This is a genomic window from Sarcina sp. DSM 11001 (genome assembly GCF_900101015.1).
Taxonomy (GTDB): Bacteria; Bacillota; Clostridia; order Lachnospirales; family Lachnospiraceae; genus CAG-791.
Window position 1 is genome coordinate 57,672 of sequence record NZ_FNFZ01000015.1, and the last position, 50,802, is coordinate 108,473.

At 50.6% G+C, this 50,802-nt stretch carries 40 protein-coding genes and 1 pseudogene (1 of these 41 cut by a window edge); 28 read left to right on the forward strand and 13 right to left on the reverse strand.

Annotation, left to right across the window (positions count from 1 at the left end; all coding sequences use genetic code 11):
• From BLT02_RS09450 to BLT02_RS09525, 16 genes are all read left to right on the forward strand, one after another.
• On the forward strand, positions 1 to 372 hold the end of the coding sequence (locus BLT02_RS09450; RefSeq protein ID WP_092994305.1) for a DUF2812 domain-containing protein. The gene continues 1,128 nt to the left of window position 1, outside the view; the window shows 372 of its 1,500 coding nt (coding positions 1,129–1,500); the start codon falls outside the window, past its left edge; it ends in the stop codon at positions 370 to 372.
• A 32-nt stretch (positions 373 to 404) separates the two neighbouring features.
• A complete protein-coding gene (locus BLT02_RS09455; protein WP_092994308.1) occupies positions 405 to 716 on the forward strand; it encodes a PadR family transcriptional regulator in 312 nt (103 codons plus the stop codon).
• 164 nt (positions 717 to 880) lie between these two features.
• Positions 881 to 1,069, forward strand: coding sequence for a hypothetical protein (locus BLT02_RS09460; protein WP_092994312.1), 189 nt, complete (start codon positions 881 to 883; stop codon positions 1,067 to 1,069).
• Positions 1,070 to 1,342: 273 nt separating this feature from the next.
• Positions 1,343 to 1,585 (forward strand): hypothetical protein, encoded by a 243-nt coding sequence (locus BLT02_RS09465; protein WP_092994315.1) that lies wholly within the window; start codon positions 1,343 to 1,345, stop codon positions 1,583 to 1,585.
• 32 nt (positions 1,586 to 1,617) lie between these two features.
• Positions 1,618 to 1,950, forward strand: coding sequence for a nucleotidyltransferase family protein (locus BLT02_RS09470; RefSeq protein WP_092994318.1), 333 nt, complete (start codon positions 1,618 to 1,620; stop codon positions 1,948 to 1,950).
• Entirely contained in the window at positions 1,937 to 2,344 is a 408-nt protein-coding gene (locus BLT02_RS09475; protein ID WP_092994321.1) for an HI0074 family nucleotidyltransferase substrate-binding subunit, read from the forward strand. The genes BLT02_RS09470 and BLT02_RS09475 overlap by 14 nt, the downstream gene beginning before the upstream one ends.
• A 624-nt stretch (positions 2,345 to 2,968) precedes the next feature.
• Entirely contained in the window at positions 2,969 to 4,744 is a 1,776-nt protein-coding gene (locus tag BLT02_RS09485; protein WP_092994327.1) for an ammonium transporter, read from the forward strand.
• A gap of 227 nt (positions 4,745 to 4,971) precedes the next feature.
• Complete coding sequence (gene nagA / locus BLT02_RS09490; RefSeq protein WP_092994330.1) at positions 4,972 to 6,135, forward strand: N-acetylglucosamine-6-phosphate deacetylase; 1,164 nt, start codon at positions 4,972 to 4,974, stop codon at positions 6,133 to 6,135.
• Positions 6,132 to 6,308 carry a hypothetical protein gene (locus BLT02_RS17170; RefSeq protein ID WP_175453763.1) on the forward strand — a complete coding sequence of 59 codons (177 nt, stop codon included), beginning with the start codon at positions 6,132 to 6,134 and terminating at the stop codon, positions 6,306 to 6,308. The genes nagA and BLT02_RS17170 overlap by 4 nt, the downstream gene beginning before the upstream one ends.
• A 292-nt stretch (positions 6,309 to 6,600) precedes the next feature.
• Positions 6,601 to 8,709, forward strand: a complete 2,109-nt coding sequence (locus tag BLT02_RS09495; RefSeq protein ID WP_347474928.1) for a glutamine synthetase III family protein — start codon at positions 6,601 to 6,603, stop codon at positions 8,707 to 8,709.
• Between the two features lie 107 nt (positions 8,710 to 8,816).
• A complete protein-coding gene (gene gltB, locus BLT02_RS09500; RefSeq protein WP_092994336.1) occupies positions 8,817 to 13,472 on the forward strand; it encodes a glutamate synthase large subunit in 4,656 nt (1,551 codons plus the stop codon).
• Positions 13,473 to 13,589: 117 nt separating this feature from the next.
• Positions 13,590 to 15,374 (forward strand): glutamate synthase subunit beta, encoded by a 1,785-nt coding sequence (locus BLT02_RS17845; protein WP_242869758.1) that lies wholly within the window; start codon positions 13,590 to 13,592, stop codon positions 15,372 to 15,374.
• A 113-nt stretch (positions 15,375 to 15,487) separates the two neighbouring features.
• On the forward strand, positions 15,488 to 16,831 hold the full coding sequence (locus tag BLT02_RS09510) for a glutamine synthetase family protein (RefSeq protein WP_092994340.1): 1,344 nt from the start codon (positions 15,488 to 15,490) through the stop codon (positions 16,829 to 16,831).
• Between the two features lie 9 nt (positions 16,832 to 16,840).
• Positions 16,841 to 17,464 carry an ANTAR domain-containing response regulator gene (locus BLT02_RS09515; protein ID WP_092994343.1) on the forward strand — a complete coding sequence of 208 codons (624 nt, stop codon included), beginning with the start codon at positions 16,841 to 16,843 and terminating at the stop codon, positions 17,462 to 17,464.
• Between the two features lie 248 nt (positions 17,465 to 17,712).
• Positions 17,713 to 18,477, forward strand: coding sequence for a type I 3-dehydroquinate dehydratase (gene aroD, locus BLT02_RS09520; RefSeq protein WP_092994346.1), 765 nt, complete (start codon positions 17,713 to 17,715; stop codon positions 18,475 to 18,477).
• A 544-nt stretch (positions 18,478 to 19,021) separates the two neighbouring features.
• On the forward strand, positions 19,022 to 19,312 hold the full coding sequence (locus tag BLT02_RS09525; protein ID WP_092994349.1) for a cyclic-phosphate processing receiver domain-containing protein: 291 nt from the start codon (positions 19,022 to 19,024) through the stop codon (positions 19,310 to 19,312).
• A gap of 296 nt (positions 19,313 to 19,608) precedes the next feature.
• Here the strand turns inward: BLT02_RS09525 and BLT02_RS09530 are convergent, their stop codons facing one another.
• Complete coding sequence (locus BLT02_RS09530) at positions 19,609 to 20,559, reverse strand: hypothetical protein (protein WP_139187517.1); 951 nt, start codon at positions 20,557 to 20,559, stop codon at positions 19,609 to 19,611.
• A gap of 317 nt (positions 20,560 to 20,876) precedes the next feature.
• Between BLT02_RS09530 and BLT02_RS09535 the strand changes: the two genes are divergently transcribed.
• Together BLT02_RS09535 and BLT02_RS09540 are read left to right on the forward strand one after the other, a co-directional pair.
• Positions 20,877 to 21,140, forward strand: coding sequence for a helix-turn-helix domain-containing protein (locus BLT02_RS09535; RefSeq protein WP_175453764.1), 264 nt, complete (start codon positions 20,877 to 20,879; stop codon positions 21,138 to 21,140).
• 192 nt (positions 21,141 to 21,332) lie between these two features.
• Entirely contained in the window at positions 21,333 to 21,890 is a 558-nt protein-coding gene (locus tag BLT02_RS09540) for a DUF6591 domain-containing protein (protein WP_092994358.1), read from the forward strand.
• Positions 21,891 to 22,174: 284 nt separating this feature from the next.
• Here BLT02_RS09540 and BLT02_RS09545 read toward each other — a convergent pair whose 3' ends face one another.
• The 12 genes from BLT02_RS09545 to BLT02_RS09600 form a co-directional block, all read right to left on the reverse strand.
• Positions 22,175 to 24,229: a PAS domain-containing protein gene (locus BLT02_RS09545; protein ID WP_175453765.1), complete on the reverse strand. Its 2,055-nt coding sequence runs from the start codon at positions 24,227 to 24,229 to the stop codon at positions 22,175 to 22,177.
• 141 nt (positions 24,230 to 24,370) lie between these two features.
• Positions 24,371 to 26,005, reverse strand: a complete 1,635-nt coding sequence (locus BLT02_RS09550; protein WP_092994364.1) for an AMP-binding protein — start codon at positions 26,003 to 26,005, stop codon at positions 24,371 to 24,373.
• Positions 26,006 to 26,007: 2 nt separating this feature from the next.
• Positions 26,008 to 26,907, reverse strand: a complete 900-nt coding sequence (locus tag BLT02_RS09555; protein WP_092994367.1) for an acetyl-CoA carboxylase carboxyltransferase subunit alpha — start codon at positions 26,905 to 26,907, stop codon at positions 26,008 to 26,010.
• 107 nt (positions 26,908 to 27,014) lie between these two features.
• Positions 27,015 to 27,869 carry an acetyl-CoA carboxylase, carboxyltransferase subunit beta gene (accD, locus tag BLT02_RS09560; RefSeq protein WP_092994370.1) on the reverse strand — a complete coding sequence of 285 codons (855 nt, stop codon included), beginning with the start codon at positions 27,867 to 27,869 and terminating at the stop codon, positions 27,015 to 27,017.
• A 152-nt stretch (positions 27,870 to 28,021) separates the two neighbouring features.
• On the reverse strand, positions 28,022 to 29,329 hold the full coding sequence (locus BLT02_RS09565; protein ID WP_092994373.1) for an acetyl-CoA carboxylase biotin carboxylase subunit: 1,308 nt from the start codon (positions 29,327 to 29,329) through the stop codon (positions 28,022 to 28,024).
• A 3-nt stretch (positions 29,330 to 29,332) separates the two neighbouring features.
• The gene (locus BLT02_RS09570) at positions 29,333 to 29,749 is read right to left on the reverse strand and encodes a 3-hydroxyacyl-ACP dehydratase FabZ family protein (protein ID WP_092994376.1); all 417 of its coding nucleotides are present in this window, start codon (positions 29,747 to 29,749) and stop codon (positions 29,333 to 29,335) included.
• A gap of 101 nt (positions 29,750 to 29,850) precedes the next feature.
• Complete coding sequence (accB, locus tag BLT02_RS09575) at positions 29,851 to 30,282, reverse strand: acetyl-CoA carboxylase biotin carboxyl carrier protein (protein ID WP_092994378.1); 432 nt, start codon at positions 30,280 to 30,282, stop codon at positions 29,851 to 29,853.
• A gap of 4 nt (positions 30,283 to 30,286) precedes the next feature.
• Positions 30,287 to 31,525: a beta-ketoacyl-ACP synthase II gene (fabF, locus tag BLT02_RS09580; RefSeq protein WP_092994381.1), complete on the reverse strand. Its 1,239-nt coding sequence runs from the start codon at positions 31,523 to 31,525 to the stop codon at positions 30,287 to 30,289.
• Between the two features lie 170 nt (positions 31,526 to 31,695).
• Positions 31,696 to 32,445, reverse strand: coding sequence for a 3-oxoacyl-ACP reductase family protein (locus BLT02_RS09585; RefSeq protein WP_242869759.1), 750 nt, complete (start codon positions 32,443 to 32,445; stop codon positions 31,696 to 31,698).
• A gap of 49 nt (positions 32,446 to 32,494) precedes the next feature.
• The gene (fabD, locus tag BLT02_RS09590) at positions 32,495 to 33,406 is read right to left on the reverse strand and encodes an ACP S-malonyltransferase (protein WP_092994384.1); all 912 of its coding nucleotides are present in this window, start codon (positions 33,404 to 33,406) and stop codon (positions 32,495 to 32,497) included.
• Positions 33,394 to 34,335, reverse strand: coding sequence for an enoyl-[acyl-carrier-protein] reductase FabK (gene fabK / locus BLT02_RS09595; protein WP_207649399.1), 942 nt, complete (start codon positions 34,333 to 34,335; stop codon positions 33,394 to 33,396). The genes fabD and fabK overlap by 13 nt, the downstream gene beginning before the upstream one ends.
• An 8-nt stretch (positions 34,336 to 34,343) precedes the next feature.
• On the reverse strand, positions 34,344 to 34,565 hold the full coding sequence (locus tag BLT02_RS09600) for an acyl carrier protein (RefSeq protein WP_092994390.1): 222 nt from the start codon (positions 34,563 to 34,565) through the stop codon (positions 34,344 to 34,346).
• Between the two features lie 383 nt (positions 34,566 to 34,948).
• On the opposite strand from BLT02_RS09600, the gene BLT02_RS09605 reads away from it, so the two are divergent.
• The 10 genes and pseudogenes from BLT02_RS09605 to BLT02_RS09655 all read left to right on the forward strand — a co-directional run bounded on the left by BLT02_RS09605 (position 34,949) and on the right by BLT02_RS09655 (position 50,151).
• On the forward strand, positions 34,949 to 36,208 hold the full coding sequence (locus tag BLT02_RS09605; protein WP_092994393.1) for a hypothetical protein: 1,260 nt from the start codon (positions 34,949 to 34,951) through the stop codon (positions 36,206 to 36,208).
• Positions 36,209 to 36,350: 142 nt separating this feature from the next.
• The gene (locus BLT02_RS09610; RefSeq protein ID WP_139187519.1) at positions 36,351 to 37,097 is read left to right on the forward strand and encodes a DUF6320 domain-containing protein; all 747 of its coding nucleotides are present in this window, start codon (positions 36,351 to 36,353) and stop codon (positions 37,095 to 37,097) included.
• A gap of 102 nt (positions 37,098 to 37,199) precedes the next feature.
• Positions 37,200 to 38,567 (forward strand): pectin acetylesterase-family hydrolase, encoded by a 1,368-nt coding sequence (locus BLT02_RS09615; RefSeq protein WP_092994399.1) that lies wholly within the window; start codon positions 37,200 to 37,202, stop codon positions 38,565 to 38,567.
• 423 nt (positions 38,568 to 38,990) lie between these two features.
• Positions 38,991 to 39,227 (forward strand): hypothetical protein, encoded by a 237-nt coding sequence (locus BLT02_RS09620; protein ID WP_092994402.1) that lies wholly within the window; start codon positions 38,991 to 38,993, stop codon positions 39,225 to 39,227.
• A gap of 708 nt (positions 39,228 to 39,935) precedes the next feature.
• Positions 39,936 to 40,172 carry a hypothetical protein gene (locus BLT02_RS09625; protein WP_092994405.1) on the forward strand — a complete coding sequence of 79 codons (237 nt, stop codon included), beginning with the start codon at positions 39,936 to 39,938 and terminating at the stop codon, positions 40,170 to 40,172.
• A 318-nt stretch (positions 40,173 to 40,490) separates the two neighbouring features.
• On the forward strand, positions 40,491 to 41,543 hold the full coding sequence (locus BLT02_RS09630; RefSeq protein WP_092994408.1) for a Uma2 family endonuclease: 1,053 nt from the start codon (positions 40,491 to 40,493) through the stop codon (positions 41,541 to 41,543).
• Between the two features lie 911 nt (positions 41,544 to 42,454).
• Complete coding sequence (locus BLT02_RS09640) at positions 42,455 to 42,691, forward strand: hypothetical protein (protein ID WP_092994412.1); 237 nt, start codon at positions 42,455 to 42,457, stop codon at positions 42,689 to 42,691.
• Between the two features lie 374 nt (positions 42,692 to 43,065).
• Positions 43,066 to 48,834 carry a leucine-rich repeat protein gene (locus tag BLT02_RS17855; RefSeq protein WP_092994415.1) on the forward strand — a complete coding sequence of 1,923 codons (5,769 nt, stop codon included), beginning with the start codon at positions 43,066 to 43,068 and terminating at the stop codon, positions 48,832 to 48,834.
• Positions 48,835 to 49,010: 176 nt separating this feature from the next.
• Positions 49,011 to 49,448 (forward strand): hypothetical protein, encoded by a 438-nt coding sequence (locus BLT02_RS17175; RefSeq protein WP_175453766.1) that lies wholly within the window; start codon positions 49,011 to 49,013, stop codon positions 49,446 to 49,448.
• 76 nt (positions 49,449 to 49,524) lie between these two features.
• A pseudogene (locus BLT02_RS09655) lies at positions 49,525 to 50,151 on the forward strand (ORF6N domain-containing protein).
• Positions 50,152 to 50,802: the final 651 nt, after the last annotated feature.

The following is a 50,802-nucleotide window of genomic DNA, read 5'->3' on the forward strand; positions in this document are numbered from 1 at the left end:
GAACTTACAGAATGGGAGAATCATCCGCCTGTTGATGAAGACGGAGTATTTCTGGAATACGAGCTCTGCAAAACCCCCTACAGAGTCGTTGCTGATTTCGTCTGGAATAGACTTGTTTCCAGTGCGAAAAGGACTTCAGAAGCGGATGCTGAAGGAATCCGGGACGTGACAGTTGAATGGAATGCAGATCAGGCCATCTATCTTGAGGCAGGCAATGCAGAAGGGGGATTGTATTTTGTTCGCTATATTCTTCCCGCACAGGAACATGAATCTGAAAAAACAGCAATCCTTGTGATTGGATTTAAACAAGGAATAACAGAGACGTTGAACCAAACACAAATCGCAACATTCCGGGAGAAGCTGGGATTGTGATCAGTCCTTTATGTTAAGAGAGGAGAAATTCTGTGGCTAGAGAACAGTTTCAGACTCTGTCGGAGCCAATGTATTATATTCTCCTTGCACTTGTACAGGAATGCTGTGGTGTGGACATCATGGCGTGCGTGAAGGAAATTTCACAGGGGCGGGTTATTGTCGGCCCCGGAACTCTCTATGCCATGCTTCCTAAGTTTGAGGGGAGTGGGATAATCAGGAAGACACGTCAGGAGGGTCGGCAGAAATGGTATGTTATTACAGAAAAAGGTCGGTGGATGTTGGAAGAGGAATATACGAGGCTATCCAGAATGATGGAGGATGGAAGGAATATTCTTCGAGGATAAGCATAAATAGCAGTGACGATGCATTTGGGATTTCCGTTCAGGCTGTTCTTTCGAACCTGGTTAATTGCGCGGAGAACCACAGGTCCTATGTAGTACAGTGAAAGTGTGCATGTCTACATTTCGTCTACAAAAAACTCGAAAAAGATCCGGACCAGACGGAATAGATGGAAAAACCATACCGGATAGAGGATGAAAAAGACCTTGCGGACACAAGATATAGATGGCAGTATAGAGCTGGAATGACCGTGAAGCACATAAGCCAGGCGAAGATAAAGAAAGCAGTCCGGCGGGAGCGTACTCTCGCAAAGACTGCTTTCATCTTTTTATTGTCTGTTTATTATGTTTGGGGGTGAGGCAGGCTGTACGGTGTGATGGTATGATTGTTTTTGACCATTTCCCGGAAATCATTTCTGTCTTGATACTTTTTTCTTAATTGCGTACTATTAAAGAAATAGAATACAGCACTTGCAGATATCTATCTTAGAATGGCGTAATGTACCCATAACCGTGGATACGGAATTTTGAACAGGTGAAGCACTTTGCACTCTCTAATGATTTCCTGCCACAATGCAGGATTATATGAACGCAATTCTGCTTTACGCGGGTCAGGAAGGAGGCGAGAACATATGTCTGATAAAAGGCTGAACAATACCATCTTCCTCATGTTTCTTGCTACAGAAAAATATAAACGTGCGCATGTGCTGTCAAACAAGGATTTTCTTAAGCTGGACAAAGAGTTTGCAATTCTCAATTATATTTCGGAATGTCCGGATATGAAACGGATCCTTTTGAACAATCTGGAGCCCGGGAATCTTGGAATTCAGTATTACCTTGGCAGGCAGGAGATTGCTGATAATCCAGCTTATTGAAAAGTAATCGACATATGATCGGGAGTCAGACTATGAGCTTAAGCACAAAATACCCGGCTCGGGCAGACTATCTTTTTAACTCAGGCATCAAACCTGTCGTGCTGGAACAGATTCGTGACCACGCAATAAAGTATGGGATTCAAAAAGTGATTCTTTTCGGATCCCGGGCAAGAGGAATCTTTCACAGGGACAGTGACATTGATCTGGCTGTCTCCGGTGGAAACGCAGATCTTTTCCGGCTTGCGGTGGAAGAGGAGACAGACACACTCCTGACTTATGATGTAGTGGATCTTGATCATACCGCCAGCGCAGAACTCTTGGATATGATCCGGAAAGAGGGTGTGGTTCTCTATGAAGAAGTTTGACAATTATAAAAGAAATCTTGCCGTGCTCAGCCAGGCCGGGGAACAGGATCTGAGCAATGAGTTTATCATTGGAGGCATTATTGATAAATTTTCTCTGCAGTTTGAGCTTGGATGGAAAGTGCTGAAAGAACTGCTGCGTTATGAGGGCGCAGCTGTGGCAGCTACAGGTTCTCCTCGGGAAATCCTGAAAGCTGCTTACAGGTTTTACCCTTGTATGGATGAAAATATCTGGCTGGGTATGCTGGCACAGAGAAATAATATGGCGCATATGTATGACGGCACGGCAGCGGCTGAGCTTGCAGACAGGGTAATCAACGAGTTTATTCCTGCTTTCCAGGAACTTGAGAAGAGCATCGAAGAGAAGTACCGGGATGTTCTTAAAGAACTGGTCTAATGAAAACCTGATAACAATTTAATCGCACTGGTTCGGATAACCCAAAGAAGCCGGAAAAACTCCTGACAACAGGCGGCCGATTAAAAAGGGCAGTCAGCAGAGGTCTTCTTGAGAGGACTTTTGCTGTTTTCATCATTCTTGTTAAATGGCACAAAAAAACTATTCCGAATAATGTATAATTGTATACAATAACGTTTGACTTTCCATGTAAACCGTGTATAATAACAGACATAAAAGCAAAGGCGCTGAGGGATCAATTTCCTGCAGCGCCTTTGCTTTTTATAACACGGCAAGTGTACTATAATTTCCGCCTTGAGAGCGGACACGGACACAGGCCGGTCGGGGGAAAGAGGGCGGCATGGCCGCCACAACCCGGTTAAGACAAGAATCGATCCGCGGCAGAATGCCGGCTTGCCCGGATCGGGATTCTTCGGACAAAGGAGTCCGGACTCGAAATGAGTCCGGACTGTTTTGTTTTCAGGGGGGATTTTCCCGGATTTCTGTACCTGCCCTCGAAAGGGAGTATGGGGAGTATGCAGAAACGACAGTTAATTTCTTTGGTGTAAACGAGTTCGTAAAGAAATCGTATCAGCGACAAAAATGCGAGCGGAAAGTGAGAGAAAAATGAACTTCAATGTATCTACGGTCACATGGGTGCTGATCGCTACAGCACTGATCTATTTCATGCAGGCCGGTTTTGCCCTCTGCGAAGCCGGGCTGACGAGAGCAAAAAACACAGGCAATATCCTGATGAAGAACATGATGGATTTTTGTATCGGGACGCCCTGTTTCTGGCTGGTGGGTTTCGGTCTGATGTTCGGCAGCACAGCCCCTTTCATCGGCAGACTGGATCCCATGATCCGCGGACTCTACGGGGCGGAAAATACAGTTGTACCGCAGGCCATGCCTCTCTGGTGTTTCGTCATCTTCCAGACGGTGTTCTGCGCGACAGCCGCGACGATCGTGTCCGGCTCTATGGCGGAGCGCACTAATTTTAAGGCATACTGCCTGTATTCCGCGGCGATCTCTCTTCTAATCTACCCCATCGGGGGACACTGGGCATGGGGCGGCGGCTGGCTGTCCGGTCTGGGATTCCACGATTTCGCAGGCAGCGCAGTCGTACACAACGTTGGCGGCGTGATCGCATGTCTGGGGGCCTGGATGCTGGGACCCCGTATCGGCAAATATGACCGCGATGGCAAGGCCCGTGCCATTCCCGGCCATAACATGATGGCAGTCGCCCTGGGTGTCTTCATCCTGTGGTTCTGCTGGTTCGGGTTCAACGGCGGTTCGACAGCCTCTATGGCGGACGGCGCGGATGCCTTCCACGCCTCCCTGGCCTTTATGAACACCAACCTCGCGGCGGCGGTCGCCACCGTCGTGGCCATGCTCTTCACCTGGCTGCGCTATGGAAAGCCGGATGTCTCCATGACACTCAATGCCGCGCTGGCCGGTCTGGTCGCCATCACGGCAGGCTGTGACTGCGTGACCCCCTTCGGAGCTTTTGTCATCGGCTTTGCTGCAGGATTCCTGGTTGTTTTCTCTGTTGAGTTTTTTGACAATATCGCAAAGATCGATGATCCGGTCGGCGCGGTCTCCGTCCATATGGTGAACGGAATCTGGGGCACACTGGCTGTCGGCCTCTTCTCCACTGGGGAAGATGATGTGATGAAAGGCCTGTTTTACGGCGGCGGCGCCAGGCTTTTGGGTGTCCAGGCGGTTGGAATCGCGGCCATCGACGTATATGTCCTTGTCGTCATGTTTATCGTATTTAAGCTGATCGATCACTTTGTCGGTCTGCGCGTACCTGCTGCAGTTGAGATCGACGGCCTGGACCAGCATGAGCACGGCCTCACCAGCGCTTATTCCGGCTTTGCGATCAGCGACGTCACCAACATGCTGATGGATGTCAATGAAAATACGGATTTGGGCGAGGAAGACTATGAAAAGGCGACCCCGGAACAGATCCGGGCAGCTGTCAAAGTCCAGGGAGATGCTGCAAATAGTGCAGCGCCCGGTGTGGCGGCCGACATGCTCCCGGATACAGGCATGTACCGTCTCTCCATCATCTGCAGGCTTAACAAATTTGACGAACTTAAGCGGGGACTCAATGAGATCGGCGTGACCGGCATGACTATGACCCAGGTCATGGGCTGCGGCATTCAGAAAGGCTCCACGGAACGATACAGGGGTGCCGTGGTCGATTCCACGCTGCTCCCCAAGGTAAAGGTGGAAGTTGTCGTTGCGAAGATCTCTGTAGACAAAGTCATCGAAGCGGCACGCCGCGTCCTGTACACCGGCCATATCGGGGACGGCAAGATCTTTGTCTACAACGTGCTGCACGTCGTCAAGGTCCGCACCGGAGAAGAAGATTTCGCCGCTCTGCAGGATGTAGAGTGAACAGAAAACCCGTATAAAGCCCGGCCCGGAACAAAGCTGTCATCCTGCATTTACATATTTATGGAACATTTGCCGAAAGTCCCTGAAACGATTGTAAAAATCCCTGTTCAGCGTTAAGATTTTTGTACACGCCCTATCGAGGGCGTGTACAGTTTTTTTTCAAACCCTGTAGATAATTGCGAGGAATCTACCTGATTATAACGCATTAAGTGTGGGAGGAAGAGCACATGATCCTGCAGAGCAGAAGGGTGTGGGTATTGAATGACTGGCTGGAGGCCCAGGTCGAAGTCTCCGCGGAATCCGGGAGGATCGAGGGAATCTGCCCCTATGGGACCTGTGTGCCTGACATGGATTTCGGTGATCTGCGTCTGGTTCCCGGCTTTATTGATGTGCACACTCACGGTGCGTATGGTTTTGATACGAACGACGCGGAGGAGCAGGGCCTGAAGGATTGGCTGGAAAAGGTCGTCGGAGAAGGGGTGACCGGGATCCTCCCCACGACTATCACACAGTCCGAAGAGGTATTGACCGGAGCCCTCCGGAATGTCGCAGAGGTCGCCCGCCAGCAGCGCAGGGATCCGGAGAGTGTGCCGGGAGCACAGATCCTGGGCATCCATTTCGAAGGTCCCTATCTGGACCAGACCTATAAGGGCGCTCAGCCGGAGCAGTTCTGCGTGACCCCGGATGTGGACCAGTTCAAACGCTATCTGGCGGCCTCGGACAGCCTGATCCGGATCGTGACCCTGGCCTGCGAGCACGACGAGGACTATCACCTTACCCGGTTCCTGAGGGAGCACGGGATCGTGCCCTCGCTCGGCCATTCCTCCGCGACCTACGCCCAGGCAGCCATGGCCTTTGCCAATGGCGCCCGCAGCGTGACGCACGTGTACAATGGCATGGCACCCTATCATCACCGGGAACCCGGGCTCCCCGGCGCCGCCTTCTGCTTCCGCAATGTGTTCGGGGAGATCATCTGTGACGGACTCCACTCCACCTGGGGAGCGCTCCGCACCTATTTTACCAATAAGGGGCCGGACTACGGGGTCATGGTCACCGATTCCCTCCGGGTCAAGGGGCTGCCCGCCGGAACCCGCGTCCTGTTCGGCGGAAATCCGATTGAACTCTATGAGGACGGAAGTGCCCATCTCGTGGGCTCCGGAAACCTGGCTGGCTCCACCCTGAGGATGAATGAAGGTCTCCGCAATCTGGTGGAAAAAGCCTGCCTGCCCTGGCAGACCGCCATCAACGCCTGTACGCTCAACCCCGCGCGCCTGATCGGGCTCGAGTCCTCCAAAGGATCTCTTCAGACAGGGAAGGATGCCGATCTTACTGTTTTGCGGGACGACTACTCTGTCGAGGCGGTCTTCGTCGGCGGGAAACGGCGGTTTTGAAAAAAGATACTGAAGAAAAGCAAAGGCACCCCGAAATGTCTACCGGTGAAACAAATAATCAACTTGCTGTTTGCCTGGTTCATGACATGGCAGGTGAAAACAGGGTTGTTGAAAATCGTATAATCGTATACAAATATACTATTGACATGCTTCTCAGGACGTGTATAATATGACTTAAATTTGATCGACCGGAAACGGGAGATCAAAAAATAAGATATTGATCTATAGATTTCGAAGCAAAGGCGCTCGAAGAAACGGCTCAGGCTGTTTTCTCCGGCGCCTTTTCCTTATGTGTACACAACAGACGGCTTCGCCCGGATCAACCCTTTCAATCTTGTACCTGCGATCAAGTACTTTCGATTTACACGCAGCCGGAACTATCGATCAGATACTTTCGGTTAAGCCACTATCGATTTATGTACTGTCGATTAAGTACTCTCGATGATGTATTTGGAGGTTATTATGATGGAATCGAATGTGAAAATCCCCGAGATCTTTGGCGAGATGGTGTTCAATGACAAGGTGATGCGCGAGCGTCTGCCCAAGGATGTCTACAAGGCAGTCCGCAAGACCAGCAGGAACGGCACCCATCTGGAACTGGACGTGGCCAATACGGTCGCGGCGGCTATGAAGGAGTGGGCGCTGGAAAAGGGCGCGACGCATTTTACACACTGGTTCCAGCCCATGACCGGCCTGACGGCGGAAAAACATGACGGCTTCATCTCCCCGACCTCCGACGGCGGCGTGATCATGGAGTTCTCCGGCAAGGAGCTGGTCAAGGGTGAGCCCGATGCCTCCAGTTTTCCGTCCGGCGGTCTGCGCGCAACTTTTGAAGCTCGCGGCTATACAGCCTGGGATCCCAGCTCACCCGCTTTTGTCAAGGACGGATCCCTCTACATTCCTACAGCCTTCTGCTCCTACGGCGGCGAGGCTCTGGACAAAAAGACCCCCCTCCTGCGCTCCATGGAGGCGCTCTCTGATGCGGCCGTCAAGGTTTTGCACCTTCTGGGAGATACCGATGTCAACCATGTAGATACGACTGTAGGTTCCGAGCAGGAATACTTCCTGATCGACAAGGAACTCTACAAAAAGAGAAAGGATCTTCTCCTCACCGGCCGTACCCTCATGGGCGCCTCGGCGCCCAAAGGGCAGGAGATGGAGGACCATTACTTCGGCGTCCTCAAGCCCAAGGTATCCGAGTATATGCATGCCCTTGACCGCGAGCTCTGGGAACTGGGCGTACCGACCAAGACCAAGCACAACGAGGTCGCCCCCTCCCAGCATGAACTGGCGCCGGTCTTCGAGACCGCCAACATCGCCGTCGACCACAACCAGCTGACCATGGAGGTCATGAAGAAAGTCGCCGACCGCTTCGGCTATGCCTGCCTCCTGCATGAAAAACCTTTTGAGGGGATCAACGGATCCGGCAAACACAACAACTGGTCCATCAGTACCGATACAGGAGAAAACCTTCTGGATCCCGGGAAGACCCCGGCGGAAAACCAGCAGTTCCTCATTTTCCTCCTGGCCGTGATCGCGGCCGTGGATGAATACCAGGAAATCCTCCGGATCTCCGTCGCCACCGCGGGCAACGACCACCGCCTGGGCGGTAACGAAGCGCCGCCCGCCATCATCTCCATTTTTGTGGGCGACGAGCTGGACAAGGTTCTCCAGTCCATCGAGGACGACTCAGTATTTTCCGGAGCCGGCAGACAGCAGATGGGCATGGGCGCCCATGTCCTGCCCCACATTATCAGGGACACGACAGACCGCAACAGGACCTCACCCTTTGCCTTTACCGGTAACAAGTTCGAGTTCCGCATGCCGGGCAGTGCCCTCTCAGTGGCAAACCCCAACATCGTACTCAACACTGCTGTAGCTGAAGTCCTGACACAGATTTATGACAGGCTCAAAGATGTTCCTGCCGCAGATCTGGATACTGCCATCCACGCCTTGCTCAAGGATCTGCTGGCGCAGCACAAGCGGGTTCTCTTTAACGGAAACGGTTATACTGACGAGTGGGTCGAGGAGGCACACCGCCGCGGTCTCGCGGATCTTAAGTCTCTCCCGGACGCCATGCCCCACTTCATTACGGATAAGAGCATCGAGCTCTTTACAAAGCACAGCATTTTCACAAAAGAAGAGATCCTCTCCCGCTATGAGATCCTTCTGGAGAATTATGCAAAGACCATCCACATCGAGTCCCTGACCCTTCAGGAGATGGTCCGCAAGGACTTCACCGCCGGACTGGTCCGCTACATGAAAGATATCACCAACGAGGCTTTAAAGAAAAAGGAACTGCTGCCGGACAGTCTCTGCAGTTACGAGAACCGCATTCTGCAGAAGTTGGATGAGACCAGCGAACAGATCATCACGGCGCTTGATATTCTGGAAGCAGATACTCTGAAAGCCGAGAAGATCGGGGATATCCTCGAGCAGGCTGCCTACTATCAGGAGACTATCCTTTCCGAGATGGAGACACTCCGCAGCTGGACCGACCAGGCCGAGGCCATTATTCCGGACGAATATCTGCCCTATCCGACCTATGAGCAGATGCTGTTCTCACTGAGATAAATCGCAGACGCGGTATACGCGTTAAAAAAAAGAGAGGCAGTCCCGAAGCAGCCGCAAGGCTGAGTCAGTCAGACCCCTGGGGCTGTGCCGGCATAGGAGAAAAGAAAATGTACCCTTTGATGGAACATGATGCCTGCGGCATCGGCAGTATCGTGAATATCGACGGGCGCCAGGACCGCCGGGTGGTGGATGACGCCCTGCACATCGTGGAGAAGCTGGAGCACCGCGCCGGCAAGGACGCCACCGGAGAAGTGGGCGACGGCGTGGGGATCCTCACGCAGATCCCGCACGGTTTTTTCACAAAGGCGGCTCAGGAAGCAGGGATCACGCTGCGTGTTTCCGGGGAAACCGGACAGTTTCCCCAGGAGAGTATAGCCAGAGAGAGCGCAGGCTGCCAGGCAGGCGACTATGGAATCGGCATGTTTTTCCTGCCTCAGGATAAGCTGAAGAGGACCTTTGCCATCCGCATGTTCGAGGTGATCGCCCAGAAAGAGGGTCTGGAGATCCTGGGCTGGCGGGATGTGCCGGTGCGGGAACAGATTCTGGGAAAGGCGGCAGTCGACTGCATGCCCTGTATCCGCCAGTGCTTCCTGGCCCGGCCTGTGGATGTGGAGCGGGGGATCGCTTTCGACAGAAAGCTCTATGTGGTCCGCAGGGAGTTCGAGCAGTCCTCCGAGGACACCTACATCTGCTCCCTTTCGTCACGGACGATAGTATACAAGGGTATGTTCCTGGTCGGCCAGCTGCGGCGCTTCTACGACGACCTGCAGTCTCCTGATTACGTGTCCGCGATCGCCATTGTGCACTCGCGTTTTTCCACAAACACGACCCCGTCCTGGCACAGGGCCCACCCTTACCGCATGATCGCCCACAACGGTGAGATCAATACCATCCGCGGCAACATCGACAGGATGCTGGCCCGGGAGGAGACCATGACCAGCCCTGTTATGCAGGAGGATATCGACAAGATCTTCCCCGTCGTAGACCGGAGCGGTTCTGACTCCGCCATGCTGGACAATACCCTGGAATTCCTCTACATGAACGGCGTGCCCCTGGCCCTGGCCATGATGGTCATCATCCCCGAGCCCTGGAAGCACAACACCTTCATGAGCGAGGATAAGCGGGATTTTTATCACTATTACGCCACCATGATGGAGCCCTGGGACGGACCGGCCGCGATCCTTTTTACAGACGGCGAAGTTCTGGGCGCGACCCTGGACCGGAACGGACTTCGGCCCTCCCGCTATTACATCACGGATGACAACCGCCTCATCCTGGCCTCCGAGGTCGGCGTCCTGGATATTCCGGCAGCCCGTATTGTAAAAAAAGCCCGCCTGGAGCCCGGCCGGATCCTGCTGGTCGACACTAAGCAGCAGAGGATCATCTCCGACGAGGAGTGCAAGACCCACTATGCCCACAGGAGGCCCTACGGGGAATGGCTGGACAGAAATCTGCTGCATCTGGACCAGCTTCCGATCCCCAATCACAAGATCCCTGTTCACACCCAGGAGGTCCGCGACCGGCTCTACAAGGTGTTCGGCTACACCTACGAGGATGTGAAGGACCAGATCCTTCCCATGGCGGAAAATGCCGTGGAGCCGACTCTTTCCATGGGGCATGACGCGCCTCTGGCCGTCCTCTCCGAGGCCCACCAGCTGCTCTTCAATTATTTTAAACAGCTGTTTGCCCAGGTGACCAATCCGCCCATCGACTCCCTGCGGGAAAAGATCGTGACCGACACGACCGTCTATATCGGCTCGGACGGTGATCTTTTACAGGAAAAAAGCGGCAACTGCACCGTACTGGAGGTCAATCATCCCATCCTGACCGGGGTGGATCTTTTGAAGATCCGGCATCTGGATCAGCCCGGCTTCAAGGCAATGGAGATTTCCCTGCTCTATTATAAAAATACATCTCTGGCCAAAGCGCTGGACCAGCTCAATATCACTATTGACCGGGCAGCGGCAGAGGGCTGCAACATCATCATCCTGACGGACCGGGGCGTGGACGAAAACCACATGCCCATCCCCTCCCTCCTGGCGGTCTCCAGTGTGGAGGAGCACCTGGTGCGGACCAAAAAGCGGACGGCTGTCTCCCTGATCCTGGAGAGCGGCGAGCCCAGGGATGTCCACCAGATCGCCACCCTCCTGGGCTTCGGCGCCCGGGCAATCTGTCCCTACCTGGCCCATGAGTGCATCGGAGAACTGATCGATCTGGGAATTCTGGACAAGGATTATTACACAGCAGTCGAGGACTACAATGCAGCCCTCCTGGGAGGCGTTGTCAAGATCGCGGCCAAGATGGGCATCTCCACCATTCAGTCCTACCAGTCCGCCCGCATTTTCGAGGCCATTGGCCTGGGCAGAGAAGTGATGGATAAGTATTTCACCGGCACAGTCAGCCGTGTCGGCGGGATCGGCATCAGGGAGATCGAGGAGGGCGTGACCTTCCGCCACGACCATGCCTTTGACCCCCTGGGCCTGGAGACTGACACGACCCTGGATTCCGTGGGACTTCATTCCCTGCGCAGGGGCAAGGACAGCGAGGACCACCTCTACAGTCCCGAGACCATCATAGCCCTGCAGCAGGCAGTGCGCACAGATTCCTTTGAGCGGTTTGAGGAATACACAAAATTGGTCGACGACGCCAGGCACCCCCACACCCTGCGCGGCCTTCTGGAGTTTGTGCCTGTGGGACCGCCCGTCCCTATCGAGGAAGTGGAGCCGGTCGAAGAGATCGTCCGCCATTTCAAGACGGGGGCCATGAGCTTCGGATCCCTGTCCAGGGAAGCCCATGAGACCCTTGCCAGGGCCATGAACTCCATCGGCGCCAGGTCCAATACGGGCGAGGGCGGAGAAGACCCCGCCCGCTTCTGCACCGGGGCCAACAGCAAGATCAAGCAGGTGGCCTCCGGCCGTTTCGGCGTCACCAGCGCCTACCTGTGCAGCGCCGAGGAGATCCAGATCAAAATGGCTCAGGGGGCCAAGCCCGGCGAGGGCGGGCATCTGCCTGGCAAGAAGGTCTACCCCTGGGTCGCGGGCACCCGCTTCTCCACCCCCGGTGTGGCCCTGATCTCCCCGCCGCCCCATCACGACATTTACTCCATCGAAGACCTGGCCCAGCTGATCTACGATCTCAAAAACGCCAACCGGGATGCCCGGATCAATGTCAAGCTTGTCTCGGAGGCGGGCGTCGGCACCATCGCTTCGGGTGTCGCCAAGGCAGGAGCCCAGGTCATCCTGATCTCCGGCTATGACGGGGGTACCGGCGCGGCGCCCGGAAGCTCCATCCACAATGCGGGCCTGCCCTGGGAGCTTGGTCTGTCGGAGGCTCACAGATGCCTGGTGGAAAACGGCTTGCGCAGCCGGGTGGTCCTCGAGACGGACGGAAAACTGATGAGCGGCCGCGACGTGGCCATCGCCGCCCTGCTGGGAGCAGAGGAATTCGGTTTCGCGACAGCGCCCCTGGTCTGCATGGGCTGTATGATGATGCGCGTCTGCTCCAAAGACACCTGCCCCGTGGGCATTGCCACCCAGAACGAGAAGCTCCGGGGGCGCTTTAAGGGAAAACCCGAGCACGTGGTCCGCTTCATGGTTTTCATCGCCCGCCAGCTGCGGCAGATCATGGCGGAGCTGGGCTTTACCCGCCTCTCCCAGATGGCCGGCAGGACCGACTGCCTGCGTGTCCGCGAAAACCTCATCACAGACAGGGCGCTGAGCGTCGACATGAGTGCCATCCTGGGCAGAGAACCCCTGCCCCTTGAGCCGCAGATGCCCCTCAAGCCGGAGAGCGGAAAAGGCCATACTGTTTCTATTTATGGCTCTGAAAAGAACCTCTATGATTTCCGGCTTGAGGCCACACCGGATGTCTCTCTCCTGATTCCTGCCTTCGCTGAAGGACTCGCCAAAGGAGATCCCGGCCACCGCGTCGACGGAGAAAAGCCGGGGAGTCTTGAGATCGGACGCTATGAGACTTCCCTGAAAGTCTCCTCCACAGACCGGACATTCGGGACGATCATGGGATCGGAGATCACCAGAAAATTCGGCAACACCCTGGTCGATGACACATTTGTCGTCCACGCCCAGGGCGGCGGCGGCCAGTCCTTCGGCGCTTTCCTGCCCAGAGGCCTCACGATCCGTCTGACGGGAGATGCCAATGACGGCATCGGAAAAGGCCTCTCCGGCGGCAAGATTGTTGTTGTTCCGGATAAAAAGAGTGCCTTCAAGTCCAATGAAAATATCATCGTCGGAAACGTAGCCCTCTACGGTGCGACCGGCGGAAAGGCATATTTTAACGGTATCGCAGGCGAACGCTTCTGCGTCCGCAATTCCGGCGCGGTGGCAGTGGCTGAGGGCTGCGGAGACCACGGACTTGAATACATGACCGGCGGCCGGGCCGTCATCCTGGGCGGAACCGGCAAAAACTTCGCCGCCGGCATGAGCGGGGGCATCGCCTATGTCCTGGACATGGACCACAGCCTCTACCGCAGGATGAACAAGGAAATGGTATCTCTCGAGGAACTGACCGAAAAATACGATATCACAGAGCTCAGGGAGATTCTGGAGGACTATGCCTATGAGACCGGATCCGTCCTTGCGGATACCATCCTCGGAAAATACGACGAATACATCCCCTATTTTAAAAAGATCGTGCCGAAAGACTATCAGCGCATGCTGACAGCCATCAGCCGTTTCGAAGAGCAGGGCATTCCCTACGACAAAGCCGTCCTGGAGGCCTTCCGGGAAGTCAGCGCCGGGGAATAAACAAATGGCCGGGGAATAAACAAATGTAGACTCTGCAGGTGGGCGCCTGAGACTTATGCCCGTGTAGAAACAACCAGGTCATTCCGTTTGTGTGGGATAGGATTGGAGAGAATTGTTATGGGAAAAGCGACAGGTTTTCTGGAATATGCAAGAAAGGAAAATACCGACAGGGATCCCCGGGACCGGATCAATGACTACGAAGAACTCCATCTGCCTCTGGATCCGCAGGCGCGCAGGGAGCAGGGCGCGCGGTGCATGAACTGCGGTGTGCCCATGTGCCAGAGCGCCATCCGTCTCAAAGGAATGGTGACCGGCTGTCCCCTGCACAACCTGATCCCGGAGTGGAACGACCAGATCTACGCAGGACACGAGAGACACGCCCTTTCCCGCCTGCTCAAGACCAGCAATTTTCCGGAGTTTACCGGGCGCGTCTGCCCCGCCCTCTGTGAAAAGGCCTGCATCAACGGGATGGACGGACAGCCTGTGACCGTGCACGACAACGAACTCTATATTATTGAAACTGCCTATGCCAACGGCTGGATGAAACCTCGCGTCCCCGCCCTTCGAAGCGGCAAAAAGGTCGCTGTCATAGGCAGCGGCCCCTCCGGCCTGGCGGCGGCGGACCAGCTCAACCACCGTGGTCATCTGGTGACTGTATTTGAGCGCGAGGACCGGATCGGAGGCCTGCTCATGTACGGGATCCCCAATATGAAACTCGACAAGAGTGTCATCGAGCGCCGGAAAAAACTCATGGAGGCCGAGGGCGTCATTTTTCGCACCGGCGTCAACGTGGATGAAACCAATGCGAAGCAGATCATGGAGGACTACGATGCCGTCATCCTGGCCTGCGGTGCCAAACAGCCCAGAGACCTGCAGGCCGCCATCACAGGATCCCCATCCGGCGGTAAAAAGAAGAGCGCAGCCGGCACACCCTCTTCGTCCGATCCGGCAGACAAAGCACTAAATGGACCTGCAGCCGAATCAACAAACGATTCCGCAGCCAAAGCACTAAATGGACCAGCAAGTGAATCGGCAAACGATTCCGCAGTCAGAACGGAACATGATCCTGCAAAAGAAGAGACAGCAAAATCATTAGTACTATTAGAATCCTCAAAAAACGAAACTTCAAATAACGAAACTTCAAAAAAAGAATTATCAAAAAAAGAATTATCAAAAAAAGACCATACCCATAATGAACAGCTTCCGCAGTCTGTTTCGGAAGTGGAAGGCGTCTTTTTTGCAGTGGATTATCTGACTGAGTGCACCAGAGCCCTGCTTTCAGGCACTCCCGACACCAGGGCAGAGGGAAAGCATGTCGTCATCGTGGGCGGCGGAGACACCGGCAACGACTGCATCGGTACAGTGCTGCGTCAGAAATGTAAAAGTGTCACCGCCATCGAGATGATGCCTGCGCCCCCGGTCCTGCGCGCTGATTCAAACCCCTGGCCTGAATGGCCTAAAACCCTCAAGACCGATTATGGCCACGAGGAAGCCATAACCCGCTACGGCGTCGATCCCCGGATCTTCAGGACAACAGTGAAGGAACTGATCATGGAAAAAGGCGTTCTGAAGAAAATCTGCACCGTCCAGGTAGAGTTCAAAGATGGAAAGCTTTGCGAGATCCATGGGACCCAGAAAACCCTCCCCTGCAATCTGTTGCTGATCGCAGCGGGCTTTACAGGCTGCCAGCCCTATACAGCCAGGGCTTTCGGCGTACAGCTGTCACCCCGCGGCACGGTTCAGACCCAGGAAGGTCCCGACCACTACAAAACAAATATCCCGGGCGTTTTTACCGCCGGCGATATGCACCGCGGCCAGTCCCTTGTCGTCTGGAACGTTGTCGAAGGCCGAGGCTGTGCCCGCGAAGTGGATGAGTACCTGATGGGCTACACTATGCTGTAAAAGGGCACCGGATACATGTAAAAAATGATTGAACCCCGGGACGATTCGTTTTATATTGGAAAAGCTGCCGATACAGTTTTTTTACAGGAGAGGAGGAGGTCAGAGCCACAGATATGCAAGGATATGAAGAATTGATGCAGTCCATAGAGGAAGAGAATGTGGAGTTTATCCGCCTGACTTTTTTTGATGTGTTCGGACATCAGAAAAATATAGCCCTGATGAGCGGGGAACTGGAAAGAGCTGTGCGCTGGGGCGTTTCTATTGACGGCTCAGCAATCGATGGATTTGACACGGATGTGCGCAGCGACCTGTTTCTGAAGCCCGATCTGTCCACCATATCGATCGTGCCCTGGCGGCCTTCAGTGGGCCGTGTGTGCAGGATCTTCTGTGATGTGACCTGGCCCGACGGGACTCCTTTTGAAGGGGATACCAGGTACATCCTGCGCCAGGCTGTGCGGGCGGCGGCAAAACGCGGAATAGAAGTCAAGTTCGGTTCCGAGATGGAATTTTATGTTTTCCGCAGGGACGAAAAGGGACAGCCTACTACGACCCCCATCGACAGGGCGGGATACATGGATGTTGAACCTCTGGACGGCGGAGAAAACCTGCGCCGCGATATCTGCTTCGCCCTGAAGGAAATGGGCATCACACCCGAGTCCTCCCATCATGAGCGGGGACCCGGGCAGATGGAGATCGATTTCCGCTACAGCGACCCCATCACTGCTGCTGACAACACTTCGACGGTCCGCTGGGCAGTCCGGAATATCTGCGCGGCAGACGGTTACTTTGCGGATTTTTCTCCCAAGCCCCTGCCCAATGAACCCGGAAACGGAATGCACCTCAATATTTCCGTACACAGTGAAAATAATTCCGCACACGGTGAAAATAAAACCGCACACGGTGAAAATAAAACCGCACACGATGAGAATAATATCGCACACGGAGAAAAAGACACAGTAGACAGCGAAAAAGAAGAGGACTATACCAATGCATTCATGGCAGGGATCATGAAATACATCCGCGGGATCGCCCTCTTTTTGAACCCCTCCCAGCAGTCCTACACCAGGCTGGGCAGGATGGAGGCACCGCGGTATGTCAGCTGGGCAGTCCAGAACCGCAGCCAGCTCATCCGCATTCCTGCAGACCCCTCCGGGCGCAGAAGGATCGAACTCAGATCCCCCGATCCGGCGGCAAATCCCTATCTGGCCTTTGCCCTCCTGATCCGGGCCGGCCTCTACGGCATAGAGCATAACCTGCCTCTGCCGACCCCTATGGACGTCAATCTTTACAAAGCTGATCCCGTATTGATGCGCGGACTTGAACAGCTTCCGGGAAGCCTCCAGGAAGCCGTACAGGTCGCCCGCGCGTGCCCGCTGGTGCAGGAATTCGTACCCCCGGCCTGCCTCGAGGCTTATGCCCGCATAGCGGACCGCGAATACCTGCCTGAATGGAGGTAATGACTGCAGATGAAACAGACAGTTCCACCCTGCAGCATATTGGCTGCAGCAGGAACACAGGAGATGATGAAAGCCATCCTGACGGTTTTGAGGGACCTTCAGACCTCCCTTGCCCACACCGGACTCCAGCTTCGTGTCACCCAGGCCGGGACCATCACGGAGATCAAGCAGCAGATGGCACCTCCAGGCGCCAGAGCCTGCCCGGAACTGCTTCTATTCAGCATGTCTGCCAGGGACACTGCCTGCATTGACGACCTGCTGTTACTGGCCGGCAAAAACCCTCAGCTTCAGACCGTGCTCCTCGTCCGCAGAGAAGTGCAGGCCCAGCTTGCCTACCGCTGTAGAAAATACCAGATTTACGTACTGTCACTGCCTCTCCGCACCCAGATCCTCACGGAAATGCTGCGCATGTGCCTGACCATGCGCAGCCGCCTGATGGAAAAAGAAGAAGAACTGCAGCGCATGCGAAAAAAAACAAACGAGATGAGCATCGTCACCAAAGCCAAATGCCTGCTCATCCAGATGCGGCAGATGACAGAAGAGGAAGCTCATTATTATCTGGAGAAGAGGGCCATGGATGAGGGACTCTCAAAACGCGAAGTAGCCATGGGTATCATCAACATGTATTCCTGACTTAAATATAAGATGAAAGCCTCTCAGACAGAGCCCTCCGGACTCCTTCTGAGAGGCTTTTTTATGAACAGGACAAATCTCACGGTTTTTGTTTTCTCTTTGGCAGTACATGCTTGCTGCGTATTGTAATTGAGCTTATCATTTCAAGATAGTAATTAAGCTTATCAAGACAGTAATTAAGATTGTTATTTAAAGATTGTTGTGTAAAAATTGTAAATAAAAGATTGCAATGATTCAGGGGAGAGGCTATGGCAAAGGTTATCGAAATACGCGGTGTAAAGATCGGGGAAGGCGTTCCGAAGATCATTGTCCCGATCGTTGGAGTGACAAAAGAAGAGATCCTGACGGCAGCGGCTTCTTTTGAGGATGTGCGTCTGGATTTGGTCGAGTGGCGCGTCGACTGGTTTGAGGACGCCTTTGATTTTGCGAAAGTAGAGGATATCCTGAAGGATCTGCGCGCAGCCCTGGGCAATGTCCCGCTCCTGTTCACATTCCGGACGTCCAAAGAGGGCGGCGAGAAAGCTATCGATGCGGCAGACTACGCCCGGCTCAACATCCTGGCGGCCCGGACCGGCCTTGTGGACCTGATCGACGTCGAGGCCTTTACCGGAGATGACATTGTCAAAGAAATCATCGCCGACGCCCATGCAGCGGGCGTTAAGGTCATAGCTTCCAACCATGATTTCAGCAAAACACCCGACAAGGATGATATCATCGGGAGACTCCGCAGGATGCAGGATCTCGGCGCGGACATCCCCAAGATCGCTGTCATGCCGAAATCCAGAAAAGATGTCCTGGTTCTGCTCTCCGCGACCGAAGAAATGGCGGCCAATTATGCGGACCGCCCTATCATTACCATGTCTATGGCGGGTACTGGCCTGATCAGCCGGCTGAGCGGCGAAATCTTCGGCAGCTCCTGCACCTTCGGCGCAGTCGGAAAGACTTCCGCGCCCGGCCAGATGAATGCGGCTGATCTGGACACGATTCTGAATCTGATCCACTACAATCTCTGACAGAGACCCCGGAGGACACATCCGGCACAGCAGGGAAGATGAATCTGACGCAGCAGAAAAGACAGATCCGGTGCAACAAAGAAAGACAGATCTGGCGCGAAGAGACAGGGGACGGTTCCCTGTCCCATTTCTGAAGGGCCCTTTCTGCAGGAGACCAGGAACGGTTCTCTGTTTCCTTTGATTCGTCCCCTGTCTCCTTTCCGCCCTCCTTCGTGAAGGGGTTTTCCTGAGGGGACCCTTCCTGAAGGTCCCGATTTTTACATTAAAAAGATAGTATTATTCCGAAAATCACCGTATTTAGGGCAGGATTGGTCAAAAAAGACCAAAAACCTGCCCTTTTCTTATGTCCCGATATTTATGAAAGCTGTCCTGAATCATATTTTTTAAACCGGCTTCAAATGGTAATATACGCACCAATCAGGAGAAACAACCTGATTCGACAGAAGTGCTGGTGACTTAATCCTGCAAATATGATGTCGTTAAAAATCGTTAGAAAATAGAAGCATAAGCATTAACCGGATAAAAGAAAGAGAGGTGTTTTCGAATGTCGCTTTATATCTATATAGATGATACGAGAAAACCGATTTTTACAGATTGTATCTGGGCTAAGGATTATGAGGGAGCAATTACTGCAGTAGAAAATAACGCAAAAGATAACCACCTTATCATTGACTTTGACCATGACTTAGGAACAGAAAAAACCGGATATGATCTGGCCAAATGGCTGGTAGCCAATCAATATACAGGCGATTTCAGGGTTCACTCCATGTACCCGGTCGGACATAAGAATATCAGTGACCTTTTAAAGCAATACGGTTGGAGAGAATTTTATTAAACTAGAATTTCATTAAGACAGAGTTTCACAAAAACAGAATTCCATTAAAGTAGGATTTCATTAAAATTAAAAATACAGGAAATAATTTTCACAGTCTGTTTACAGTCTACAGTCCCGCTAAGAAGCCGCTGCACTGAGCCACAGGAGCCAGTTCAGCGGCTTTTTTTTTCATATACACTTCCTCGTTGTTATATCGTAATTCCAGCAGTTTACAGTACTAAGAGCATAAACCGATCAGTATCCTGTAGAAACGGTAATAAACAATATGGGCGAAGGAGGAAAACCTGTCAAACGGTTTAATCCTTCTTTTTAGACAGCAGATCCGAAATCTTATTGACAAGAACGCCGACGACGATGGCGCCGACAAATGTTTCCGGACTGAGGAGGTTTTCTTTCAGCCAGGCAACGGGGCCTTTTGCCCCTGGAGAGGCAGCTGGCTCATCGTTATTATCATCTGGAGAGGCAGCTGGCTCATCGTTATTATCATCTGGTGAGACAGCTGATTCATCGCCTTTGTTGATTGTTATCGGATCTGTTTCGGGTGATTGATCTGAGACGAGAGAATCTGCCGTGGCCTGCTCAGCAGCGGCTCCTTCCTGGTCCGATGTTCCGGCTGTGTGTACACGGAAGCTGTATTCGCCGGCAATTCCGAACGATTCCACCATTAGAAGGTATTCACCGGGCGGCAGCTGTAATTCCTCCTGCCGGCCGTTATCCGTGATCATAGAGTACAGGACATTTTCGTTGAGGTCCCTGATGGTAAGTTCCAGCCCGGCAGTAGAGGAACACTCGATGGACGATATGGGGGCTGAGGCTGTCAATCGAAAAGTATGCTGTTCATGGATGGTATCATCGGAGCTGCTGTGAAAGAACCCCTCATAGGACTGGTCACAGACAATATTTTCCGGCGGCATGTGCAGAGGTGTCTCCTTCAGGGAGAACCTGTAGTCGCCGGAAGTATCCGCGTAGGAGACATAAACGCAGACGGAATAAGAACCGGGATCCAGATAGAAGCTGTAATCTCCCGGGCTTGCCATGGAGTCCAGCCAGGCGTCGAGGAGCTGGTTTTCATCGGCGTCTATGACCTTGATCCGCAGAACCTGGTTTGTATGCGTGATAAAATGCATCTGCACAAGCCCTGCATCGGAAAGAGTGAAAGGATATAAACCCGCCGGACTCTCTCCTGAAAAGCTGTTTTCTTCAACTGGAGTGATGGTTCCCTCGATATAGGTTCCGTCCGTCGGCACAGCCTCCGGGGTACCGGGTGAGGATGCCGGGACCGTCATTGCCAACGAAAAAGAAATGAAGGCTGTGAGGATTAAAGAAAGAAGTAAGCAGCAAACCCGATTTTTTCTGATGATCAAATAACGCACTTTCCGAAGCCTCCATGATCGACATCCCGATCTGAGCTTAACAATTGCAACAGATTCATTATAGCATATACATTTTCAATACAAATACAAAAGCGGGATATGTCCGTTTTCAAAATTCACTGCGCAAAATTTACAAGCCCTTTTATGAAACAAATAACTCTATGGCCGACTATGGCGGAAAGGGCACATGTATGGAAGAGAAAAGACAGATCAATGCGCAGTTGATCGGACAGAACATCAGGAGGATTCGACTGGAACACGGGGAGACACAACAACAGCTGGGCGCACTGCTTGGATACGGGGCTACAACGATCGCCAACTATGAAACCGGGTACAGGATGCCGGACCTGGAGACCTTCTTTCAGATCGCCATGCATTACAGTGCATCACTGGAAGATTTTATACGAGAACAGGAAACCGCAATCCCGGATGACAGTCAGAATGGCTTCATCTGATGAATACCAGTCAGAATGCTCTTAGGAAGTTCATACATGTTTGTGGTCACGAGATCATAGCCACAAGTATGCTGATCAAGGTTCACGAATCGTGAATATCCCGGGAGCGGAAGACAGATATACTGATTACGAGCAGTTTATTGAAGAGAATACTCATTTGCTGAACAGAAAAATCATATGAGGAGGATACCCATGAAAAAAATAATAGGGATCATTATTGCAGGAATCATTATCATGACACTGTTTGGAAATGGAAAAAGCCGTGGAACCAGGGTAAATAAAGAAGCAGAAAACCGGACCGGAACCGAAACCACAGTCACAGGAGGACAGAACGCAGGATCTGAACAAGAATCGGAAGAGAATTTGACAGAGAATCAGGAAGAGGAAACAAAACAAGAGGAAACAGAACCGGAGGAAGAACAGGAGCCGGAGGAAGAACAGGAGCCGGAAGATGAGCCTGAGGATGAGCAGAACGAATCTGCGGAAGATGGGATCTCACCGGAATTCAAGGCGGCCATGGACAGCTACGAGGAGTTTTTTGACGAATACGTCGCGTTTATGGAGAAGTATTCAAAATCGTCCAACCCCTCAGGGATGATCATGGATTACAGTGAATACATGATGAAATATGCAGATACGATGAATAAGCTCAATCAGGTCGACTATGACAAACTGACAGTCCCGGAACAGGCCTATTACATTGAAGTCATGGCGAGGATCCAGAAAAAGCTGCTGCAGAGCACACAGTGATCCACAAAATCCGGTCTGCGGCGCCGCTGCATAGAGTCTGCATAGAGTGGGATACAGGGGACGCTTCTCTGTCTATTATTCGAAGACATTTGGAGCGAAGAAAGGGACGGTTGTCTGCCTTCTTTTGGCAGACACCTGAAGCGAAGAAAGGGACGTTTCTTTGTCTCCGTGAAGGAGAATGAGAAACGTCCCTTATCTCTTATCTGAGCGGTCCCTTATCTCTTGTCTGAGCGGTTCCTTGTCTCTTGTCTGAGCGGTCCCATGGCCCGCTTTTTCATTTGCGTTTATTCCCGATCTCCGAGCAGTTCTCCCAGGGTGTTTTCGCCCCAGCTGTAGTTGGTAAGGTAGCTTCCTTTGAAAAGCTGGGAGTATTCTTCTTTGCCGGAGAGGAAATTGTAGAGGTCGCAATCGACCTTATCCATCACGATCCGGCGCTTTCCGTCTATGGCTTCAACAATGTCGGGAATTCCATATTCCTCCAGGGTGCTCTTCAGGCGGAGAGCGACTTTGCGGTATCTTGAGAGGGTCAGGGTGTTTGCGGGTTCGTCCTCCCACAGGAAGCTGATCGCTTCTTCGGAAGTGACGTATCCGCCCTTGCGGTCAACAAGGAGAGCAAAGAGTTCCTTGGACTTTTTGTTGCGGAAGGCGATGGGGGTGTCTCCGACAAAAACATCGAAATAGCCGAAGGTACGGATGGAAACAGTGCGGGTTTCCGGCAGGGCGGCTCTGCTGGCTTCTGAACCGGTTCCTGAGCTGCCTTCTACCGGGTAAAGCATGACGTAACGTGAGGAATCAGCATTGGGCTCTTTTTCGGAGCAGATTGCTTTGATTCTGCGCTCGGACTGAGATTGATAGTCAAAATAATTGAACTCTGCTTCACCTGTTCTCAGCAGCTCCGCAAAATTCTCATAAGCCACTTCACTATAGGCAACGAAAGTCTCAATGGGTGTAAAGCGCTCGGTCAGGGGCAGCCATTCTTCTTCGGTATAGCCAAAGAAGGCGCAGACATTTTCGGTTGCATAGAGTGGTTTTACCAGGCCTTTCGGAGAGATTTCAAAGGCCGCGATGCCGTCTGAAAACTGGGTGACTAAATCACGCATTTTCTCTCTCAGCTGGTCGTTTTCTTTCTTCAATGCCATGGAATTTGCGGTCTCTTTTATCTCGCGGCAGCAATAGAAGTTTATTGACTCATCGGCTTTAATGAACACGCCGCTGTATTGTTTAACGGTGTCGTCGGTCGAACGGGCCTTGTAGGTGATCTGAGGCGGCTTACCGTCAATACTGCGCAGTCTTTTTTGACAGAAATCCACAAAGAATCGACGAACACTGTCCTGGTCTTCCGAATATACGGAGTCGACCAGCCACTTGATCAGCGCATCTTCAATCTGCATTTCTACATTCTCAAAACGCTTAAAAAAAGATGCTTCTTCACAATGCAGGCATTTTACTGTATTGGCATCCAGATTGAACTCGAAGATCTTGTCATAAACATCTGTAAGAGCCCGGAGATAGCGCTTGCTTTCGATCGTTTTTCGCGCCTTGTAGCGTTCTGTAATGTCCATACAAACGCTCTGGAACTCTGCTTCGCCCTGTTCGTTGATGGTTTTTGTGACCCATCCGAAAACATGCGCGCGGGTCCCGTCACAGCGGAGCAGGGTCATATCTCCGGCGATGGGAGCATCCGCAGAGAAAACACGGTTCAGATATTTTGAAAATCTGCGGCGCTCCTCCATTGGGACCATCAGGAAAATATTGCTTTTATACATTTCCAGATAATCCATTTCTCCGTCTTTTACTTCGGGGAAACGCAGCAGTTCGATCATCTTGGGATTGATATAGGTGATCTTCGGCTGCTTTTCACAGGTATATCTTATAAATCCGCATGGAATGGTATCATTCAAAAAACGCAGATTATCATTTTCAGATTTAAGATCGGTTATATCTGCCAATACAGAATGACCGATGAGCGTTCCGTCGTCCAGTTTTCCGGGCGTGACGGTGTCTCTTACATGGATAATGGTACCGTCCTTTTTGACAAGACGGTACTCATCGGTAAGAGCCTGTTCTTTCAAAATTATCTGCTGAATAAAGGCGGAATACTTTTCGCGGTCAGCCGGGTGGACCCGCTGCAGATAAAGATCAGTGCTGTTATCCAGCAGTTCGCTTTCTTCGACGCCAAGCAGTTCGCACAAATTGCAGCTGGCGTAGTTCAGGTGAACCGGGGGCGTCAACACATACTGATGAAAGCCGCAGATCTGATGAGAAAGTATTTCCTCCATATAGTTTAATGGATTGTTTGACGAGTTTATCGGGTTTATTGAGTTTAACGCGTTGTCCATTGTATCTCCTTTTGCGGAGTTCTGTTTCTGCCGACGGGGCAGTCTGAAAACTGACATTATTTTGCTTTGGGAGAAATATTCTCCCCTGCAGCCGGGGAGATTGTATCCCTCATAGGATCTGCAATCGTTCTCACAGTCCGCTTAGGCATGACTGCGAAGGACAGTCTTTTGAATCTTGCCGCTGATCGTCTTGGGCATTTCGGTCACGAATTCAATGAGGCGGATCCATTTGTACTCCGCAAGCCTCTGATTGCAGAAATTTTTGATCTCCAGCGCCAGTTCCTGTGAAGAATTATATTCTGCACCGGGAACAATGACAGCCTTGAGTGCCTGGCCCCGGAGGGAATCCGGTACGCCGATCACGCTGCATTCCACGACGGCAGGATGCTCCATCAGTACGTTTTCCACTTCGTAGGGACCCACACGGAAACCGCCTGTTTTAATAATATCATCAAAACGGCCGTGGAACCAATAGCGTCCGTTTTCATCCATATATGCCGCGTCTCCCGTGTGATATACGCCGTCGCGCCAGACATAGCGGTACTGGTCCTCGTTGTCCAGATATGCGGTAAATACACCGGGCTGCCGGCCGGCTTTTTCGGGGACGATGACGACTTCACCGATCTCGCCGATAGCAGCGGGCTTTCCATTCTTTCCGCGAAGCTCGATGTTATAGAAGGGAGAGGGTGTTCCCATGGAACCCTCCACAGCGTCGTATCCCTTGAAATTTGCCATCAGCAGGGTTGTCTCGGTCTGTCCGTATCCCTCGCGAAGCTCCAGCCCGGTGAGCTCTCTGAATTTGCGGAACACTTCAGGAGCCAACATCTCACCTGCGGTCGTCGCGTGCCTGAGCGTGGGCATTTCGGGAATGCCTTTGCGGACGAGATAGCGATAGACCGTAGGGGGAGCACAGAATGAAGTCACACCATAACGATTGATCACAGCGGTTAACTGTTTTGGCTCAAAGTTATCGAAATCATAAACCATGACCGCGCTGCCTACCAGCCACTGGCCATAAATTTTTCCCCAGGATGCCTTCGCCCAGCCCGTATCCGCAACTGTGAAGTGCAGGCCGTTATCCTCTGCCTGATGCCAGTACTTTGCCGTGACGATATGCGCAAGCGGGTAGCTGTGGTCGTGGATAACGCCTTTGGGATAACCTGTAGTGCCGGATGTAAAATACAGCATCATAGGATCAGCCGCCAGGGTCTGCACACGCCCGAATTCTTCGGAGGCTCCTTCCATAGCTCTGGTCAGATTTTCAAATCCTTCTATATCATTCTGAACGCACCAGAGCCTGGCTGTCCTGCCGGCCTCTTTCAGGGCTGCAATGATCTTTTCGGGAACCTCGTTCTGCGCAGTACACACAATGGCCTTTACTTTGGAGGATTTAATGCGGTAGACGAGATCACTGACTGTCAGCATATAAGTGGCGGGAATCATCACGGCGCCCAGCTTGTGCAGAGCAACAGCTGCAAACCAGTATTCATAATGCCTTTTCAAAATCAGCATGACCCGGTCGCCGCGGCCGATCCCTGCATTGCTGAAGACATTCGCCATCTGATTGCTGTATTTTTTTATATCCGCAAATGAAAAAATATGTTCCTCCCCCTCGACGTTGCACCACACGAGCGCACGTTTCTCCGGCGTCTCATCTGCGATCTTATCGACAACATCATAACCGAAGTTGAAGTTGTCGGGATAATCAAGTGTTATTTTTTTAAGCCTGCCGTTTTCATCGAAAGTCTCATTACAAAACTGTTTGTATACACACATAGTTACTCCTTGATGACTGCATCTGCCCCTAACCTGCGGAACCTGTCATAACGGTTCTGAGTCAGTTCTACGTCACTGGACAGTCCTTTGAGTTCTTCCGCCAGGAGAGCGCGGATGCGGTCATAAAATTCCTTTTTGCCGATGTCGTCTTCAGAAAGAATACGCTCGATCACGCCGAGACTTTTGCCGTCCTCGGCTGTCAGCTTCAGACTCGCGGCAGCGGCATCTGCTTTGGCGGAGTCTTTCCAGAGAATGCTGGCGCAGCCTTCGGGAGAGATGACGGAATACACGGCATTTTGCAGCATCCAGACCCGGTCGGCAGCAGCAAGGGCGAGGGCACCGCCGCTGCCGCCCTCACCGATCAAAATAGAGATGATCGGGACACAGAGGGTCGACATTTCGAGCAGGTTTTCAGCGATCGCCTGACCCTGTCCCCTTTCTTCAGCACCGATTCCGCAGTAGGCGCCGGATGTATCCACAAAGCAGATAACAGGTCTGCCGAATTTCTCTGCCTGCTTCATGAGGCGCAGGGCTTTGCGGTAACCTTCCGGCTTAGGCATACCGAAATTGCGATAAGTACGCTCTTTTGCGGTATGACCTTTCTCAATCGCGATCACCGTAACAGGAACCTTGTCCAGCTTTGCAATGCCGCCTACAACTGCGGGATCATCCGCATAACGGCGGTCACCGTGAAATTCAATAAATCCCTTGAAAATGTTCTTTATATAATCAAGTCCTGTCGGCCTCTTACTGTCGCGGGCCAGTTTCACACGTTCATATGCACGATAACAGGTGCGTTCAAAAGCATGTTCATGAGTGCGTTCATGAACACGATCATAAATACGTTCATAGATACGTTCATCAGCGTGTTCACCAGCACGTTTAAAAGCATTTTCACTCATACCATCGCCCTCCCACAGTGTATTTTCAGCAGCTCAGCCGGATATTCCCGCAGTGCATTTTCAGCAGCTCAACCGGATATTCCTGCAGAGTATTTTCAGCAGACCAGTCAGATATTCCCACAGTGCATTTTCAGCAGCTCAGCCAGATATTTCTTCTGATTGAAACGGGGGATAATGCTGTCGATAAATCCGTGTTCAAGGACAAATTCCGACTTCTGGAACCCTTTGGGCAGAGCCTTCTTTGTCGTCTGTTCAATCACTCTTGCGCCTGCAAAACCGACGGTCGCGCCGGGTTCAGCCAGTATAATATCCGCTTCCATAGCGAAGCTTGCCGTCACACCGCCGGTTGTCGGATCAGTGAGAACTGCAATATACAAAAGTCCTGCGTCACTATGCCGCTTGACCGCTGCGCTTGTTTTTGCCATCTGCATCAGAGACAGCAGGCCTTCCTGCATACGGGCGCCGCCGGACACAGTAAAGCCGATCACGGGCAGACGGTATTGCACTGCATATTCAAATAATGTGGTTATTTTTTCGCCGACGACACTGCCCATACTGCCCATCATAAAATAGGGCTCCATAACGAACAGGCAGCACTTCTGCCCACCGATCATACCAGTACCGCAGACCACAGCTTCTATTTCACGGCTCGCAGCGCGGACAGTTTCAATCTTGTTATTATATCCGGGAAAATTCAGCGGATTTTCCGCTTTCATATTGGAATATAATTCACGAAAACTTCCCTTGTCGGTGATCATCTGTATGCGCTGGCGCGCTTTCATACGGAAATGGTAGCCGCAGGGACAGACAAGGTCATTGGCCCAGAGGCGGCTCAATGGAATCTCCCTGTGGCAGTTCGGGCATTTTTTCTCAGGTTCACCGGAGTCACGCTGAACCGGAGCAGAAGTCCGCCCGCCTTCTTCTAACTGATTTTTTGGTTTTAAAAAATTCAACAATGCCATTTCATCACATGTTTCCCATAAGGGGTAAATCGTATATTTTCATATATAGGGAAATTACAAGTTTCCTATAAAGGTCAGTCATATGTTTCCCATAAAGGGTAAATCCTATATTTCGATATAAAGGAAAACCACATGTTTCCTATAAAGGTCAGTCATATGTTTCCCATAAAAGTTAAATCATACTTTCCGGTTGTGAAGCGCTCATCCTCAACGATCCGCAGCTGTTCCTCAATGTTTGTCGGTATGCCGTCGATGACCAGTTCGCACAGGGCTGCCCGGATTTTGCGAAGGGTTTCTTCTCTGGTCTTGGCATATACGATCAGTTTCCCGAGCAGTGAATCATAGTAGGGGGAAACAGCCGTGCCGGCGACCAGGCAGGTATCAAACCGCACAGACGGACCTCCCGGAACATGGAGCATTTTCAAAGTTCCGCAGCTTGCCGCATTGATCCGGCATTCGATCGCCGAACCTTTCGTCCTGACATCTTGCTGAGTGAAATTCAGCGGGATACCGGCAGCGATCCGGATCTGCCATTTTACAAGGTCAAATCCAGTCAGCATTTCCGTCACGCAATGCTCCACCTGGAGCCGCACATTCATTTCCATAAACCAGAAATTGCCATCACGATCCAGCAGAAATTCAAGCGTACCCGCGCCGACATAACCGATCTTTTTTACAGCATCTACTGCAAGCTCCATTATCTTTTTGCGCTGCGCATCATTTACAGCGGGCGAGGGCGTTTCCTCCAGCAGCTTCTGATTTCGTCTCTGAAGAGAACAGTCACGGTCGCCGAGACAGACGGCGTTTCCGTGCTCATCGGCGAGGATCTGCAGTTCAACATGTCTTGCGGGGTAAATATATTTTTCAAGATACAGGCTGCCATCTCCGAAAGCGCTTAAGGCTTCGCCTGATGCCTGAAGGTAAGCATCATCAAGTTCATCTTCTGAACGGATCAGACGTATCCCGCGTCCGCCGCCGCCTGCACAGGCTTTGAGCATAACAGGATATCCGATCCGGCCGGCTGCCCGCCTTGCTTCCTGGACAGAAGCCACAGCTTTTGTTCCCGGAATGACCGACAGACCTGTTCCACGGACCAGCTCTTTCAATACTGCTTTATCACTGAGGCGCTCCATGCTGTCGGGATCGGGACCGATAAATACCAGGCCGTTCTTTCTGCAGGCACGGGCAAAGTGCGCATTTTCTGAAAGAAAACCGTATCCGGGATGGACCGCCTGTGCACCCGATAAAACTGCAGTACTGATTATTTGATTTTCATTCAAATAACTTTCCGAGGCTTCGGGACCTCCGATACAATAACTCTGATCGGCGAGAGCCACATGAAGGGAGTTTTTATCTGCCTCGGAATATACAGCGACCGTAGCCACACCCATTTCCTTGCAGGCCCGGATGATGCGGACAGCGATCTCGCCGCGGTTGGCGATCAGTATTTTTGAAAACATGGTTTACGCTCCTGTGATCGCAAAGGAAAATTCAGCTGTTACACACTTTCGTCCGCCTGCCGTGACAGTGCCTTCTGCAAAATAAAAGGGATGCTTCGCGCGTTTGATGCGGCACTGGGTTTCAATCGTATCACCCGGCTTTACGGGAGAACGGAATCTTACATTGTTAAGCCCTGTGTAAACGGGCAGTTCATCCTCCTTCATCGTATCCTTCATCAGTACGCAGGCGGTCTGAGCCAGGATCTCACAGAGGATCACGCCCGGAACGATGGGGTGACCGGGAAAATGTCCCTTGAGGAAGAATTCGTCACCGCGGACGGTATAATGTCCGATGGCAGTTTCCTCCCTGTTTTCCACATCGTCAAGGAGCAGCATATGATCCCTGTGAGGCAGTATCGTCATGATTTCTTCTCTGTTCATATCCTTATTTCTTTATCCTTATTCCTTTGTCTTTATTTCTTTGTCCTTAGTACTTTATCCTTATCTCTTTATCTTTATCTCTTTTCCTTATCTCTTTATCCTTACTTCCTGATACGGAAAAGCTCTGTTCCGTACTCGACGACCTGACCGTCAGTGACGCAGATCTCTGAAATGATTCCGTCCTCCTCGGAGGCAATCTCGTTCATAAGCTTCATCGCTTCTACAATGCAGAGAGTCTGGCCTTTTTTCACCTTGTCCCCGATCGAGACATAGGGATCGGCATTTTCCGTGGGAGCCGCATAAAACACGCCGACGATGGGGGATTCCACGCTGATGTAGTCCTTTGCGCCGGCTGTTGTGGGTGTTGTCTGTGCACTGCCGGCAGATTCGGGAACAGAGTATACAGTTTCTCTGACCGGTGCCGAAATGGAACGCTCCAGGCGGACCTTGCTGTTTTCCTCTGTGATCTCAAGTCCGGTCAGCCCCAGTTCCTTCATCAGTCCGGCATATCTGCGGATATCTGTTTCTTTCATAGGATCACACCTTTCTGAAAGCGAGGCAGGCGTTATGACCGCCAAATCCAAGAGAATTGGAAAGTGCCAGCGTAAGGTCTGCTTTTACAGCAGTATTCGGGACACAATTCAGATCACATTTTTCATCCTGTTCTTTCAAGTTGATCGTGGGAGGAATGATCCCCTCATTCAGGGCGAAAAGGCAGGCCAGCGCTTCAATCGCGCCAGCTGCGCCAAGCATATGTCCGGTCATGGACTTGGTGGAGCTCACATAGGCTTTCCTTGCGCTCTCTTCGCCAAGCGCTTTCCTGATCACTGCCGTCTCGATCACATCGTTCATCGGAGTACCTGTTCCGTGCGCATTGATATAAACGGAATCCTGGTCTGTATAGCCGGCTTCCTTCATGGCATCCATCATAGCCTGTGCGCCGCCCCGCCCGTCGGGATGAGGAGCAGTGATGTGATAGGCATCACAAGTGGAACCGTAGCCGCATACTTCGCCGTAAATCTTTGCGCCGCGGTTTTTTGCGTGTTCATATTCCTCGAGAACAAGCGCGACAGCACCTTCACCGATCACAAAACCGCCTCTGCGTTTATCAAAAGGCAGGGAAGCCTCATCGGGATTTTCGGAAACAGTAAGCGCCTTCATATTGACAAATCCCGCGATCGCGGAAGGAATAATGGCAGCTTCAGCACCGCCGGTGATCACAGCATCGGCATAACCGTGACGGATAAGGCGCATCGCTTCACCGATGGCATTGGAACCGGAAGCGCAGGCAGTGACAGCAGGCATTGCCGTTCCGCGGCAGTCGTGGCGGATCGCGATCATACCGGCTGCCATATTGCTGATCATCATAGGTACGAACAGCGAAGATACACGGCGGGGGCCTTTTTCCATCAGCTTGGTGTGTTCTGTCTCAAAAGTACCTATGCCGCCTATTCCCGTGCCGAAAATGACAGAAAAACGTTCGGGTTCAACGGTGCCCTTGACGCTGCTTTCCTCCACCGCCTGTTGGGCTGCCGCAACGGCAAACTGAGCATAGCGGTCGGTGCGCAGCACATCATTTACCTCTAAATATTCTCTGGGATCGAAGCCCTTGACCTCGGCTCCCAGCTTTGCCTTGAATTTTTCCGTATTAAAAAGTGTAATGGGACCAATGCCGTTTTTCCCGTTCTTCATATTCTCCCAGGTATCAGCGACATTGTTTCCCAAAGGGGTGACTGCACCGAGACCGGTAACAACAACCCGCCTGTTCTGACTCATATTTTTCTCCTTATATGGCGATACCGCTGCTGCTTCTTTTTTAGCACGGAGATACCGCCATCATCGCATTTTCACACTGCGATACCGCCGCTAATTCTTTTTAGCACGGAGATACCGCCACCCACTAATTCGTTCTTTACAGGGTGATTCATTCCATTGTCATTTACTTCTTACATGGCGATTCCGCCGTCGACCCGGAGGACTTCGCCTGTTACATATTTTGCAATTGCCAGATAGGCCGCCGCTTCTGCCACATCTTCTGTTTCACCCATCCTGCCGAGAGGGATCCTGTCCAGAAGAGGATTGTCAGCCTGATCTCCCGTCATATCTGTCGCAATAAATCCGGGAGCGATCGCGTTACAGCGGATGCCTTTGGGGGCAAGCTCCCTGGCTGCGGACTTGGTCAGACCGATCAGGCCGGCTTTCGATGCGGAGTAGTTGCATTGTCCCGCGTTGCCCATCAGACCGGCCACTGAGCTGATGTTGATCACACAGCCTTCGCGCGCCCGCATGAACAGGCCTGTCATATGGCGGATCATATTGAAAGCACCTTTGAGATTGGTATCCAGGACTGCGTCAAAATCTTCTTCCTTCATCATGGCAAGCAGGCCGTCCCGGGTAATGCCTGCATTATTGACAAGAATCTGTGCAGTACCGAAGTCAGCTCTGATCTTTGCGACAGTTTCCTTAACCGCGGAAAAATCAGCCACATTGCATTGATAAGCCCTGGCTTCAACACCGTATTCCTTTCTGCATTTCGCGCAGACACTCTCAGCAGCTGCTGCATTCCCTGCAAAAATAACAGCTGTATTGGCACCCATCGACGCCAGTTTATAAACGATTGCTTCTCCGATCCCCCGGGAGCCGCCGGTCACAACCGCTGTTTTCCCATTCAGCATCTTTTCATTGCTGCTCAGCATTCTTCACCTCCACTCAGCATCCTTCCACCTCCGCGAGTTTCTCCGCGGGTTACTCCGCGAGAGATTCGGCAAGATATTCGCTTACATTTACAGCCTTTACGTTTTTGCTGATCTTCCTGATCATATTGGTGAGTGTTTTGCCGGGACCGATCTCAATAAAGGTGTCCACGCCGGCCGCAATCATATTGCGGATGATCGTCTCCCACTGCACGGGACTGCAGATCTGAGAGGAAAGCAGGTCCGCGACATCATCCCCATAAGGTTCCCCTGTCCTGTTGGAGTAAAGGGGGATGCCTGGTTTGTTCACCTTTGCCTTTGCCAGTTCACCGGCAAAGGCCTCTGCCGCCTCCTTCATAAAGGGAGAATGGAAGGCTCCTTTTACTTTAAGCGGAAGGGCTCTGCCGCCCGCTGCTCTTACATCAGCGGTGAAGTCCTTCATCTGAGAGGCAAGGCCGGATACCGTGATCTGTCCGGGGCAGTTGAAGTTTACAGGATAAACATCGGAATATTTTCCGCACACTTCCTGAACCTGTCCCGGTGTGAGCTTTACAACAGCAGCCATAAAGGTATCAAACTTCTCAGCCTCCTTCTGCATCAGCTCACCGCGCTTACAGACCAGACGAAAACCGGTCTCATTGTCAAAGGCTCCGCTGACTACAGCGGCAGTAACTTCACCGAGAGAAAAACCGGCAGCCGCGTCGGGAGCAAGGCCTTTTTCCATAAGGTTTTCCATCAGGACATTTGCCGCTGCCAGCTCCATCGCAAAAAGGCAGGGCTGTGTATTTTTGGTTTCCTTCAATTCGTCTTCCGTGCCGTGAAAACACTGGACAGACGTACCGGGACGGATCCCGTCACATAGATCATAGATCTTACGGGCTGCCGGATATTTTTCATACAGGTCCTTTCCCATACCGGGGAACTGGTCGCCCTGACCAGAAAAAACAAATGCTATTTTACCCATTGTGATGCCCTCAGGAGGACAGGCTCAGCTTCCTCCATGACTTCCCTGACTATTTCTGCCGCAGGCTGTTCTTTTTTGACCATGGCTGCGATCTGACCGGAAAGGAAACAGCCCCTTTCGGAGTCCCCTTCCTGCACTGCAAGCCGCAGTGCCCCCGTTGCCAGCCTTTCCAGCTCGTCATCCGGCATACCGCCGTATTCAGCTTTGGAATATTCTCTGGCAAACGGCGTTCTGAGACTGCGGACGGGATGCCCCAGCCGCTTGCCGGTGACCATGGTACAGAGATCAGTGGCCTTAAGGATCTTCTCTTTATATACAGGGTGGATACTGCACTCATTGGCACTGAGGAAACGGGTCCCCATCTGCACGCCCTGCGCGCCGAGCATAAATGCCGCAGCCACCCCTCTGCCGTCCGCAATACCGCCTGCCGCAATGACCGGCAGACTGGTCGCATCGCAGATCTGCGGAACCAGAACCATAGTAGTAAGCTCGCCCACATGGCCGCCGCTCTCGCCGCCCTCCGCGATCAGAGCAGAGGCTCCGAGACGGGTCATCAATTTCGCCATCGCGACCGAGGCAACAACAGGAATCACCCTGATCCCCGCAGCGAGCCACTCTTTGATGTACCTGGATGGATTGCCCGCACCTGTGGTCACCACTTCCACTTTTTCTTCTATAACCACCTTTGCAACTTCATCCGCAAACGGACTCAGCAGCATGATATTCACACCGACCGGCTTATCTGTGATACGCCTGGCAGCCTGAATCTGCTGCCTGACATAATCGCCGGGAGCATTCCCTGCCGCGATAATGCCAAGACCGCCGCCGTCCGAAACAGCAGCGGCCAGCTTACCGTCAGCGATCCAGGCCATACCGCCCTGAAACACCGGATATTCGATCCCCAGCATCTCGCAAATTGCTGATTTGATCATAAGCGTTAACCCTTCTTGCTCTGGATGAACTTATCCAGATCATCAATAGTTTCCACCTTCTGATCCAATTCGATCTCGATCCCGATCTCGTCCTCCAGATTCATAAGAAGCTCCACAGTATCGAGAGAGTCGATCCCAAGCTCAGAAAACTTGCTTTCCGGCTTTACAGAAGCGACATCACAGCCAGTACGTTCCGAAACGATCTTTGCAATAGCGTCAAAATACATAATTCAATTCCTCCATGATATGATTTTCTGATTTCCATTTTCTGATTTCCTAAGAATGAAATTCCCGGGCGGCTTTCGCCTGCCTGTGCTGACTACTATACGCACCTCCCGTTCCCGAAAAGAAACCTCGGCGTTCCAAAAGCGTTCCCGTTTTGTAAATAATTTATGAACTTGACTGATTTGATTTTCGAATTTGGCGGAAAAGAGGAAGGGACGGTGCTCTGTCCCCTTTTTGGAGTGAAGAAAGGGGCTGTTGCCTGGCTGAACTTTTCAGCTATGCACAGCTCCTTGTCTCTTGTTTGTCGTCTCGGAGACTGGGCATATGCTATAATACAGACGAGTCAAAAGAGAATCAGACGGAGTATCGGAAAGGCACATTAAATATGGCAAGGGCAAAGTGGTATGAACTGGACAATAACGCAAAGATCGTCCCATCGACAACGAAGGGATCCGATACGCGTGTTTTCAGGATTACCTGTGAGTTAAAAGAGGAAGTAAACGGTGCGCTGCTGCAGCATGCGCTTGACAGGACAGTCCCGGATTTTCCCCATTTTGCGAGTGTTCTGCGCAAGGGGCTGTTCTGGTATTATCTGGACAGCAGCAATATCCATGCTGTGGTGCAGCAGGAGAATAAGCCTGCCTGTGCGCCGATCTATTGGGACGGGCGGCGCAGGCTCCTTTATCGTGTCAATTATTACCGCAGGCGGATCAATCTGGAGATGTTCCACGTGCTGACAGACGGGACAGGGGCTTTTGACTTCCTGCGGGCGATCGTCTGCAATTATCTCAAGCTGGCGCACGGCCTTGATGAGGAGATCCCACAGGATTTCTCCAGTGTAAAGGAAAAAGAAGACGACGCCTTTAACCGGTATTACAGTAATGAGACAAAAGGAAGGCCGACAGAACAGAAAACGCTTCCCCGCCGGGCTTATCATCTGCAGGGGGAGCGCGACGAATATCTGCAGATGCACCTGATCGAGGGTACGGTTTCCGCTTCAAAGTTTCTGAAGGCAGCAAAAGACCATCATTCTACGGCAGCTGCCTTTATGACCGCTCTCTTTATGGAATCCATCCTGGAGGAGATGCGTGTGCGGGACAAAAAGCTTCCTATTGTGCTGAGCGTTCCTGTGAACCTGCGCAATTATTTCCCGTCGGATACGGCGCGCAATTTTTTCGGCGTGATCAATGTCGCTTTTTACCCGGAACAGTATGACGGGACGATCGAAAGTATCCTGGAAGTGGTGCAGGCCTCCTTCCGCCGTCAGCTCACGCAGGATCAGATTTCCCTGTCCATGCATGATTACGCCCGGCTCGAGCACAATATTGTCATCAGGCCGATCCCCTTATTTATCAAAAATCTCGTGGTGGCAGCAGTCAACGGAATCATGCAAAAGGGTATCACCGGCACGGTTTCCAACGTGGGAAAGATCACCATCCCGGAACCTTATTGTTCCCTGATCGACCGGTTCAGCTGTTTCATGGCGGCACCGGATGTACAGATCAGCGTCTGTTCCTTTAACGGGAAAATGTGTTTCGGAGTCGGCAGTGCTTTTGAGACGAATCCTGTTATAATGCGTTTTTTCAGAAAAATGGTCGCCCTTGGCGTTGATGTGGAGATCGCCACAAACGATTCCTGGGAGTGATGTACCCGCGGTCGGCTTCGTTGGCCGGGCGGGCAGGCGCCATTTAGATAATGTAGGAGAAAAACAGATGCAGTATTGTCCGAATTGTATGATACAGATCCGAGGGAGAAAGGCACGCTGTCCACTCTGCCAGAGAGAACTGATGGACCCGGATTCGTGGACAGAGCCTGAGCCTCAGAGGCATCATATTGAAAAAAATCCGGAGACTGTCTCCGTAGCAGCCGACAGTGAAGGGAAAAATCCGGAGGCTGTCTTCATAGCAGCCGGAGACGATGAAAAAAACCCGGACCCGAACCTGACCCTGCAGGAGCCGCCTTATGATGATGATCCCTTTGTCAGGCTCCCAAGTCCCAAAGTCAGCTTTATGCTGAAGGTCCGCGCGGTGACCTTTATTTGTATCAGCCTTGAAATACTGCTGGGAGCAGCCCAGATCATCTCCGGAGGCAGCGGGTGGTTTCTGGCAGCCATGCTCTTTGTCCTTCTTGGATGGGTTGACTTCCGGATCGCTGTCTATTATCGCAGTAATCCGATCCGCATGCTGACGACGCAGGGCTATATCATTATGGCAGCCTGCCTGATCCTTGCGCACATAAGCAAAACCGGCAGCTGGGCAGTCACCTGGGTTGTCCCTTTCATGTTCTGCCTTCTGATTGCCGTTACATTCATTGCCGCCAGGGCCCAGAAAATGGAACTTCACGAATACATCCTTTACCCCGCTTTTGATGTTTTGATGAGCCTGTTACAGATCATTCCGATTGTTCTCGGCATCAATCCCATCGTCGCGCCTGCAGTCATCTGTATAGCCATAATGCTCATTCTGGTCAGCGGTCTGATCATTTTCCGCGGCCGGATGCTGCGCGAAGCGGCGGAAAAATACCTCCACATTTAAATATGAACCGGCTGCACAGGCAGATTGCGCGAAAGAAAATTAACAGCCGGAACAAAACGAATACGAGCGATTTCAAAACAAAAGCCGAGAGGATTTCAATACATGAAAAGGAAAAAACGTAAGAGTATTGTGGGGCATGCCTTTAATACTCTGCAGGAAAAGATCGGGGATAACCCTGTCGAAAGCCTGCAGGAAAAGCTGGGAGACCATCCCATCGAGGTTCTGCGGGAAAAGGTCGGAGACCATCCCATCGAGGCTCTGCAGGAAAAGCTGGGAGACCATCCCATCGAAGCCCTTCAGGAGAAAGTCGGGGACAGGGCAGAGCAGGCAATTGGTAATCTGATTGAAAAAACACCGCTGGAGGTGCCGGAACTGCAGGTTGTCCCGGGCCAGAACCTTTCACAGGGACAAATAGAACCCGAGCCGTACCAGTGGTACCGCGTGCCGGTGACTGGCGGTAAGACAGCGGACGGATCGGAATATCACATCTATATCCGCAAAGGAACAACCGACCACCTGTGTGTATTTTTGTCCGGCGGCGGCATTGCCTGGAACCCCTATACGGCTGACCGCCCCGTGACCGGAGGCCGTGTCCTGGCATGGCAGCCCAATTATTACTGGAATAACCTGCGCCCTTTTACACAGGTCTTTAACATAGGCGTCGGCATTACGGACAACAGCGCCCGGCTGAATCCCTTCCGGGACTGGAACTTCATTGTGATCACCTATGCGACCGGAGATATGCATCTTGGCCGGAACAATTACCGCTATACGAATGAAGAGGGGCAGGAGAAATGCCTGTATTTTCACGGCTATGAAAACTTTATGCTTTCCATGCGTATTGGAAAGACTCTTTTCCGGCAGGCAGACAAGCTTTTGATCGCCGGAGAAAGTGCCGGCGCTTTTGCGGTACCCGCCCTGGCGGAGCAGATCCACCAGGAATTTTATCCGGCCTGTCACGATGTGGCCCTGTTTTCGGACAGTGCCCTGCTTTTAAACCGGGACTGGAAAAAGACCGCCCGGGAAGTCTGGAATGTCCGGCCTGAGACCGCCGCAGATATCAAGGGAAAAAATCTGACGCTTGACTGGTACAGGGCCCTGTACCGGCGCAGAGGAGACCAGTACAAGTATCTCTATGCATGCTCAGTCCGGGATTACCTTTTGAGCGCCTTTTACAACGATGTGCGGAACAAAACCTATGAGACTGACAAACGGATGCAGCGGCTTTTTACACGACAGCTCCGACAAATGGTCCGTTCTCTCCAGAAACTGACACCCACCTTCGGAATCTATCTCTACGACTGGAGACGACCGGTCCTCTATCGGGGCGGAACCATCCATACCATGGTGCGTCAGCCCGAATTTTATCTGCATCGGAGAGGCATGCCCAGCATGGCGAAATGGCTGGCTGCTGCCGTGGACGGAGATATACAGAGCATAGGGCTCGAGTTGCTGGAAAAGAAAAAATAAAAAATCCCGGTCTGCGTGGAGGATCCCGAAATCACAGCTACGGAGAATTCAGAATACATTGCCGCCGTGACTACGCCAGCCTTATTGTCATAGTGACAGGGACACATTAATACAGACAAGTCGGAAGGATACGAAAATCAGAATCCCTCCGACTTGTTTTCTGTCCAGATTCTGCTAATATTTTGACCGATAACATGTGAATCCTTTAAGTTTTGCCATAAAATGACAGAAAACGTCATTTTTACATGTCAAATTCTTTATATTTCCTGTCCATAAGCTGCCTTATTTTCATACCTTCCGGATGCTAGTATATACTCAGATCAAGGGAAAACCTGATCAGAAAAACATCAAACCATTCATCCCGACAGACAGGGAAAATATAACAATCATCCGCGAAGGAAATCAAATAAGGAGGAAAAGACCATGACAACCAGGACAGAGAACGAAATGAGAATTTTCAACGAAGCGATCAACAAATGCAGGATGCCGGTTTTTCTGATCTCTTCCGACGGCACAGAGTACAATATGAAGTCCGCGGACCAGAACAAGGCAGGAATGGCCAGATGGATTAAAGACAGCAACAACGAGATGGAGATCTACACCTGCGACCTCGAAGACGAGATGATCATGATGAGATTTCTCCTTAATAAGGCCGCGTAAAAGATTCAAGACTCGCTCGCGAGTCTTGCGCGCCGGATGCGGGTTGACATGTCTTGTTTTTCAAAGACATGTCAACATTTTCCGCACCGCATCCGTGCGCATCCTCGCGGAGCGTTTATTTTTCCTCGCGGGATTGTACCCACGATGAAGCAAGTTTCCCTTTCTACGCGTGTATCCTACGTCTGAAAACACGGGTATTACGCGATGAAGAATAAAAGAACTGCCTGTTAAAAAGCAGACTGCACCAAGCAGACTGCATCAAACTGTATCGGACTGCATCGTCCTGCATCGTCCCGATTTTACTATTCTTTTTTCCAAAAACATACAAAAATATCGGTTTCTAAGCCATGAGAGGACAAAAAAGACCTAAAACAGGTCTTTTTTGTTTGTCCGAATATTTATCAAAGCTGTCCCGAATCATATTTTCCGGACAGACCTCCGATGGTAATATACACGCAGATCAAGGGAAAACCTGATTAAAAAAACTATCGATAAACAATCGATAAAACAACCAATAAAATGCAGCCAACAAAAACAATCAACAAAAACAACCAACAAAAAAACAAATACCATTAAGAATCATCCGGAGGATAATCCAGAAAACATCCACAGGATCATCCGGAAAAATGAATCCGGAAAAATAATCCCGGAAAATAATCCTGGAAAAAACGGATGATGAGCCGTAAGACGGCAGGAGGTTTAAATAATATGAAGATCAGAACAGCAAACGACCTTAAAGAACTCAACGCAGTACTTGACAAATGCAAAAACCCCGTTTGGCTGATGGGTCCCAACGATGAAGCCTATAACATGAAGAATGAGGAAGAGTACATCGAAGGTATCATCAGACTGGCAGAAGACCATGACGATCAGCTCGGCTTCTTCACCACTTCCCGTGAAGATGAAGCGGTCATGTTTAACTACTTCGCGAAAATGGCTGCATAAAAAACTGCATATAAAACTGCATAAAAAAGCATCCCCAAGAGGGATATCCTCCTTCTAAAAATACATAATTGCCAAGAGGCCGCTGTACTGGACGAAAGCGTCAGTATGGCGGTTTTCTTTATTCCTGGTAATGGATAAATGATTATATTCGGCTCTGTAAATAATGGTCCAGTGGGTGAGTTGGTTGACTTTGCTCATAAAATATGATATAAAAATATCATAAAGGAGATAAAAATATCGCGCAAGAATTATTGCAAGTGCTGGGTGTGAGCAGAGAGCAGAGTGTAAAAGGATTATGCTTGAGAGAGGGAGACCAGAATGACAATACGGGAAATGCAGGACAAAAAAAGAAAAATGGGAATCACGTATGCAGAGATTGCAAGGCGGGCAGGTCTTCCTCTTCCCACGGTGCAGAAAGTCCTGTCCGGAGCCACAAGATCCCCAAGGTATGAGACAATTCTCGCGCTGGAAAAAGTACTGGCGACGGCTCCGGACGCCCAGGAAGTTTCCGACAGAGATGTTTTCTCTCTCCCGGCAGGAGGCTTCGGAAACTGTGATACTTCACAGGCTTACTCACAGAGCAGCATGGAGACGTCATACGACTCATATAGTATCGAGACGTCCGGACATTTTCCATACAGAAACACTCTGGCCGGAGAGCCGCAGCCAGCTTATGGGGAGAAGACTGCTCTGGGAGACATGTACAGAAGTAAAGAAGGGAAAGGCAGAACTGTTGGCAGCAGCGCGGGAAGCATTGCAGGGAGTGGAGCTCGAAATACCTATCCTTTGCTGCCCTGGAAACAGCAGGGGGAATATACCGCAGAAGACAGAGAGACCTTGCCGGGGGATGTCCGCACAGAGCTGATCGATGGCGTGGTTTATGATATGGCTTCGCCAAAGGCCGTCCACCAGATTGTCCTGGTGAACCTTTCCAATCAGCTTTTCAATCAGATCAGCGAATGCGGCAGGGACTGTATGGTGTTTGTTGCGCCGTCTGATGTCTGGCTCACAGGGGATAATAAAAATATCTTTCAGCCGGACATTTATGTTATCTGTGATTACACAATGATTGGGAAGGACGGGTTCATCAAAGGAGCTCCGCCTTTTGTCATAGAGATTCTGTCACCCTCGACCAGAAGCAAAGATTTGCTGCTGAAGGCTTACAAATATCACGCTGCCGGTGTACAGGAATATTGGATCGTGGATCCTGAAAACAGGCAGGTGACTGTATATAATTACAGTAAAGATCCGGATGGTACCGTGAATGTAAGGTACAGCTTTGCAGAAACCGTCCCGATCGGAATCAGCGGCGGATCATGCGCCGTTGATTTTTCAATCATTCAGACGGCATTGGAGAAAGTAGGGATGTAACGTCCCCTCGGTGACGGCAAGTACGCGATGGTCTCTGTAGGACCGACCACATCCATGCAAATGAAAAAATTTGAGTATGAATTTCGAAAAAAAGGTGGAGCCGGTCAACAAGCAGGTTGGTTTCATCAAGTAAGGGCATTGAACTGATTAAGGGTTATGACCTGAAAACAGGGCGGCTTCCGGCAAAGGCCGTACTGTGAATAAATAATAAAACCAGCTGCGCAGAACAAAACCCTCTCGTGTCTGCGCAGCTGGTTTTGTGAATACATATTTGCCAGGATGCCGCTGTACTTGACGTAAGCGTCAGTATGGCGGTTTTCTATTTGCGAAAATAAACGAATATCCGACAATATACAAACAAATATATCAAATGTCCGCATAAAGGGACACCTGGTTTGAGAGAGTACGTAATCCTGTTTTTCTCCTCCTGGGGAGAGAATATCTGTAAATGTCCGTTCAAAGCATTGCAGGACAGATTATCCTATGCCAAGTGCCAAAAGCCAAATCGTCCCGATCTGTCCCGATTTTACTATTCTTTTTCCAAAAAACATACAAAAATATCGGCTTCTGAGCCATGAAAGGACAAAAAAGACCTAAAACAGGTCTTTTTTGTTTGTCCGAAAAATTATCAAATCTGTCCGGAATCATATTTTCCGGACAGACCTCCGATGGTACTATACACACAGATCGAGGGAAAACCTGATCAAAAAAACAATCGATAAATAATCGATAAAAGCAGCCAACAAAAACAACCTGCAAAAGCAATCAACAAAAAAAAAAAACAATAAAGAATCATCCGGAGGATAATCCAGAAATATCCACAGGATAACCTGGGAAAACAATCCAGAAAAGAATCCTGAGGAACAGAACGGATGATGATGAGCCGTAAGACGGCAGGAGGTTTAAATAATATGATGATCAGAACAGCAAACGACCTTAAAGAACTCAACGCAGCACTTGACAAATGCAAAAATCCCGTATGGCTGATGGGTCCCAATGATGAAGCCTATAACATGAAGGATGAGGAAGAGTACATCGAAGGCATCATCAGACTGGCAGAAGACCATGACGATCAGCTCGGCATCTTCACCTCTTCCCGTGAAGATGAAGCCATCATGTATAACTACTTCAAGAAGATGGCTGCATAAATAACTGCATATAAACCTGCATAAAAAAGCATCCCCAAAAGGGATATCCTCCTTCTAAAAATACATAATTGCCAAGAGGCCGCTGTACTGGACGAAAGCGTCAGTATGGCGGTTTTCTTTTCCTGGGAAAGGATGCAAGTGATTGGTGGCACTGTGAACAGCCCTGCAAGAAGAAGCACAACACGTCGGAGCTGCCGCTGGGATTCCCTCCCAACGGCTATGCAGGATGGGACCGGACCAACGACGGTTCAGGCTGTTATGAAAATAATTGCGGCAAAATAGCCAATTTGTTTATGTAAGACACCATAATATTTGGTATAGTTGTTTTGTAATTCTTTTATTTATCAGACATTAGGTTAAGGTAGGAGGATATCATGAAACGAAACAGTCCCACGCTTGCAATGTTATTGGCTGCGACGCTGGCTTTTACGACTGTATGTCCCGCGTTTGCAGCTGAAGGGAGTGTCGAAGCGGGAAACGCACAGACTGCGTCTGCGGCAACGGAAGAACTTGTGACGTATGAAATGGCGGAAGAGCCGGACGGAGTCGGGATGGATGCAGATCCAGATCAGGACGTTGTCTCTGAAGCAAACAATGATGAATCAGGGAACACAGAAGAAGTGGATTCTACCGTGGTACAGGAAACAGAAGAAGACGCGGCTCTTGATGAGACAGTAGAAGACGAAGAGATTACAGATTCTGCTGAAGAAGCTGAGATGGATCTTGTCCAGGAAGCAGACCAGAAAGATGATGAAACCGGGGAAGAAGCTGCGATTCCAACAGAGGAAATGGAATCTGCAGAAAAGATGGAAGCTGTGACAGAAACAGAGGCAGAAGCAGCTTCCGATATGACAGAATCAGATAATACAGAGACGGTCGTGGAGAAAGAGGAAGAAGGCTCCCTGACAGACTTTGATATACAGGATGCAGAAGATGTACGGGATGATGCCATAGAAAGCCAGGATGCGGCGGATGAGGCATTGGATTTGGCAGAAACGGAGGCTCCGTCAGAGGAGGAAACGGTTTCTGAGGATGCTGTGATGGATGGGATGTCCTCGGGAACGTTGGGAGATAATCTGACATGGACGCTGGATGGGGAAGGAGTCCTTACCATCAGTGGAACGGGGAGAATGTATTTCTATGAAGAGTTTGCGCCCTGGTACTCATTCTCCTCATCTGTTAAAGCGATTCAAATTGAAGAAGGGGTGACAAGCATCCCGCACAATGCCTTTGAGTATTGCAATCAAGTGAATGATGTCACAATCCCTGAAAGCATGATGAAAATTGATTTTTGTGCTTTTAGCTATTGTAATAATCTTACAAATGTTTACTATGCCGGCTCTAAAGGGCAATGGAACCAGATTGATATTAACGGGAATAATTACGAATTGCTCAATGCGGCCATTCAGTGTGCAAAAGAGGACATTTATGTAACCGGAATTGCTTTGGACCATACTTCCGCAAGCATGGTGGAGACATGGTTCTCCGGCGATTCTTTGCAGCTTACAGCAACAATTACGCCTTCCGACGCCACGGTTAAATCCATTATTTGGACAAGCAGTGATGATAGCGTTGCCACCGTTGATAAAGATGGCAAGGTTGAGGGCCAAAAAGCAGGCACCGCAACGATCACGGCAACAGCAGCGGACGGAAGCGGTGCCACTGCGACCTGTACGGTAACAGTTTTGTTACCTTCCGGAACGTGCGGAGATAATCTGACATGGACGCTGGATGGGGAAGGAATCCTTACCATCAGTGGAACGGGGAAGATGTATGATTATACAGGTGAAAATATGCCCTGGTGCTCATTCAACTCATCTGTTAAAGCAATCCATATTGAAGAAGGGGTGACGAGCATCGGGAAAAATGCATTCTATTGGTGCCGTCAATTGGAAGATGTTACAATCCCTGAAAGCATGACGAAAATTGGCGAATATGCTTTTGACGGGTGTGCTGGACTAACAAATGTTTACTTTGCAGGATCTGAAGGGCAATGGAACCGGATTGATATTGGCAAGAGTAATTCCCGATTGCTCAATGCGAACATCCAATATGCAAAAGAGGACATTCATGTAACCGGAATTGCTCTGGACCATACATCCGTAAATATGGTGGAGAAATGGTTTTCCGGCGATTCCTTGCAGCTTACAGCAACAATTACGCCTTCCGACGCCACGGTTAAATCCATTATCTGGACAAGCAGTAACGATAGTGTTGCCAGCGTTAGTGAAAATGGCTGGGTTCAGGGCAAAAGTGCGGGCAACGCAACGATCACGGCAACGGCAGCGGACGGGAGCGGTGTCACTGCAACCTGCACAGTAACAGTTCTGGTAGCTTCCGGAACCTGCGGCGATAACCTGACATGGACGTTTGATAAAGATCAGGTTCTTACTATTAGCGGGACAGGGGAGATGATAAGCTCACCATGGTTGTCGGCTGAATCAGCATGGGGATCCTACATTTACAAAGATATTACCACAGTAGTAATTGAAGACGGTGTGACGAATATCAGGAATAATGCTTTTAAGGGCTTGTATAACTTGACGGGCATCACAATCCCAAACAGCGTGACAGATATCGGAAATACTGCATTTGAAAGATGCAGCAGCCTTTCGGACATCACGATCCCCTACAGTGTGACATGTATTGGTGAAAGCGCATTTTCTGAATGCAGTAGCCTGACAAGCATTTCGATTCCAGTTGGCGTGACAAGCATTGGAGGGTCTGCATTTTCTGGATGCACCAGCCTGGTGAGCATCTCGATTCCCGAAGGCGTGACAAGTGTTGGAGATTATACATTTTCTGAATGCAGCAGTCTGGCGGGCATCTCGATTCCCGAAGGCGTGACAAGCGTTGGAGATTATACATTTTCTGAATGCAGCAGTCTGGCGAGCGTCTCGATTCCCGAAAGCGTGACGAGTATTGGAAAATATGCATTCTATGGATGCAGCAGCCTGGCGGGTATCTCAATCCCGGTTGGTGTGACGAGTATTGGAGACGATGCATTCACAAATTGCAGAAGCCTGGCTGAAATTGAAGCGGATCCAAACAACAGCACATATAGTTCTCTGAATGGCGCTCTGCTTGATAAAGATCAGGAAACATTCATTTGCTGTCCGGAGGGGAAAACCGGGAGTTATCCGATCCCGGATGGCGTGACGGTCATTAAGAATTATGCATTTAGAAATTGCGGTAGCCTTGAGAGCATCACGATCCCGGAAGGAGTGAGGAGAATCGAATATGGAACATTTTCCGGATGCAACAGCCTTTCGGACATCACAATCCCGGGAAGTGTGACGGTCATCGTGGGAAGTGCGTTCAATGGCTGCAACAGTCTTACAGATGTCTATTATCCCGGTCCAAAAAGGAAATGGGATCAGATTGATATTTATGATGACAATGATCCGCTTGTCAATGCAGCTATCCATACCTATATTGATGTAAGTGAAATTTCACTGGATAAGACATCCGCCATACTTATAAAAAACAATACGCTGCAGCTGACAGCCACGGTATCACCTGAAAACGCCATGAACAAGTCCGTTTCCTGGACCAGCGACAGCTGGACCGCCACGGTTGACGACAAAGGCCTTGTAAAAGCCGTGGGTGAAGGAACCGCCACGATCACCGCAACTGCGGCGGATGGCAGCGGTGTCACGGCGACCTGTACAGTAACTGTTTTCGAAGACAACAACCTGCAGGCGTATGCCGAAGGAACGAGGGATTCGCGGACAAATGTCGATATCCAGGCAGGCAAGCCGGCAGAGCTCCGCGTGACGGTATCTGCTGTTGATGAAAGCGAGCTGAGCTTCCAGTGGTATGATCCAGAAGGAAAGGCTATTGAAGGCGCTACAGATCTATCCTATACCGCTGCAGCTGTAAATGGAAATTATCGTTGCGAGGTCAGAGACCAGTACGGAAGCAGACGTGTTGTTGAATTTTATGTGCAGGTAGACAACAATCTCCAGGCTTATGTAGAAGGAAAAGATATTTCAGAAGCGGATCTTCTCCTTGCACCCGGCGAGACATCAGAACTCCGTGTGACGGTATCTGCTAATGATGAGAGTGACTTGAGCTGCCAGTGGTATGATGAGCAAGACAGGGCTATTGAAGGAGCGACGGGCACATCCTATACCATTGAACCTGTGACGAGACAAACACAGTATGAATTCCGCGTCAGCGACCGATATGGAAACATCGCCTATGCTCGTTTTTATGTGCAGATAGAGAACCATCTCCGGGCATATGCTGATGGAACGGAGGATACCGAAGCCTATCGCTACGTCACAAGCGGGGAATCCGCAAAGCTTCAAGTGAACGTATCTGCCGATGATAAAGATCATCTGAGATACCAGTGGTTTAAGATCATCCCGGATGCCTGGGGAAAATTGGAATACTATACGATAAACGGTGCTACGGGCGCGTCCTATACAGTTAACTCCGTGACGGGCTTTACAAGATACTATTGCAGGGTCCAGGATCAGTATAGCAACCGGGCAGAAGTCAGGTTTTACACCTGCATAGCGGGCTTTGACAGCGCACAGACAATTTCCTGCGGAGATGCGGTGTCTGCCAGCGCGAATAGTGAAGCGGGCGGAGGAGCCTATCCGGTTTACCGGTTCATCCCTGCCCAGACAGCCAAGTATGTCATGTATTCCACCGATGGAGTAGATGATCCATATCTGGAGATTTTAAATGATTCCCATGATTCCTTTGTTCGGACGGCAAGTCCTTTTGAAGATCCTGCCGTTGAGTACGATGGAAAAGGACATTTCCGGGTGGAACAGGTGCTTGAAAAGGGAAAGACCTACTATCTGGTAGTCGGGTCTTACAGCCATTCAGCATCGTGCGTGCTGCATCTTGAGAAGGTTAATGCAGCTGTCACAGGGATAAAGCTCAACAAGACATCTGCAAACCTCAATATAACTAAAACCCTGCAGCTGACAGCCACGGTCCTGCCTGATGACGCCACGGACAAGTCTGTCAATTGGAGCAGCAGCAATAGAAAGGCTGCCACTGTAGACAGTAATGGGAAAGTCAGGGGCGTAGGAGCAGGAACCGCCACGATCACCGCGGCGGCAGCGGATGGCAGCGGAGTTACTGCAACCTGCACAGTCACAGTTTCTAAACTTTCAGTTGCGAATGTGACAGTATCCGGCCTCACAGCTAAAACATACACAGGGAAAGCCCTGACACAGACGCCAACAGTGAAGCTCGGTTCAACAACGCTGAAGCTGAATACCGATTACAAATTGTCCTATACCAACAATACAAATGCCGGCACAGCCACCCTCACAGTCACAGGGATTGGCAACTATACCGGCACCAAAAAGGCAACATTCACGATCAATAAAGCAGCCCAGAAGATCACGGCGAAAGCCTCTGCGGCTTCTGTGGCAGTCGGAAAAACTGTAACGATTTCTGTTACCGGTGCAAAGGGTAAAAAATCATATAAATCCTCAAATACTGCGATCGCGACTGTGACAACTGCCGGAAGCGTTGCCGCAAAGAAAGTGGGAACCGTCAAGATCACCGCGACATCCGCAGCAACTGCAAATTTCAAAGCGGCGTCGAAGACTGTCACAATCAATGTTGTTCCGGCTGCAACAGCTTCCCTGAAAGCCGAAAATCAGCCGACCGGCATTAAGCTGACGTGGAAGAAGGTCACCGGAGCCAATGGGTACAAAGTCTATCGCGGATCCACGTTGGTGAAGAACATTACAAGCGGCAGTACTGTTACCTACACAGATACCAAAGCCAACACGAACGGCACGAAGTATACCTTCAAGATTGTCGCCAAGGCTTCCACAGGCGACAGTACACTGAGCAAATCGGTTATAACCTATCGTGTCGCAAGGCCTGCCATCTCTTCCGCAGCAAACTCCGCCGCAGGAAAGATGACCGTCAAGTGGGCAAAGAATGCGAAGGCGAACGGATACCAGCTGCAGTACAGTACAAGCAAGACTTTCGCGAGCGGCAAAAAGAACGTAAACGTGGCAGGCGCCGCGACCGTTTCCAAAGCGATCAGCAGTCTGGCAAAAGGAAAGACTTACTACGTGCGTCTGAGAACCTACAAGACCGTCGGAAGCACAAAGCACTGGTCCGCATGGAGCGCAACGAAGACTGTGAAGATCAACAAGTGACGACCATCACACTTCATAACTACTTCAGGAAAATGGCTGCATAAAAAGCATCCCCAGGAGGGACAAACTTTATTATAATACAAACTTGCCAGAAGGCCGCTGTACTGGACGAAAGCGTCAGTACAGCGGTTTCCTTTTTATAGTAATAACGAATATGCGACAGCTTCTGGAAGATCATGATCTTAATACTGAGGAGGCTGTTGACAGATTTCTGGAACGACTGGATCTTCGTAGATTTGAGGAGGCTGGTATTGGAGATGGCTGGGAGCGATTGTCCTGGGCTCTGTTTCGGTAGAGTATGGCTTACCTTCACCTTGAGTTTCGTCCTTATGCCTATCAGCAGGAAATTCTTGACAATCTGGAAGCAGAAAGAGAAGTGTACGGCGGTCATTACAATAATATTGTGGTTGCCGCGACTGGGGCACATAACTTCTGTCAAAACTATTTATGGGAATGAAGTACGTGCATATGATATAGATCGGACTGTCTGCGACATTGTGAGACGTAAAGAAGAGATGGATGTACAGGTATTCCAGACAGCTATGAAGGGGTATATGGCGGGAAACCAGAAAAACCTTCACAGGCTCATGGCATATGCGGAAGCACTTGGATAAGCAGGAGATACTTCCGTTTGTTACGGGTATAAAGGATATTGGAAGCCTGATATACACAATCAGGGGATTACAGGTAATGCTAGATTATGACCTTGCCGTTTTATACGGGTATGATGTAAAGAGGTTAAATGAGCAGGTTAAACGAAATATAGGATGATTTCCAGATGATTTTATGTTTCAGCTTACAAAGGAAGAGGTGATGATGGTGAAGTCGCAATTTGCGACTTCACCAGATTCTGACTTTTATTCTGGACAGGAGGGGGGCCGCAGAAAGCCACCCTACGCTTTTACAGAACAAGGTATCTATATGTTGGCAACTGTGCTGAAAGGTGAAGTAGCAGAAAAGCAGAGTATATTTATAATGCGTGTATTTCGGGAGATGAGGCGTTTTATTGCCAACAATGCCTTGCTCTTCGAAAAGGTCAGCGATATAGAACTAAAACAGCTTCAATACCAGAAGAGCACCGATGAGCGATTTGATAAAGTATTCCAGTATATTGAGAATCATGCTGAATCGGAGCAGAAAATATTCTTCGATGGGCAGATTTATGATGCCTTCAGCCTGATTACCTCTATCATTCAGAAAGCACAGAGGGAAATCATCCTGATCGATGGATATGTGGATGTTGGCACTCTGAACATTCTGGCAAAGAAGAATACCGGTGTTGATGTAAAGGTATATACATATGCAATGCAAGACTGACCAACACGGATGTTGCTGATTTCAACGCACAATATCCCAATTTGACTGTAAAAAAACACAGATATTTCATGACAGGTTTATTATCCTGGACGGAAAGTCAGCCTATCATGCAGGAGCATCCTTAAAAGATGCGGGGCGTAAGTGCTTTGGCATTTCACTGTTAGTCGATCCCGGATTGGTCACGGATTTACTGAACCGACTGAGTACAGTGTGATAAGAAATCCGGAAGATGCTTAGAAATCAAATTTGTGAGTTATTACAGAGAAACTTACATATGGAAGACAAACGAGTTAACTGATGAGGTGCGAATATTCTACCTCATGAGAAGAGAATATCTGTAGATATCCGCCCAAAGCACTGCAGGACAGATTATCCTATGCCAAATGCCAGATGGTCCCGATTTTACTATTCTTTTTCCCAAAAAAACATACAAAAATATCGGCTTCCAAGCCATGTTAAGACAAAAAAGACCTAAAACAGGTCTTTTTTGCTTGTCCGAAAAATTATCAAATCTGTCCGGAATCATATTTTCCAGACAGACCTCCGATGGTATTATCACACAGATCGAGGGAAAACCTGATCAAAAAAACAATCGATAAATAATCGATAAAAGCAGCCAACAAAAACAACCTGCAAAAGCAATCAACAAAA

What these genes read in the sequence shown, in the direction of transcription:
- BLT02_RS09540 (WP_092994358.1), top strand. Translation starts at nt 21,333, where the DNA reads ATGAAAAAAATAATAGGGATCATTATTGCAGGAATCATTATCATGACA.
- BLT02_RS09555 (WP_092994367.1), bottom strand. Translation starts at nt 26,907, where the DNA reads ATGAGTGAAAATGCTTTTAAACGTGCTGGTGAACACGCTGATGAACGT.
- BLT02_RS09510 (WP_092994340.1), top strand. Translation starts at nt 15,488, where the DNA reads ATGCAAGGATATGAAGAATTGATGCAGTCCATAGAGGAAGAGAATGTG.
- BLT02_RS09625 (WP_092994405.1), top strand. Translation starts at nt 39,936, where the DNA reads ATGAAGATCAGAACAGCAAACGACCTTAAAGAACTCAACGCAGTACTT.
- BLT02_RS09630 (WP_092994408.1), top strand. Translation starts at nt 40,491, where the DNA reads ATGACAATACGGGAAATGCAGGACAAAAAAAGAAAAATGGGAATCACG.
- BLT02_RS09565 (WP_092994373.1), bottom strand. Translation starts at nt 29,329, where the DNA reads ATGTTTTCAAAAATACTGATCGCCAACCGCGGCGAGATCGCTGTCCGC.
- fabF (WP_092994381.1), bottom strand. Translation starts at nt 31,525, where the DNA reads ATGAGTCAGAACAGGCGGGTTGTTGTTACCGGTCTCGGTGCAGTCACC.
- BLT02_RS17845 (WP_242869758.1), top strand. Translation starts at nt 13,590, where the DNA reads ATGGGAAAAGCGACAGGTTTTCTGGAATATGCAAGAAAGGAAAATACC.
- BLT02_RS09620 (WP_092994402.1), top strand. Translation starts at nt 38,991, where the DNA reads ATGACAACCAGGACAGAGAACGAAATGAGAATTTTCAACGAAGCGATC.
- BLT02_RS09525 (WP_092994349.1), top strand. Translation starts at nt 19,022, where the DNA reads ATGTCGCTTTATATCTATATAGATGATACGAGAAAACCGATTTTTACA.
- BLT02_RS17175 (WP_175453766.1), top strand. Translation starts at nt 49,011, where the DNA reads ATGATCTTAATACTGAGGAGGCTGTTGACAGATTTCTGGAACGACTGG.
- gltB (WP_092994336.1), top strand. Translation starts at nt 8,817, where the DNA reads ATGTACCCTTTGATGGAACATGATGCCTGCGGCATCGGCAGTATCGTG.
- BLT02_RS09475 (WP_092994321.1), top strand. Translation starts at nt 1,937, where the DNA reads ATGAAGAAGTTTGACAATTATAAAAGAAATCTTGCCGTGCTCAGCCAG.
- BLT02_RS09470 (WP_092994318.1), top strand. Translation starts at nt 1,618, where the DNA reads ATGAGCTTAAGCACAAAATACCCGGCTCGGGCAGACTATCTTTTTAAC.
- accB (WP_092994378.1), bottom strand. Translation starts at nt 30,282, where the DNA reads ATGAAAGAAACAGATATCCGCAGATATGCCGGACTGATGAAGGAACTG.
- nagA (WP_092994330.1), top strand. Translation starts at nt 4,972, where the DNA reads ATGATCCTGCAGAGCAGAAGGGTGTGGGTATTGAATGACTGGCTGGAG.
- BLT02_RS09605 (WP_092994393.1), top strand. Translation starts at nt 34,949, where the DNA reads ATGGCAAGGGCAAAGTGGTATGAACTGGACAATAACGCAAAGATCGTC.
- BLT02_RS09515 (WP_092994343.1), top strand. Translation starts at nt 16,841, where the DNA reads ATGAAACAGACAGTTCCACCCTGCAGCATATTGGCTGCAGCAGGAACA.
- BLT02_RS09550 (WP_092994364.1), bottom strand. Translation starts at nt 26,005, where the DNA reads ATGTGTGTATACAAACAGTTTTGTAATGAGACTTTCGATGAAAACGGC.
- BLT02_RS09615 (WP_092994399.1), top strand. Translation starts at nt 37,200, where the DNA reads ATGAAAAGGAAAAAACGTAAGAGTATTGTGGGGCATGCCTTTAATACT.
- accD (WP_092994370.1), bottom strand. Translation starts at nt 27,869, where the DNA reads ATGGCATTGTTGAATTTTTTAAAACCAAAAAATCAGTTAGAAGAAGGC.
- BLT02_RS09570 (WP_092994376.1), bottom strand. Translation starts at nt 29,749, where the DNA reads ATGAACAGAGAAGAAATCATGACGATACTGCCTCACAGGGATCATATG.
- BLT02_RS09610 (WP_139187519.1), top strand. Translation starts at nt 36,351, where the DNA reads ATGGACCCGGATTCGTGGACAGAGCCTGAGCCTCAGAGGCATCATATT.
- BLT02_RS09460 (WP_092994312.1), top strand. Translation starts at nt 881, where the DNA reads ATGGAAAAACCATACCGGATAGAGGATGAAAAAGACCTTGCGGACACA.
- BLT02_RS09585 (WP_242869759.1), bottom strand. Translation starts at nt 32,445, where the DNA reads ATGCTGAGCAGCAATGAAAAGATGCTGAATGGGAAAACAGCGGTTGTG.
- BLT02_RS09535 (WP_175453764.1), top strand. Translation starts at nt 20,877, where the DNA reads ATGGAAGAGAAAAGACAGATCAATGCGCAGTTGATCGGACAGAACATC.
- BLT02_RS17855 (WP_092994415.1), top strand. Translation starts at nt 43,066, where the DNA reads ATGAAACGAAACAGTCCCACGCTTGCAATGTTATTGGCTGCGACGCTG.
- BLT02_RS09485 (WP_092994327.1), top strand. Translation starts at nt 2,969, where the DNA reads ATGAACTTCAATGTATCTACGGTCACATGGGTGCTGATCGCTACAGCA.
- fabD (WP_092994384.1), bottom strand. Translation starts at nt 33,406, where the DNA reads ATGGGTAAAATAGCATTTGTTTTTTCTGGTCAGGGCGACCAGTTCCCC.
- aroD (WP_092994346.1), top strand. Translation starts at nt 17,713, where the DNA reads ATGGCAAAGGTTATCGAAATACGCGGTGTAAAGATCGGGGAAGGCGTT.
- BLT02_RS09640 (WP_092994412.1), top strand. Translation starts at nt 42,455, where the DNA reads ATGATGATCAGAACAGCAAACGACCTTAAAGAACTCAACGCAGCACTT.
- BLT02_RS09600 (WP_092994390.1), bottom strand. Translation starts at nt 34,565, where the DNA reads ATGTATTTTGACGCTATTGCAAAGATCGTTTCGGAACGTACTGGCTGT.
- BLT02_RS09545 (WP_175453765.1), bottom strand. Translation starts at nt 24,229, where the DNA reads ATGGACAACGCGTTAAACTCAATAAACCCGATAAACTCGTCAAACAAT.
- BLT02_RS09465 (WP_092994315.1), top strand. Translation starts at nt 1,343, where the DNA reads ATGTCTGATAAAAGGCTGAACAATACCATCTTCCTCATGTTTCTTGCT.
- BLT02_RS09495 (WP_347474928.1), top strand. Translation starts at nt 6,601, where the DNA reads ATGGAATCGAATGTGAAAATCCCCGAGATCTTTGGCGAGATGGTGTTC.